This is a genomic window from Stenotrophomonas sp. STEN013, assembly GCF_056760355.1.
Genome location: NZ_JBRREO010000008.1, coordinates 56,658 through 97,629, shown reverse-complemented (window position 1 = coordinate 97,629; position 40,972 = coordinate 56,658). Strand labels below are relative to the sequence as shown.

31 protein-coding genes (1 of these 31 running past the window's edge) are annotated in these 40,972 nt (G+C 69.0%); 7 read left to right on the top strand and 24 right to left on the bottom strand.

From position 1 onward, the window contains the following. Positions 1–175: 175 nt before the first annotated feature. A complete protein-coding gene (locus tag ACVOMH_RS14105; RefSeq protein WP_057506095.1) occupies positions 176–1,492 on the top strand; it encodes an NCS2 family permease in 1,317 nt (438 codons plus the stop codon). Positions 1,493–1,542: 50 nt separating this feature from the next. On the opposite strand, the gene pncB is transcribed toward ACVOMH_RS14105, so the two are convergent. The 19 genes from pncB to xerD all read right to left on the bottom strand — a co-directional run bounded on the left by pncB (position 1,543) and on the right by xerD (position 30,787). Continuing rightward, positions 1,543–2,712, bottom strand: coding sequence for a nicotinate phosphoribosyltransferase (pncB, locus tag ACVOMH_RS14100; protein ID WP_054658782.1), 1,170 nt, complete (start codon positions 2,710–2,712; stop codon positions 1,543–1,545). A 47-nt stretch (positions 2,713–2,759) separates the two neighbouring features. Continuing rightward, positions 2,760–3,593 (bottom strand): glycosyltransferase family 2 protein, encoded by an 834-nt coding sequence (locus ACVOMH_RS14095; protein WP_057506096.1) that lies wholly within the window; start codon positions 3,591–3,593, stop codon positions 2,760–2,762. Beyond that, positions 3,590–4,453: a glycosyltransferase family 2 protein gene (locus ACVOMH_RS14090; RefSeq protein ID WP_096144932.1), complete on the bottom strand. Its 864-nt coding sequence runs from the start codon at positions 4,451–4,453 to the stop codon at positions 3,590–3,592. Before ACVOMH_RS14090 ends, ACVOMH_RS14095 begins: the two co-directional genes overlap by 4 nt. A 2-nt stretch (positions 4,454–4,455) precedes the next feature. Next, a complete protein-coding gene (gene gspD, locus ACVOMH_RS14085; RefSeq protein WP_481552371.1) occupies positions 4,456–6,663 on the bottom strand; it encodes a type II secretion system secretin GspD in 2,208 nt (735 codons plus the stop codon). A 9-nt stretch (positions 6,664–6,672) separates the two neighbouring features. Further along, positions 6,673–7,359: a hypothetical protein gene (locus ACVOMH_RS14080; protein ID WP_481552370.1), complete on the bottom strand. Its 687-nt coding sequence runs from the start codon at positions 7,357–7,359 to the stop codon at positions 6,673–6,675. Continuing rightward, positions 7,349–7,969, bottom strand: coding sequence for a type II secretion system protein GspM (gene gspM / locus ACVOMH_RS14075; protein ID WP_481552369.1), 621 nt, complete (start codon positions 7,967–7,969; stop codon positions 7,349–7,351). Before gspM ends, ACVOMH_RS14080 begins: the two co-directional genes overlap by 11 nt. After that, entirely contained in the window at positions 7,944–9,065 is a 1,122-nt protein-coding gene (locus ACVOMH_RS14070; protein WP_481552368.1) for a PilN domain-containing protein, read from the bottom strand. The genes gspM and ACVOMH_RS14070 overlap by 26 nt, the downstream gene beginning before the upstream one ends. After that, on the bottom strand, positions 9,062–9,919 hold the full coding sequence (locus tag ACVOMH_RS14065) for a type II secretion system minor pseudopilin (RefSeq protein ID WP_481552367.1): 858 nt from the start codon (positions 9,917–9,919) through the stop codon (positions 9,062–9,064). Before ACVOMH_RS14065 ends, ACVOMH_RS14070 begins: the two co-directional genes overlap by 4 nt. Beyond that, positions 9,916–10,563 carry a type II secretion system protein J gene (locus tag ACVOMH_RS14060; RefSeq protein ID WP_481552366.1) on the bottom strand — a complete coding sequence of 216 codons (648 nt, stop codon included), beginning with the start codon at positions 10,561–10,563 and terminating at the stop codon, positions 9,916–9,918. The genes ACVOMH_RS14065 and ACVOMH_RS14060 overlap by 4 nt, the downstream gene beginning before the upstream one ends. Beyond that, positions 10,560–10,958 (bottom strand): type II secretion system protein XpsI, encoded by a 399-nt coding sequence (gene xpsI / locus ACVOMH_RS14055; RefSeq protein WP_481552365.1) that lies wholly within the window; start codon positions 10,956–10,958, stop codon positions 10,560–10,562. Before xpsI ends, ACVOMH_RS14060 begins: the two co-directional genes overlap by 4 nt. Further along, positions 10,955–11,395, bottom strand: a complete 441-nt coding sequence (gene xpsH, locus ACVOMH_RS14050; RefSeq protein WP_481552364.1) for a type II secretion system protein XpsH — start codon at positions 11,393–11,395, stop codon at positions 10,955–10,957. The genes xpsI and xpsH overlap by 4 nt, the downstream gene beginning before the upstream one ends. A gap of 80 nt (positions 11,396–11,475) precedes the next feature. Beyond that, positions 11,476–11,904 (bottom strand): type II secretion system major pseudopilin GspG, encoded by a 429-nt coding sequence (gene gspG / locus ACVOMH_RS14045; protein WP_481552363.1) that lies wholly within the window; start codon positions 11,902–11,904, stop codon positions 11,476–11,478. 32 nt (positions 11,905–11,936) lie between these two features. Next, entirely contained in the window at positions 11,937–13,154 is a 1,218-nt protein-coding gene (gene xpsF / locus ACVOMH_RS14040; protein WP_481552372.1) for a type II secretion system protein XpsF, read from the bottom strand. 40 nt (positions 13,155–13,194) lie between these two features. Continuing rightward, positions 13,195–14,916, bottom strand: coding sequence for a type II secretion system ATPase GspE (gspE, locus tag ACVOMH_RS14035; RefSeq protein WP_481552362.1), 1,722 nt, complete (start codon positions 14,914–14,916; stop codon positions 13,195–13,197). A gap of 126 nt (positions 14,917–15,042) precedes the next feature. Then, positions 15,043–16,908 carry a S8 family peptidase gene (locus tag ACVOMH_RS14030; protein WP_481552361.1) on the bottom strand — a complete coding sequence of 622 codons (1,866 nt, stop codon included), beginning with the start codon at positions 16,906–16,908 and terminating at the stop codon, positions 15,043–15,045. Between the two features lie 160 nt (positions 16,909–17,068). Further along, positions 17,069–24,577 carry an ESPR-type extended signal peptide-containing protein gene (locus ACVOMH_RS14025; RefSeq protein WP_481552360.1) on the bottom strand — a complete coding sequence of 2,503 codons (7,509 nt, stop codon included), beginning with the start codon at positions 24,575–24,577 and terminating at the stop codon, positions 17,069–17,071. A 412-nt stretch (positions 24,578–24,989) separates the two neighbouring features. Further along, positions 24,990–28,871 (bottom strand): phosphoribosylformylglycinamidine synthase, encoded by a 3,882-nt coding sequence (gene purL / locus ACVOMH_RS14020; RefSeq protein WP_481552359.1) that lies wholly within the window; start codon positions 28,869–28,871, stop codon positions 24,990–24,992. Between the two features lie 97 nt (positions 28,872–28,968). Beyond that, positions 28,969–29,748 (bottom strand): DsbC family protein, encoded by a 780-nt coding sequence (locus tag ACVOMH_RS14015; protein ID WP_481552358.1) that lies wholly within the window; start codon positions 29,746–29,748, stop codon positions 28,969–28,971. 61 nt (positions 29,749–29,809) lie between these two features. Then, positions 29,810–30,787, bottom strand: coding sequence for a site-specific tyrosine recombinase XerD (gene xerD / locus ACVOMH_RS14010; protein WP_054658465.1), 978 nt, complete (start codon positions 30,785–30,787; stop codon positions 29,810–29,812). 72 nt (positions 30,788–30,859) lie between these two features. Between xerD and ACVOMH_RS14005 the strand changes: the two genes are divergently transcribed. Next, positions 30,860–31,330, top strand: a complete 471-nt coding sequence (locus ACVOMH_RS14005; RefSeq protein WP_054658461.1) for an RDD family protein — start codon at positions 30,860–30,862, stop codon at positions 31,328–31,330. Between the two features lie 57 nt (positions 31,331–31,387). Here ACVOMH_RS14005 and lptG read toward each other — a convergent pair whose 3' ends face one another. Next, positions 31,388–32,491: an LPS export ABC transporter permease LptG gene (lptG, locus tag ACVOMH_RS14000; protein WP_481523308.1), complete on the bottom strand. Its 1,104-nt coding sequence runs from the start codon at positions 32,489–32,491 to the stop codon at positions 31,388–31,390. Then, positions 32,488–33,570 (bottom strand): LPS export ABC transporter permease LptF, encoded by a 1,083-nt coding sequence (lptF, locus tag ACVOMH_RS13995; protein WP_481552357.1) that lies wholly within the window; start codon positions 33,568–33,570, stop codon positions 32,488–32,490. The genes lptG and lptF overlap by 4 nt, the downstream gene beginning before the upstream one ends. 105 nt (positions 33,571–33,675) lie before the next feature. Between lptF and ACVOMH_RS13990 the strand changes: the two genes are divergently transcribed. From ACVOMH_RS13990 to ACVOMH_RS13975, 4 genes are all read left to right on the top strand, one after another. After that, on the top strand, positions 33,676–35,148 hold the full coding sequence (locus tag ACVOMH_RS13990) for a leucyl aminopeptidase (RefSeq protein WP_481552356.1): 1,473 nt from the start codon (positions 33,676–33,678) through the stop codon (positions 35,146–35,148). A 79-nt stretch (positions 35,149–35,227) separates the two neighbouring features. Then, positions 35,228–35,653 (top strand): DNA polymerase III subunit chi, encoded by a 426-nt coding sequence (locus tag ACVOMH_RS13985; protein WP_481552355.1) that lies wholly within the window; start codon positions 35,228–35,230, stop codon positions 35,651–35,653. A 10-nt stretch (positions 35,654–35,663) separates the two neighbouring features. Then, entirely contained in the window at positions 35,664–35,852 is a 189-nt protein-coding gene (locus tag ACVOMH_RS13980) for a YqaE/Pmp3 family membrane protein (protein WP_481552354.1), read from the top strand. 34 nt (positions 35,853–35,886) lie between these two features. Continuing rightward, positions 35,887–38,763: a valine--tRNA ligase gene (locus ACVOMH_RS13975; RefSeq protein ID WP_481552353.1), complete on the top strand. Its 2,877-nt coding sequence runs from the start codon at positions 35,887–35,889 to the stop codon at positions 38,761–38,763. Between the two features lie 267 nt (positions 38,764–39,030). Here the strand turns inward: ACVOMH_RS13975 and rimI are convergent, their stop codons facing one another. Genes rimI through pssA form a run of 3 tightly spaced genes read right to left on the bottom strand, consistent with a single transcriptional unit; the run spans position 39,031 to position 40,753 of the window. Beyond that, positions 39,031–39,528 (bottom strand): ribosomal protein S18-alanine N-acetyltransferase, encoded by a 498-nt coding sequence (gene rimI / locus ACVOMH_RS13970; protein WP_481552352.1) that lies wholly within the window; start codon positions 39,526–39,528, stop codon positions 39,031–39,033. Continuing rightward, positions 39,525–39,977, bottom strand: a complete 453-nt coding sequence (locus ACVOMH_RS13965; protein ID WP_481552351.1) for an alanine acetyltransferase — start codon at positions 39,975–39,977, stop codon at positions 39,525–39,527. Before ACVOMH_RS13965 ends, rimI begins: the two co-directional genes overlap by 4 nt. Beyond that, a complete protein-coding gene (pssA, locus tag ACVOMH_RS13960) occupies positions 39,974–40,753 on the bottom strand; it encodes a CDP-diacylglycerol--serine O-phosphatidyltransferase (RefSeq protein ID WP_054657512.1) in 780 nt (259 codons plus the stop codon). Before pssA ends, ACVOMH_RS13965 begins: the two co-directional genes overlap by 4 nt. 85 nt (positions 40,754–40,838) lie before the next feature. Here pssA and ACVOMH_RS13955 point away from each other — a divergent pair, with 85 nt between their 5' ends. Further along, positions 40,839–40,972, top strand: the 5' end (the start) of a protein-coding gene (locus tag ACVOMH_RS13955; protein ID WP_054657511.1) for a DUF4124 domain-containing protein. It continues 256 nt past the right edge of the window; 134 of the gene's 390 nt are visible here — the first part of the coding sequence; it begins with the start codon at positions 40,839–40,841; its stop codon lies beyond the right edge, outside the window.

Genomic DNA, 40,972 nt, shown 5'->3' with positions numbered 1-40,972 from the left:
CAACCACCCGCTATAACTACGGGCACAACACGCGCCGCGCGGGCGCGTATCCGGGACCCACGGGTGGGCGTTAAATGGCGCACAATAAACCCCCCCGGGCCGCCCGCCCTGGGGGGCCGTCCGCTTTTGTACGGGCCACAAACCTCCTGCCTCCCCCCTGTGCCGGAAAGCCGCCATGTCCCTGTTCGACCGCCTGTTCAAGCTCCACCAGCACGGCACCAGCGTGCGCACCGAAGTGCTGGCGGGGCTGACCACCTTTCTGACGATGTCCTACATCGTCTTCGTCAACCCCGAGATCCTCGGCACCACCGGCATGGACCCGGGCGCGGTGTTCGTCTCCACCTGCCTGGCGGCGGCCATCGGCTCGACAGTGATGGCACTGGCGGCCAATTTCCCGGTCGGCATGGCCCCGGGCATGGGCCTGAACGCCTTCTTCGCCTTCACCGTGGTCGGCGCGGCCGGGCTGCCGTGGCAGCAGGCGCTGGCCGCGGTGTTCATTTCCGGCGTGGTGTTCTGGGTGCTGTCGCTGACCGGCATCCGCGCCTGGCTGGTGGCCGGTATTCCCGCCTCGCTGCGTTCGGCGATCGTGGCCGGCATCGGCCTGTTCCTGGCAATCATCGCGCTGCAGAAATCGCAGGTGATCATCGCCAATGAAGACACCATGCTCACCTTGGGCAAGCTCGACAGCGCGCCGCCGCTGCTGGCCCTCGGGGGCTTTTTGCTGATCGCGATCCTGGAAGCGCGCAAGGTGCGCGGCGCGATCCTGATCGGCATCCTCGCCGTGACCGGCATCGCCTGGGCGATCGGCCATGTGCAGTACGGCGGGCTGGTGTCGCTGCCGCCGAGCCTGGCGCCGACCTTCCTGCAGCTGGATATCCCCGGCCTGCTGCACCACGACGGCGGCGCGCCGCTGGCGGTGCTGATGCAGGTGGTGCTGGTGTTCGTGCTGGTGGAGGTGTTCGACGCTACCGGCACCCTGTATGGCGTGGCCGGACGGGCCGGGCTGCTGAAACTGGCCGATGGCAACAAGCGCTTCGGCCGCGCCCTGCTGGCCGACAGCAGCGCGATCGTCGCCGGCTCGCTGCTGGGCACCAGTTCGACCACCGCCTTTGCCGAGAGCGCCTCGGGCGTCCAGGTCGGTGGTCGCACCGGACTGACCGCGCTGGTGGTAGCCGCACTGTTCCTGGGCGCGCTGCTGTTCTCGCCGCTGGCGGCGATGGTGCCGCCCTACGCCACCGCGCCGGCGCTGCTGTTCGTGGCCGGACTGATGCTGCGCGAGCTGGTCGAGGTGAAGTGGGACGACCTGACCGAATCGGTACCCGCGGCGCTGTGTGCGCTGGCGATGCCGTTCACCTACTCCATCGCCAACGGCCTGGCGTTCGGCTTCATCGCCTACGCCGCCCTCAAGGCCGGCACCGGCCGCTGGCGTGAAGTGCGCCCGGCGGTGTGGCTGGTGGCCGGGCTGTTCGTGCTGCGCTTCGCGCTGGAGTGATCGGCGCGCAAGCGCAGTGAAACAAACCCGCCGGAGGGCGGGTTTGTCATTTATTGGACCGCGAACACCTGGCGCAGGTAGGTCAGGTAGTTGGGGTCATCGCACATGCTCTTGCCCGGCGAATCGCTGAGCTTGGCCACCGGCTGGCCGTTGCAGCGGACCATCTTGATGACGATGTTCAGCGGGGTCGGCCCCAGATCGTTGGTCAGATTTGTGCCCACGCCGAAGGCGACCTGACAGCGCCCGCGGAAATACTCGTACAGCTGCATCACCTTCTGGATGTCCAGGCCGTCGCTGAACACCAGCACCTTGCTGGCCGGGTCGACGCGGTTGGCCTTGAAGTGCGCCAGCATGCGGTCGCCCCACACAAACGGGTCGCCGGAGTCATGGCGCACACCGTCGAACAGTTTGCAGAAATACATGTCGAAATCGCGCAGGAACGCATCCAGCCCGACCACATCCGACAAGGCGATACCCAGATCACCGCGATACTCGCGCGCCCAGGACTCCAGCGCCGCCACCTGCGAGTCGCGCAGCCGCGGCCCCAGCGCCTGGAACGCCTGCAGGTATTCATGCGCCATCGTGCCGTGCGGGGTCATGCCGTAGATGCGGGCGAAATGCACGTTGCTGGTGCCGACGAACTGGCTGCCCAGCGCCTCGCGCAACATCGGCAGCATGTGCCCGTGCCACTGCCGCGAATAGCGCCGGCGCGAACCGTAGTCGGCGATGCGGCACAGCTCGAAGCCGGGCGTGTCCCGCAACAACGCGGTCTTGGCCTGCAGGCGGCGCTCGCCCTCAGCGAAATCCGGCAGGCCGGCATTGCGGAACCAGACTTCATTGATGATCGCCAGCAACGGCACTTCGAACAGGATCGTGTGCAGCCAGGGCCCGGTGATGTCCAGCTCGATCTCGCCGGGCACCGTCGGCGAGGCGCGCAGCGCGATGTACTTGCGATCCAGATGGAACAGCCCGAGGAAGTCGACGAAGTCCGGCTTCACGAAGCGCAGCGTGCGCATGTAATCCAGCTCGTCGGTGCTGAAATGCAGGCTGCACAGGTGGTCGATCTCGGTGTTGATCTGGTCCAGGTACTGCGCCAGATCGATGCCCGGAGTCCGGCACTTGAAGCGGTACTGCACCAGCGCGCCCGGGTACTGGTGCAGCACGGCCTGCATCATGGTGAATTTGTAGAGGTCGGTGTCGAGCAGGGACTGGATGATCATGCCGGCATTATGCGCCGGGCCTGCGTGAGCCCGCCTGAAAGCCGGGTTCAGCGAAGCAGCAGACGCGGCAGCTGCAACGCGGCGTGTGCCCAGATCGCGCACCAGACCCCGGCCCGTACCGGCAGCGGGCGCTGCGCGGCCTCGAACTTGCGGAAATAGCGCCACAGCCCGCGGTGCTTGTGCCACTCCACGAAGTACGGCCGCGCGCGGCTGGAGACACCGCGCACATGCAGCACCTTCAGCTCGTTGGCGATGGCCACCGTGGCGCCGGCTTCGCGCGCACGCCGGCACAGGTCCAGATCCTCGGCATGCAGGCGATAGCCGGCATCCCAGCCGCCCAGCCGCACGAACAGGTCGCGCGGCATCAGCAGCAGCGCACCGGACAGCGCCTGCACCACCTGCAACGGCTGCGCGGGATCGGCCGGCACCGCAAGCCGCGAGCCCCGCCCCGGATGGCGCAGCATTGCGGCGAAATCCGGATCGCGGCGGCGCACCGCGGCATCGGCCTGGCCGGCCTCATCGACCTGCTCCACGCCCAGCAGACAATCGCCCAGCTGCGCGCCCAGCGCACGCAGCTGCGCAAGCGTGGACGGCTCGACCATCAGGTCCGGGTTGATGAAGGCCAGCCACGGCGCCTGGCAGTCCTGCGCGCCCTGGTTGCAGGCGGTGGCGAAGCCGGGATTGTCCGGATTGGCGATGAAGCGCACGCGCGGATCGGCCAGGGCATGGCGCTGGGCGATGGCCAGCGAACCGTCATCGGAATCGTTGTCGACCACGCGGATCTCGGCCACCTCCCGCGCCGCGCGCAGCCGCTGCAGGCATTCGTCCAGCGTGCTCGCACTCTGGTAGCTGACAACAACAACGGCAATCGAATCGCTCACACCGGCTCCGCGCCTGGAAGGGAAGCACAGGCCTCGAACAGGTCGCGCTGGGCGTCGGGCATTATCGCCTGCGCGCACCGCTGCTGCAGCTGGCCGCGATGGGCGTACAGCGGGTCGTCCATCAGGAACGAGGCCAGGCGCGCGGTCCAGACCGGCCAGCGCGTGGCCAGCACCTCCATGTCACCCGCGGCCGGCCGGCCCTCCTGCAGGCGGCCGACAAAGGCGGTGTCACAGAGCACGTTGCGCCAGCCCAGGCCACTCATGCGCAGGCTCAGATCCACCAGCGCCGCATACCAGGAACCATAGCTGTGGGTATCCAGCCCGCCGGCGCGGCGGCGCGCACTGCCACGGATCAGCACCGCATGGGTCACCGCCGAAGGCAGCTCCGGGTGCAGCAGCGGCATCGCCGCACAGGCCAGGGCCAGACGCGCCGGCTCGGCCGGCAGCGGATTGACCTCACCCACGCGCGGCCAGGCGGTGGTTTCGCCGGCATTGCTCCACGGTGTGGCCGTGGCAATGGCGGCATCGCGCGCCAGACAATCGCTCAATTGCGCCAACCAGCCCGGGTGCGGAATCGCGTCCGGCGCCAGCACCACCACGTCGGCATCGCCGCAGGCGCTGAGCATCTGGTCCAGGTGCGCGACCTCGCCGATCGCACGCGGACGCCGCGTGTACTCGGCCTGCAGCTGCGTGCCTGCCAGCCAGTGCTCGATCACCGCCTGCGCGCGTGGTCCGGCCTGGCCGTCATCGGCCAGCCATACGGAAGTCCCGGCGGGCGTGGCCGCTTCCAGCGCGCCCAGACAGGCATCGAGCGCGGCCTCGTCCACGCCCACCGGCAACAGGATGACCGGCAGCGCCATGCTCAGCGGCGCGCCTTCGGGCCCAGCGGGTCCAGCGCGCGGAACTTGCTGCCGTATTCGTCGGTGAGGTTCCGCGCTTCCTGCGGATTGCGCACGATGCTCGGCGTCAGCAGCACGATGACTTCACTGCGCCGGCTGTTCTGGGTCTTGCGGCCGAACAGGCCACCGATCACCGGCAGCCGGCTCAGCCCGGGAAAGCCCGAGGAACCCTGGGTGGAACTGTCTTCGATCAACCCGGCCAGCATCACCGTGTCCCCGGCATTGACCGCGGCCTCGGTCTTCATGCGGCGGGTGTTGATGCGCACGTTGCCGTTGGCGTCGGGCTCGCCTTCCGGGGAGCTGACCTCCTGCACGATGTCCAGAAACACCATGCCGTCGCGGGTGACACGCGGGCGCACTTTCAAAATGGTGCCGGTTTCCAGGTACTGCACCTGCGCGTACTGGTTGTCGCTGATGCCCGAGACCGAGACCGAATAGACCGGTATCTTGCTGCCGACATTCAAGGTGGCGATGGCGTTGTTGCGCACGAACAGCGAGGGCGTCTGCAGCAGGCGCACATCGGTGACCTGGTCCAGTGCGCTGATCACCGCCGCGGCGTTCTTGCCCAGGAAGGTCCAGCTCAGCCCACCGCCGCCCTGGCCATCACCGGGCACCAGCGCGCCGGCGATGTCGCCCCAGATGCCGCGTCCCAGCGCCGAGGGCAGACCGGCGCCGCCGTTGGCCGGGGTGGCATTGACCGCCTGTTCGAAATACCAGTTCACGCCGTAACTGAGTTCACCGGTCAGCGCGACCTCGGCCACCTGGGCCTCGATATGCACCTGCAGCGGCATCACGTCGAGCTTCTCGACCACCTCGCGGATCGAACGCCAAGCCTGCGGGGTGGAACGCACCAGCAGGGTGTTGGTTTCCTCCACCGCCGAGACACCGACGCGGTCGCCCTCCACTTCCAGGGTCACCGCACCATTGCCCGGCGCCTGCGGTGACAGCGCCAGCGGCTGTCCACCATCGCCGCCCATCCCACCGGTATCGCCCTGGCCCAGCGTGTCAGCGGGATCGGCCGAGGGATCGGTGGTGCCGCGTCCCTCCAGAGTCATCGGCGTGGCGCCAGGCGCCAGCGACACACCGCGCTGCCCGGCGGAACCACCGGCACCGGCGCCGAACACTTCGGCCAGACGCTCGGCCAGATCCCGGGCCTTGATGTACTTCAGCTCGTAGGAGAACAGGCGGGCGCTACCGCCGGCACTGTCGATGCGGTCCAGCCACTGCTGGATCTGGTCCAGGTAGCGCGCCTGCGGGGTGATCACCAGCACCGCATTGGCGTTGTCCAGCGGCATGAAGCGGAACATGCCGGCACTGGGCGTCTTGCTGTCCTGCCCGAACACCTTTTCCAGATCGCCGGCCACCTGCGAGGCGCGCCCGGACTGGATCGGGAACACGCCCACCGACATGCCCGAGAGCCAGTCCACATCGAAGATCTCGACCGTGCGCAGGTAGTTCTCAAGCTCGGTGCGGGTGCCGCCCAGGGTGATCACGTTGCGTGAGCCGTCGATGCCGACGATCGCATTCGGGCGCGCGTACGGCTCCAGCACCTTTTTCATTTCGCTGGCCGAGATGTAGTGCAACGGCACCACCCGCACTTCGTAGCCACGCGCGGCCGAGGCCGGCGCGGTACTGGGCGCCACGGTCCCGGCCAGCGACTGTTCGGCCGGCACGATGTTGTAGCGGCCGCCGCTGTAGATCAGTCGCGCGTTGTTCCAGCCCAGCACCATCTCCAGCAGGTTCAGCGCCTGCGCCGGCGAGACCGGCTTGGGCGTGGCCAGCGTGACCGTGCCCTGCACGCCGGGCGCGATGACGTAGTTCTGGCCGAGCATGTCGCCGAGGATCGCCTTGGTGACGGCCTGCACCGATTCCCCTTCGAAATTGAACACCGCCGTACCGTTGCCGGCCGCGGCCAGCGACGGAGCCGGGGCCGACGCCGCCGCCCGGTTGATCACGGTGCCGTTGCCGCGGCGGATCACCGCGCGGCTGCCGGTGTCGTCGGCCTGTGGCACCTCGGCCGCTTCCAGCGTCGAGGTCCGCGCAGGCGTGCCAAGCGCGGCGGTGACAACGGGAGCCTGGGCGTTGCGGCGGATGTCCGGTACCGGCGGGGTGCTGGCGCAGGCACTGAGCGCGCCGATCAACAGGGAGAGGGAAACAATGCGTGACGTCATGCCTGCACTCTACGGGTTCTGGCTGCCGGAGCTGCCGTTTGATTGCTGCTGCGCCTGCTTGCGCCGGGCCTGGATGCGTTCGCGGATCGACCTGATCTCGGCCGCGCCGGGCATCGGCACCGCCGCATCGGAATCGGCCGCTGCCGGCGGGATGGCCTCCACCGGCGGGGCCGCCGGCGGAAGCGTGCCGGCCGCTGCGGCATCGGCGGCGGCGTTCCCGCTGCCGTTGAACACCTGCAACTGCAGCTGCAAGGTACCTGGCGGCCCCGACACCACCGCGCTGCGCGGCGCCAGGGACAGCAACTGCCAGCCGGCCACCGGTTCGCCGCCCAGCCGCAGGCGCAAGGACTGGCCCTGATCGGTGGTCAGCGTTGCCAACGCCGTGCCGGGAGCCATCAACACGCCGGTCAGCCGCACCGCTGTCGCCGCCTGGCCGTCCGCCTCCAGAACAAACGGGTGCGGCTGGCGGTCCGGCGCGAACAGCGGACGCGAGGTGGCGGCGGCGTAATCGCCCGCCGGCCCGAGCCGGTCTGGAGCGGGCGCCGGGATCCGGGGAAGGGCCGCGGCGACCCGATCATCGGCCGGCCCCGGCAGCCGGCTGCCGAGCCCGCACAGCGTGGCGATCCACCCCAGCAGGGCCCATGCCGCCAGCGTCGCCAGCCACCAGGTCCGCAATCCAGCCGCGTCAGGGCGCATGCACCGCTCCTGCCGCCGGCCCGTGCGGTTGCGGGCGCAGATAGCCGGCCAGCTCGAAGGCCGCATCCAGTCCGCCGCCACTGGCGCCCGGCGGCGTGGCGGCGGGTTGGGCGAGGATATCCAGACGGGTGAGCTCCAGATAAGGACTGCCACTTTCCAGGGCATGCAGCACGGCGATCAGCTCGCGGTTGCCGCAGCGCAGCCGCGCCTGGATCGCAACGCGCACGAAGCGCCCGCTGTGATCGGCCGGCAACGGCGAGCGGTCACTGATCGCGCAGCTGCGATTGCCAGGACTGGCCTGGCGCACCGCCGTTTCCAGTCGCTGCACCAGCGCCGAGGCCGCCAGCTCGGGCGATAGCTCGTCCATGAACCCGGGTTGCAGGGCCAGTTGCTGTTGCGCCTGTTGCAGGCGCTGGGCGATCTGCGGCGCCTGCCGCAACTGCAGGGCGATGCGCTGCTGGCGTTCCTGCAACGCCGCCACCTGCGCATCCACCTCCTGCAACGGCCGGATGAACAGCGGATGGATCAGCAGCAGATAGACCAGCGCCAGCGCCAGCAACAGCAGCGCCAGGGCCAGCCAGCGGTCACGGCGTGTGGGGGACAGCGCCATCGGCGGTCTCCATCACGGGCGGTTGCAGCTCGGCAACGAGCGTGAAGCGGTCACGGCCGCCCGTCGATTGCAACACGCCGGTCAATGCCGGTGTCTTCCAGTGCGGAGAATCCTCCAGCAGCGGCACCAGCGCCGAAGCGCTGCCACTGAAGCCGATCAGCTGCAGGCGGCCATTTTCCACGTCCAGCTTTTCGACCCAGGTGTCTTCCGGCAGTCGCAGGCTCAATTCGTCGAGCAGCCCGGTCATCGCCACCTGCTGCGTGCCGCGTTGCGTGAAAAACGCCTGTCCATCGAGCAGATCCTGCAGCTGCTGCCGCTGCGCGGAAACCGCGCGCGCGCGCGCCGCCAACCCGTCGACCTGGGCGGCCAGCGCCGCAGCCGCCTGCCGGCGGTTGTCCAGCAACTGCCAGCCGGCCAACACCAGCATGACCAGCGCCGCGAGCTGCAGCAGGCGATTGAGCCGGCGCAGCGGTTGCTGCCGCTGCCGGCGCTGTGCCAGCGGCAGCAGATTCACCGCCAATGGCTCGCCATCGGTATCCAGCACGTCCACCCCGTCGAGCTGGCCGGCCCAGGCCTCGCGCGGCGACATCAGCGTTTCCAGCTGCTGCCGCGGCGCCACCACCAGCTCCACCTCCAACGGTCCGTCGCTATGGCGCGACACCACCCGCACATCGAAGAACACCTTGTCGGCGGAAAAAGGCGTCTGCCGGTCGATCTCGAAGCGCACCACTTCCCGCAGCCGGGTCTCGGCCGCGGCAGGCAACTGCAGGCGCCGACGTAGCACCGCCGTGGCGGGCAGCACCGCAACGCGGGGCAGCGCGCGCTCCTGCGCCGGCAAGGCCGACTCCAGCACCGCTGGTGTCACCGGCGCCACCAGCCGCTGCAGCGGCACGGTCCGGCCGGCCCGGCAGCGCGAAACCTGCACCGCATCAGGCGCCGGCGACAACAGCAGGCGCGCGTCCGAACAACCCAGCAAGACCCGCCATTGCGCCGGCAGCCAGGACAGCAGGGCGCGCGACCACCAGTGCCGGAAACCTCCGATCCCCGGTGCAAGGTGTGCCCCCAGCTTTTCCAGACTTCCCCGCACCGCCGTCATCGTGCCGCCGCTCCCTGTTCCCAGCGTATTACCGTGTAGCCGCCTGTCCCCACGCCGCTGCCTGCGCATACAACCGCGCGCAGCACCACCTGACGCTCGCCGCCGAGCTGCACCCGGCTGTCGATACTATAAGTGCCGTTGCCGGCCGATGCCGGCGGCGCGGGCGAAGTTCCATCGATGACGGCCATGGGGCCCCGCTCACGTGCGGCGATGACCTGCGCGGCCTCCAGCCCCATTGCGGTCAATACCGGCGCGTCGGCAAAACGGACGTCCGGCTGCGGAGTGCCGAACACCGTCACCAGCGGCGCCAGCCGCGTGTACAGCGCCGCATCCATGCCCAGCAGCAGCTGCAGCTCGCCGACAGTCTCGAACGGTGCGTTCTTGGGGCCATACGGCAGACCGGCGGCGGCATAGTCACCCGACTCGGCACCGCCGGCCGGTTGCAGCAACCCGTCGCGGTCGCGCCAGTCGACCATCGCCCCGGCCAGTTGCGAGGCCCGCGCCGGCTCCACCGCCAGCGCGCGCAGCAGCCCTTCCAGCAGCGGCCGCTCGGCCAGGTTCAGATCGACCTTGCCGGTTTCAGCCACGATCCGCAGCTCCACGGTGCGGCCATCGAACTGCCAGCGATAGGGACGCCCATCGGCCTGCCATGCCGGCCGCAGCGGATCGGGCCGCAGGCGCGAGAGCGCATATTCCAGACCGGCGCGCGCGGTCTGCTGACCGGCGGCCATCTGCGCAAGCACCCGGCCCTGCAGGTATTCCACCTTGGCGGTGAGCGCGAACGTGCCGATGGTCGCGGCCAGCAACGCCACCACCCACAACACCAGCACCAGTGCGGCGCCACGCGACCTCATCGCCATCCCCCGGCACGGCCGTACTGCGGCGGGGCCACCAGCAGCGGCGGCCAGGCAGGTCCCTGCTGCGGAATGATCTCGATGGACACCAGCACCGGCAGCCGCGCCGGCGTTGCCCACTGCTCCTGCCAGTCCATCAGCGCACCGGTCCGTGGATCACGACCGCGGTAGCGCAACCGTACCGCCTTCAATCCATCAACCAGCAGCTCAGCGCCACGTACCGGTTGCTCTTCAATGCGCATGCCGGCCTGCAGCAGGGTCAGCGAGAGCGTCAGCCGCAACGCCTGTCCGTCGTCCTGAACCTCCAGCTCATGCAGGTAGGGGCCCCCGCGGCCGAGATAGTCCGGGACCTCGGCGACAAACTGCAGATGCCGCGCATCGCCGATGAACACCGGTGCGGTGCCGGTTTCAGGATCGACGGCGCCGATCGCCAGCGGCATCGCCGCGCTCAAGCGCCGGCGCAGAAAGCCATCGACCGCGCGCATCCGTTCGTTGCCGCTGGCGATGATCTCACCGCGGGTACTGACCGCCAGTGTCGAGCGCACCGCGGCGAACGCCAGCGCCATGCCGGCGGCCAGCAACACCGTGGCCAGCAGGATTTCGATCAGGGTGAAGCCGCCCATCGCACGTGACCGTGATCTCATGGCAACCCCTCGGCAACCGCCGGGCTGCGCAGTCGCAACGTGCGCCAGCGCAACTGCTCGGCCGGTGCCTGGCCCCAGCGCACCTGCAGATCCAGCTGCCACAGCGCCGCGTCCGGCGTGGTCTGGCGCGGCTCCAGGTAAGGCGTCACCTCCAGCGTCCAGCGATAGCGACCCTGCTCCCAGTCGCCCTGGCGCCGTCCCGCCGCCAACGGGGCCTCGATACCGGCCGCCGTCAGCAGCGACTGTGCATGCAAGGCCGCGCGCCCCTGCGCGTCGGCCGTGCGCACCTGCCGCGCGGCCCCGGACAGGCTGCCCAGCAGCAGGGTCATCGCCAGCGCCAGCAACGCGAACGCGACGATCACCTCGATCAGCGAATAACCGCGCTGCTGCTTCATCGCGCCGCATCCGCGCGCACCGGGCCCGAGCTCACCTCACCGGTGATCCAGCTCACATCCACCCGCCACACCGCACTGCCCGAACTCAGCTCGATACGCCCGCCGGTGGAGGCGCCGTCTTCAAAAAAACCGATCACGCCTTCGTCAGTGCGCGCCTGTGCCTGGCGGGCACCGGCAAAGCGCACCGCCAGGGCGGCCGACAGTTGGCCATCACGCCCGCCAGCGGCCTGCCAACGGCGCGTGCGCGGATCGATGCTGAAGCGCTGCGGCACGCCACTGACGACAGCCTGGGTCCGGGTATGCCGCAGCTGCGCGGCCACCTCCTTGCCGGCCGAACGCAGTCGCATGCCGGCCAGCCCGCCGTTCATCGCCATCGCCGCGATCAGGCCAATGGCCGCCATCAAGGCCAGCACCAGCAGCATTTCCAGCAACGACATGCCCGCCACCGCCGGCCGGCGGTACGCGCGACGCGGCCGCTGAGGCGGAAAAACGGGCGCGGACAGCGTGGGCATCGGTCTTACTCGACGCTGATGTCCGCGTCGTAACTGGTGCCACCGGGGCGGCCGTCCTTGCCCAGACTTTTCAGATCGAACGGGCCGGCTTCGCCCGGCACCCGGTACTCGATGGCATGACCCCACGGATCATTGAACTCGCTGGGTTTGGCATACGGCCCCAGCCAGCCGCTGACCCCGGCCGGCTGCGCGGCCAGATCCTCGAGCTTGACCGGCAGCCGGCCGGTATCGAGCTGGAAGTTCTCCACCTTGCCGGCCAGGGTCTGGATCTGGGTCTTGGCCAGATTGGCTTTGCCACGGTCCGCCCCGCCCAGTACGCGACTGCCGACCACGGTAAGCACCGCGCCGATCAACACGATGACGATGATGATTTCCAGCAGGCTCATGCCCGCCTGGTGGCGGCGCGCGTGCGGTGCTCGTTGGGTGCGTTTCATGACAGTCTCCACAGTTGCGGCATTTTCCGGATTCAGCCGATGGCATTGGTCAGGTCGTACAGCGGCACCAGCACGGCGATGATCACCATGCCGACCACCGCCGCCAGCAGCAGGGTGATCACCGGCACCAGCGCGGCAAGCAGGCGGTCGATGGCCCGCGCGGTTTCCTGTTCGAAGGTGTCGGCGGTCTTGTGCAGCATGCTTTCCAGTGCGCCGGACTCCTCGCCCACCTGGATCATCTGCAGCGCCAGCCGCGGGAACCGGCCGTTGCGGCCCAGCGCGGTGGACAGGCCGATGCCGTTTTTCACGTCCTCACGGGCGGCGCCGACATCGGCGGCCAGCGCGCGGTTGCCCAGCACATTGCGGGCGATCCCCAGCCCGGCCAGCAGCGGCACGCCGTTGTGTAGCAAGGTGCCCAGCGTGCGCGCCAGCCGCGCGGTTTCCAGCTTGCCCAGCAACGGGCCGACCATCGGCCGCCGCAGCAGCCAGCCGTCAAAGGCCAGGCGGAAATCCGGATCGCGCCGTTTGCGTTCGACCCACAGCAGCGCCAGCGCCGGCACCACCAGCAGCACGATCCACCCGTCGCGCACCAGCAGACCCAGCTGCAGCACCGCCCGGGTGAACCACGGCAGCGCCACCTCCAGGCTTTCATACATCTGCGCGAACTGCGGCACCACGTAGCCGAGCAGGAACAGCAGCGCCAGCCCCACCACCAGCAGCAGGATCGCCGGGTAGATCAGCGCGTTGATCACCCGCCCCTTCAACTGCTGGCTGCGCTCCAGATAATCGGCCAGCCGCTGCAGCGTTTCATGCAGACTGCCGCCGGCCTCACCGGCGCGCACCATGTTCACGTACAACCGCGAGAACACCCCGTGCTGATGCTCCAGCGCCTGCGACAGCGGTGCACCGGCGCGCACCGTCTGGCGGATATCACCGATCACCCGCTGCTGGGCCGCATCGTCGGGCGTCTCCAGCAGAATCGACAACGCCCGGTCCAGCGGCTGCCCCGCCCCCAGCAAGGTGGCCAGCTGCTGGGTGAACCGCACCAGCGCGGCGCCATCGAATGGACGCCGGCGCCACGGCTTCCAGCCGCCGCCCGCGACACCCGAACCACTGGACAGGCGCACCTCGACCGGCAGATGGCCCTGTTCCTGCAGGCGCGCGACCACCTCGCTGTCGCTGGCCGCTTCCTGCTGCCCGTCGAGCAGCTCGCCGCGCGTATCCAGCGCCTTGTAGCGGTACAGCGGCATCAGCAATGCGTCTCCGGATGGAGCGACCCCAGATAACGGCTCATGCGTCCTCCGTCACCCGCAGCACTTCTTCCAGCGTGGTTTCGCCACGCAGGGCTTTGCCGATGCCGTTCTCGTACATGGTGCGCATGCCGGCCGCACGCGCGAGCTGCTCGATCTCGCCCATGCCCGCCTTGCGCATCACCGCACCGCGCAGCGCATCGTCCATCACCAGGAATTCGACAATGGTCGTGCGGCCCAGATATCCGGTCGGCGCCAGTGCCGAAGGCTGCGGCCGGTACAGGTGGATCGTTCCCTGCGGCTGGAAGCGCCGCAGGTCGAAGCGTTCGATTTCTTCCGGCGACGCTTCATAACGCAACGCGTGGGTGGGCTCCAGCCGCCGCACCAGCCGTTGGGCCAGGATGCCGTTGATGGTGGAGGTGAGCAGGTAATCCTCCACGCCCATGTCCAGCAGTCGGGTGATGCCGCCGGCGGCGTTGTTGGTATGCAGGGTGGACAGCACCAGATGGCCGGTGAGCGCGGACTGGATGGCGATGCGCGCGGTTTCCAGATCGCGCATTTCGCCGATCATGATGATGTCCGGGTCCTGGCGCACGATGCTGCGCAGGGCGCTGGCGAAATCCAGCCCGATCTGCGGCTTGGCCTGGATCTGGTTGATGCCTTCGAGCTGGTACTCGACCGGGTCCTCGACGGTGATGATTTTCACCTGGTCGGTGTTGAGCTGGCTCAGCGCGGTGTACAGCGTGGTGGTCTTGCCCGAGCCGGTCGGACCGGTGACCAGCAGGATGCCGTGCGGCTGCTCCAGCACCTTGCGGAACTGCGGCAGGAAGGCCTCGTCAAAGCCCAGCCGCTGGAAATCGAACACCACCGTCTCGCGGTCGAGCAGGCGCATCACCACGCTTTCGCCATGCGCGGTGGGCATGGTGCTCACGCGCAGGTCCAATTCCTTGCCCTGCACCCGCAGCATGATGCGGCCGTCCTGCGGCAGTCGCCGCTCGGCGATGTTGAGCCGCGCCATGATCTTGATACGGCTGATCACCGCGGCGGTGAGATTCACCGGCGGGCTCTCGCCATCGACCAATACGCCGTCGACGCGGTAACGCACCTTCAGGCGGTTCTCGAACGGCTCGACATGGATGTCCGAGGCGCGCAGCTCCACCGCCCGCTGGATCAGCAGATTCACCAGCCGGATCACCGGCGCTTCGGAAGCCAGATCGCGCAGGTGCTCGATGTCATCGAGCGGCGCGGCCTCGCCATCGGTCGATTCCAGCAGTGCATCCATCGCGCTGCGGCCCTGGCCGTGCCAGCGTTCGATCAGGTCGGCGATCTCGCTGCGCACGCCGACCGCCGGTGCGACCTCGCAGCCGGTGGCCAGCTGGATCGCTTCGATCGCGTAGCGGTCATAGGGATCGGCCATCCACAACGCGATGCGTCCGCGCTGCTCGCCCAGCGGCAAGACATGGAACTGTTTGAGAAAGCGCAGCGCGATCGGTTGCACATCCTCGACCAGCTCGGGCGGCGCGGCTGGCACGTCTTTGACCCCCAGCAGGCGCAGGCCCAGCACCTGCGCGCAGGCGTCGGCATGATCGCGCTCGGATACCAGTCCCAGCCGTGACAGCAACCCCAGCAGATCGCCGCCGGCATCGCGCTGCAGTTGCCGCGCACGCAGCAGATCCGGCTCTTTCAGCCGGCCCTGGGCCAGCAGCAGCTGGATGATGCGTTCGGCAGGCGCAAGAGTGGCGTCGTTGGCTACCGCGTTCACGCAATCCTCCTGTGTTGCCGGAACTTTAGCAGTTCGCCCACGCGTTCCGTCCGCGCGCAGCAACCGATGGCGCATATAAAGGAAACCCCGGCAATGCCGGGGTTCCCGGATACCACCGTCGATCACTTACTGGCGTGCCACCAGGCTCACCCCGCTGTAGGCCGAAGCCCCCACCAGCTTGATGTAGTAGGTCCCCGCCGCCGGCGCGGTGAAGCGCACCGTCTCGCTGTTGCCGGCGCGCGCGGACTTGGCGTCGAATACGGTGCTGCTCGGCTCCTCGCCCAGGCGGACGTACAACGAGACATTGCCGGTACCGCCGTAGGTGAGGATGCTCAGCACCGCGCCGGCCTGTGCCTGGAAGCTGTACAGCGCTTCGCTGCCGGCCGCACCGGCCAGACCGGACACCACCACCTTGTTGGTCAGCGGCGTGGCGACCGGGCCGCAGGTGTCCACCGCCGGATCGCACGGCACCTCCAGCGCCTTGTCCAGCGCGGCTTTGGCATTGACGATACCGCTGCCGATCGGCGTGGCGGCCGGGATGGTCACCGGAAACGGCCGCGCGGTCTGTTTCAGCAGCGCTTCGAGCTGGGCCGGGGTGAGGATGTCGCGATTGGCTGCCGCCAGTGCCCCCTGCACCAGCGCGCCCACCGCGGCGACATGCGGCGAGGCCATCGAGGTGCCGCCCATGCCCATATAGCTGTAGGCACCGGAGGTGGGCGTGGTCGTGCCGTTGTAGCCGGCCTGCCAGACATAGCCGCCCGGATTGCCGTCGACCCCGCCGCCGCCGCCGGGACCGGACAGATCCACCACCGCACCATAGTTGGAGTACGAGGCGATGCCACCGGTAATACGGGTCGCGCCCACCGCCACCACGTTGTTGCAGCTGGCCGGACGGTAGTTGCCGGCGTTGGCCGCGCTGTTGCCTGCGGCCACCACCACGGTGGTGCCACGCGACACCGCGCCGTTGATCGCATCCTGGTAGACGCTGCCGCAGGTGCCGTTGCCACCCAGACTCATGTTGATGATCTCGGCCGGAGTGGCATTGGCCGGAATACCGGCCACGCTGCCACCGGAAGCCCAGGTCACCGCATCGGCGATGTCGGACAGGTAGCCACCGCATTTGCCGAGAACGCGCACCGGCAGCACCTGCGCCTTGTAGGCGACCCCGGCCATGCCGATCCCGTTGTTGGTCGCCTCGGCGATGGTGCCGGCGACGTGGGTGCCGTGCCAGGAGCTGTCCTCGGCCGGGGTGTTGGGGCCGCATTCGTTGGCCGTGGCCACCCAGTCGCCATAGTCCAGCGCACCCGGCACACGGTCATCGGTGGGGCGCCGCGAAGTCTCGGCATCGGAAATGAAGTCATAGCCCTGCAGCAGGTTGCCGGCGAAATCCGGATGGCCCGGCAGGATCCCGGTATCCAGCACCGCCACCACCACGCCTTCGCCCTGGGCGATGTCCCACGCCGCCGGCGCGTTGATGCCCCCGGCGGCGTTGTGCAGGTGCCACTGGTAGGTCTGGTAGTACTGGTCGTTGGGGACCAGCTGCGGCTGTTCCTTCGCCTTGGGCGAATCCACACGCTGCAGTTTGACGTCGGCTTCGGCGTACAGCACCGCCGGATCGGCGGCGATTTCGGCCACCACCTTGTCCAGCTCGGCCCGGTTGAGCCGGGCATCGAGGCGCATCAGATCCGCGCCCACCCCCAGCGTGCGCACATGCTCGGCCCGGATCGCCGCAGCACGGGCCTTGCCTGCGCCGAGGCTGGCACGGGACAGCGCCGACTGCACCACCGACACTTTGCTGGAACGGTCGCGCGCGGCGGCGCTGCCGGTACGGTATTTGACAATGATGCGGCTGGAGCTCTGGACCGCCGCCGGCGCCGCCTGCACCGGCTCCTTGACCTGCAGCTGCGGCGCGGCATGGGCGGCAGCCCCCACCGTCAGGGTCAGCACCGCGGCGGCGATGGCGTTGATGCGAAGGTTGTGCTTGTTGATCACGTTGACGTCCTCTTCAAGTTCATGGATCAGGCGACAGTTCTGGCCAAAAACCTCCTGCGGAATCCGTTGGCCGGCCCAGCCAAGGTTCCTTCGGTCTGCCCCCTCAGGCCTTGCACTCTGCATGCGTGCGGCGCCCAGGACGGACGCCGCCGCAGCTTGATCACCAGCCGAAACCGGCACCCACGCCGACCGAGCTGTCATCACTGCTGAACGCGCCGCCCAGGGTCACCGTGGCGCGCTCGCTGATCGCCCGCTGATAGCCGATGGACAGCGCCGATTCGCCACTCTGGAAGCCGACGCCCACGCCCACCCGGTTCTGCGTGCGCACGCCGGCAGCGCTGGTGGCCATGTTCAACATCGCCGCGTTCATGGCGCCCTGGCGATCGATACGGCGATCGGTACGGCGCAGGCGGTCATCGATCTCGCCCTTGTACATGGCGAAGCTGTCGGCCATCGCGCCGAAGCGGTTGTCGGTGTAGCTGTTGGCCGCGGTGATGCCGTTATCCAGCTGGGCTTTGTTGACCGCGTCGGTGGCCTGGGTGCCGGCGGCGACGTTGGCGATCTGCCGCTCGCTGCCGGCAGCGCCCACCGACACCGTGTTGGCGCGGTCAGCCACCGAGCCCTGGCCCAGGGCCACCGCGCCCTGTGCACTCACGCTCGCCCCTTGGCCGATCGCAGTGCCCGAGGCGGCATTGACCGTTGCGCCCTCCCCCATCGCCACCGCATTGGTGCTGGCGGCGCTGATATAGGTATTGGCGCCGACCGCGGTGCTGCCATCGGCATCGACCCGGGCGTTGCTGCCCAGCGCCGTGTCGTTCAGGCCATGCGCGTAGCTGCCATTGCCAATGGAGGTCCCGGCCACATTGTTGGCCGCGGCCTGGTCACCCAGCGCCACGCCCGCAACGGCGGCCGGCGTCACGGCGGCGATGCCTGCCACGCGACCCCGCGGTCCGTTGCCATTGCCGTTGCCATTGCCGTTGCCATTGCCGTTGCCATTGCCGTTGCCATTGCCATTGCCATTGCCGTTGCCGTTGCCATTGCTCGCGATACGGCTGTTGATGGAACTGACCTGCTGGTCCAACGCACTCAAGGCGGCGCCGACATTGTTGTAGGTGCTGCCCTGGATCACGTAGTTCGGCGCCACGAACATGCCCTGCATGCCGATGCCGGCACCGCCCCCCAGGAAACTGGCCATGTTGCCCAACGACTGGAACAGCTGCCCGCCATTGACCGCCTGCATGCTGCCGGCGGCGATACTGCCGGCGGCGACGTTGTCGAGGACGGTGCCCTGCGCACCGGCCAGCGTCATCACCGCGCGGCTGCCATCGTCATAGGTCACCGCGTTGGCGGTCACCCCTTCCACCGTGCCGATGCGGCTGTCGATATCGCTGACCCGGGTTTCCACTGCGCCCACGCGCTGGTTGGTGACGTTGAGCTGGCTGCCGTTGACCGCATCGGTACTGCCTTCGGCGATGCGGCCGGCAGCGAGATTGACGATGCGGCGCGTGGCCGGCCCGTCTACTCCATTGCCCCCGCCGACCGACACCACGTTGGCTTCGGTGGCCCGTGAACCGGCCCCCAGCGCCACCGAGTTGGTACCGGAAACCCCCGCACCGGCGCCGATCGCGATGCCATTGGCGCCGTTGCTGGCGAACGCGCTGTAGCCGATCGCCACACCGTTGGTCGCGGTGATCGAGGTCTGCCGGCCCAGCGCGGTGCTGTTGGTGCCGCGGGCCGACGCATCGGCGCCCACGGCCGTCGCACCGGTCGCATTGGCGGTACTGGCCGTCCCCAGGGCGGTGCTGCGATTGCCACTGGCCGATGCCCCGGCGCCTGCCGCGACACTGTTCGTGCCGCTGGCGGTGGCCACGCCCTCACCGCTGGCTTGGAAGTACTTGCTGGTTTCCCCGGCCAGTCCGGCCACTTCATCCAGCTGCGCCTTGTTCACCGCATCGGTGGCTTCGGTACCGGCGGCGACGTTGGCGATCTGGCGCTCGCTGCCGACAGCACCGACCGAGACGCTATTGGCACGTTCGGCCACCGAGCCGGCACCCAGCGCGACACTGTTAGCGGCTACCGCTTCGGCGTTCGCCCCCAGTGCGGTGCTGTCCGCACCACGGCTGGTGCTGTAGTAGCCCAATGCCACGCTGTTGGCACCGCTGGCCCAGCTTTGCGCGCCCACCGCGCTGGCACGGGCGCCCGGTGCATAGGCGAAATAGCCGATCGCGGTGGCTTCAACGCCGGAGGCTTCGCTCAGCGCACCGGAGGCCAGCGCGTAGTCGCCGGAAGCGATCGCGCCGGCGCCCACGGCGGTGGACGCCTCGCCACTGGCCTGGGTATCAACAAAGAAGCCCCAGCCCGGGATCAGATCGGCCGGGCCACCGATGGCCACGCTGCTGGTACCCGAGGCCGAGCTCTGCGTACCCATCGCCGTGCTGTAGTCACCCAGCGCATTGGCCACCGCGCCGAAGGCCGAGGACTGCGCGCCCTGGGCATAGGCGCCGACACCGGCTGCGGTGGCGGCAAAGCCGCCGGCATCGGCACTGGCGCCCAGCGCGGTACCGCCGACCCCGGCACTGGTGGCGCCGGTTTCCACCGGCATCCCGCCGGCGGTGATCAACGGGTTGCCGTTTTCATCGACCGCGTTGCCCCCCACCGCCACCGCGCCCGGGCCCATCGCCTGCGCGTTCTGGCCGAAGGCGGCCGCGTTCTGGCCCGACGCCAGCGCGTTCATGCCCACCGCGGTCGCCCCGTCGGCCACCGCAGTGGCACCGCTGCCGTAGGCCGAGGCGCCATTGCCGATCGCATTGCTCGCCTCGCCGGCCGCGGTGGCGTTGTCACCTTCCACATACGCGCCAGCGTCACTGTAATCGCTGCCGCTGGCGGTGAAGTACCTGGCCGTTTGCTGGCCGACTTCGGCCACGGCCGCCACTTCATCCAGCTGCGCCTTGTTCACCGCATCGGTGGCTTCGGTGCCGGCGGCGACATGGGTGATCTGCCGCTCGCTGCCGACATCGCCCACCGACACGCTGTTGGCCCGGTCGGCGACCGAGTTGGCGCCCAGTGCCACCGAGTTGACCTCCCCGGCCACCGCATTGCTGCCGATGGCTGTGGTCTGCTGGTCGAAGGCCCAGGCACCGGCACCGATGGCGGTGGCGTCATCGCCAAACGCCCAGCTGCCGCTGCCGATAGCCACCGCATTGGCCGCACCGATGCCGAAGAAACCGAAGCCGGTTTCGGCACCGTCACCGATGGCCAGGCTGCCCGCACCGAGTGCCGAAGCATTGCGGCCGACGGCGACGTTGCCGTCCTCGTAAGCGGCCGCGTTGAAACCCACCGCGGTGGCGCCGGCGCCCTCGGCATAGCTCTGCGAGCCGGTGGCGGTGCTGAAGTCGCCCAGCGCGTTGGCCACCGCGCCACTGGCGGTGGATTGATCGCCCTGCGCATACGCCCCCACCCCGACCGCGGTGGCGGCAAAACCTTCGGCATTGCCACTGGCACCCAGCGCGGTACCGCCGACCCCGGCGCTGGTCGCGCCGGTGTCCACCGGCACCCCGTCCACGGTGATCAGCGCATTGCCGTTCTCATCTACCGCGTTGCCGCCGACCGCGACCGCGCCCGGCCCCTGCGCCTGCGCGTTCTGGCCGAAGGCGGCGGCGTTCTGGCCCGACGCGAGCGCGTTCAGGCCCACCGCGGTGGCCCCGTCGGCCAGCGCGTTGGCACCGCTGCCGTAAGCCGAGGCGCCGTTGCCGATCGCATTGGCCGCTTCGCCGGCCGCAGTGGCGTTGTCGCCCTCGACATAGGCGCCGGCATCGCTGTCGGCGCTGCCACTGGCCTGGAAGTACTTGCCGGTGTTTTCAGCCACCGCGGCGACCGCATCGAGCTGGTCCTTGTTCACCGCGTCGGTGCCTTCGGTACCGGCGGCGACGCTGGTGATCTGGCGGGTCAGCCCGTATTCGACCGCGCCGACGGACACCGTATCGACCCGGTCGGCCAGCGAGCCGGCCCCCAGCGCCACACTGCCGAGGGCCACCGCCGCCGAATTCGAACCCAGCGCCATGCTGAAATCGGCCACCGCGATGCTGAACGCGCCCATCGCGACGGCCGCCTCACCGTAGCTTTCGGCACCGCGGCCGATCGCGCTGCTGCCAAGCCCGGCGGCGAGGGCCGCGCCGCCCACCGCGGTCGCGCCATCGGCCACGGCGGCGCTGAGCCCACCCACGGCCGTGGCCGCTCCGTTCTCGCTGGCGGCCGTGGCCGAGGCACCGATCGCCACATCGGCCAGCCCGAAGGCCATCGCGCTTTGTCCCATCGCCACACTGGCATCGCCAAAAGCGATGCTGGTCTGGCCGAAGGCGCTGGCGCCCAGACCCAATGCCATCGCCTCGCTGCCGATCGCGGTGGCCGCAGTGGCCAGCGCCTGGCTGTCACTGCCCAGTGCGGTCGCACTGTCGCCTTCCGCCGTGGCGCCGGAACCGGCCGCCAGGCTGTTCTCGCCGATGACGGTCGCCTCGCCGTCGCCGCTGGCCTTGAAATAGCGGGCGGTGTTGACCGCGTCGAACGTGGCCGCATTGAGCTGGTCCAGGTTCACCGCATCGGTACCCTTGGTGCCGGCGGCGACGTGGGTGATCTGCCGCTCGCTGCCGCTATCGCCGACCGAGACCGTGTTGTCGCGCTCGGCCACCGAGCCGGCACCCAGCGCGACGCTGTTGACGCCGAAGGCCAGCGCGCTCTCACCCAGCGCGGTGGCACTGAGCGCATCGGCCCAGGCGTTCCAGCCCACCGCAGTGGTGTACGCGTCCGTGGCCCAGGCACCGGCGCCGAACGCCGCCGCCCCGGTGCCGGAGGCGCGCGCCGGAATGAAACCGGAGAAGGTGGTGCCGCCCACTGCCACGCTCTCATCGCCGGTGGCTTCGCTGGATTCGCCCACCGCCACCGCGCTGGCACCGGCGGCCGTGGCCCCCACCCCCACCGCAGTGGTGTAGTCGCTGGAGGCGACCGCGCCGTAGCCCAGCGCCGAAGCCAGGAATCCGCTGGCCTCGCTGTAACCGCCGAGCGCGGTGGCACCGGCATTGCTCGCAGTGGCGCGGAAGCCGGTGGCCGTGGCCTGGTTGTCCGACGCCACCGCTTCGTTGCCGGTGGCGGTGCTGAAGGTGCCCGCCGCCTGCGCGCCGGCGCCGCTGGCGGTGGCGCCGGTATCAGATGCCATCGCGCCACTGCCCAGCGCGAGGCTGTCCTCGCCCAGCGCCTGCGCAGCGGTACCGAACGCGGCCGCGTTGCCGGCCGCCGCCAGGGCGTTGAAGCCCACCGCGGTGGCGTAGTCGGCCAGCGCGTTGGCGCCGCTGCCCAGCGCGGCGGTGCCGGCGCCGATGGCGTTGGCCGCCTCGCCCGCGGCCAGCGCGTTGTCGCCTTCGACATAGGCGCCGGCATCGCTGTCGGCGCTGCCGCTGGCCTGGAAATATTTGCTGGTGTTCTCGGCCACCGCCGCGACCGCATCGAGCTGATCCTTGTTCACCGCGTCGGTACCTTCGCTGCCGGCAGCCACGTGGGTGATCTGCCGCTCGCTGCCGGTATCGCCGACCGAGACCGTGTTGTCGCGCTCGGCCACCGACCCGGCTCCCAGCGCCACACTGTTTTCGCCATTGGCTGCCGAGTCGCTGCCCAGAGCCACGCTCGCATCGCCGTTGGCGGCGCTGAAGTTGCCCAGCGCGGTGCTGTTGAAGCCGCCGGCGTAGGCCGCGCCGCCCACCGCGGTGGAGTAGTCGCCGGCCGCCTCGGTCGCAACCAGGCCCCAGAACGCACCACCCACCGCCACGCTGTTGTCGCCGCTGGCGATCGCGTTGGAGCCGACCGCGGTGGCGTCATAGTTGCTGGCGCTGGCGCCAAAACCCAGGGCCGTGGCCGATTCCATCGACGCGCTGGCGCCATAGCCCAGCGCGGTGGTCGCAAAGCCGCTGGCGGCGCTGTATCCGCCATAGGCGGCAGAACCGTCACCGCTGGCCTCGCTGCGGAAACCGCTGGCGGTGGATTGCAGCCCCGAAGCGAGCGCCTCGCTGCCCAGCGCCGTGGCATAAGCGTTGTCCGCCTGCGCGGCGAACCCGGCAGCGGTCGCGCCATCGCCTGCGGCCACGCTTTCCGCGCCCAGCGCGGTAGCCCCTTCACCGCTGGCGGTGCTGTAGAACCCCACGGCGGTGGCCTCGGCGCCCTCGGCCAAGGCCAGCGCGCCGCTGGCCACGCTGCCATCCCCACTGGCCTGCGCGGCCGCGCCGGTCGCCGTGCTCAATTCGCCCGCCGCGATGCTCTCGGCACCGACCGCGGTGGCGTACTCACCCAGCGCCTGCGCGCTGCTGCCGAACGCTGACGCATTGCCGGCCGCCGCCAGCGCGTTGAAGCCCACCGCGGTAGCGTAATCGGCCAAGGCATTGGCCCCGCCCCCCAGCGCGGTGCTGCCGGCACCGATGGCATTGGCCGCCTCGCCCGCCGCCAGTGCGTTGTCGCCTTCGACGTAAGCACCGGCATCGCTGTCGGCACTGCCGCTGGCCTGGAAGTACTTGCTGGTGGTTTCAGCCACCGCCGCGACCGCATCGAGCTGGTCCTTGTTCACCGCATCGGTGCCTTCGGTACCGGCGGCGACGTGAGTGATCTGCCGCTCGTTGCCGGTATCACCGACCGAAACCGTGTTGTCGCGCTCGGCCAGCGAATCGGCGCCCAGCGCCACGCTGTTGCTGCCGATCGACATGGATGCATTGCCCAGCGCAGTGCTGTTGGTGCCCGGTGCCCACGCCGCGCCGCCGACCGCGGTGGAGTAGTTGCCGGAGGCCTCTGCAGGCAACAGTCCGAACAGGGAGCCCCCCACCGCCACGCTGTTCACGCCGGTGGCCAGCGCGCCCTGGCCGGCGGCGAGGCTGTCATCACCGCTGGCCACCGCGTCCGAGCCCAGCGCGGTGGCGTTGTCACCGGAGGCGCCACTGCTGTTGCCCAGCGCGGTGCTGTTGAAACCCGCGGCCTGCGCGAAGCCACCGACCGCGGTGGCGTAACTGGCGCTGGCCTGTGCCTGGAAACCCATCGCGGCGGCGGTGGTACCCACAGCGACGCTTTCGGCGCCGAGCGCGGTGGCCCCGGTGCCCGCGGCGGTGCTGTAGTAGCCCAGCGCGGTGGATTCGATGCCATCGGCCTCGGACAGGGTGCCCACCGCCACGCTGCCATCCCCGGCGGCCAGCGCCGCCGCCCCCAGCGCGGTGCTCTGCTCGCCGCTGGCCTGGCTTTCGGCGCCCACCGCCACGGCGTACTCGCCGCTGGCCGTGGCGCTGTCGCCGCTGGCGACGCTGTAGTCGCCGGAGGCGACCGTGGCCGCGCCGATGGCCACGGCATTGGTGCCGGAGGCGGTAGCGCTGCCATCGACCACGCAGTTGTCCAGGATGTTGCTGTTGAGCACGATGCACAGCGCGTTGCCGCCGACCTCGACCGATTGCGCGGCGGCCGGCACCGCCAATGACCCGCCTCCTATGCCCAGCGCCAGCGCGATGGCCACCGCCAGGCTCTGGAACTGGCCGCCGCCGGATCGGCGCGCGTCCACGAGCCCCCCGGGGGAATGGGAACTGGCCAGCTCCGAAGCCACTACCAGCTGGCCCAACGCCTTGTTCCAGACCTTGCGATAAATCCGATTCATCGTCACTGCTCCTTCAAGTCGGCTGGTTGTTTTTGCGCGTACAGACGCTGCCATCGCCCGGCATCAGGTGCCTGGCGATCCCCCTGAGGTGTTGTGGATCCCGCTTCCGGTCCTGCCGGCACGAGAGGCTCACGCCTGTCGCGGCTCCTTCACCGGGGTGAGAGATGACTGCGGGATGGGCCGAGTGTTAATGGAGGATTTATCTACCGTCAAGTTTTTGACGGGCACGGGTGAGTTTGTGCTTCAGCGCACAAATTTCATGGAAACCCGTTGTGGAACAGGCGGATGCGGCAACTTTCTGTCGGCCGCCGCCGCGCCCGATTCCGCGCATAAAAAAACCCGCAGGCCTTGGCCTGCGGGCGTTTCGGAGGGTTTCCCGGATTCAGCTGAAAATTTCCTCAGTGGCGGCGGATCAACCGCACCATACTCTTGCGTTGCGGAACATCCGCAGCCACGGCGAGTCCTCACCCCAGCCGGCCGGCGCCCAGCTCAGGTTGACCGTGCGCGGGGTGCGCTCGGGGTGCGGCATCAGGATCGTCACGCGGCCATCGGCCGTGGTCAGGCCGGTGATGCCGTCCGGCGAACCGTTCGGGTTCAGCGGATACTGGTCGGCCACGCGCCCATCGCCGTCGACGTAACGCAGCGCGACACTGGCGGCGGCCTGGTCCACCGCGCTGGCGAACTCGGCGCGGCCTTCACCATGCGCCACCGCCACGGGCAGGCGCGAGCCGGCCATGCCGCGCAGCAGGATCGACGGCGACTCCACCACTTCCAGCAGCGCGGTTCGCGCTTCGAACTGCTCGCTGGCATTGCGCAGGAACTTCGGCCAATGCGTGGCACCGGGAACGATGTCCTTGAGCTGGCTCATCATCTGGCAACCGTTGCACACGCCCAGTGCGAAGGTGTCCGGGCGGGCGAAGAAGGCCGCGAACGCCTCGCGCAGGGCCGGACGCTCCAGGATCGAGGTCGCCCAGCCACGGCCGGCACCGAGCACGTCGCCGTAGCTGAAGCCGCCACAGGCGGCCAGACCCCGGAAATCGGCCAGTTGCACGCGCCCTTCGATCAGGTCGCTCATGTGCACATCGAAGGCGTCGAAACCGGCGCGCTCGAAGATGGCGGCCATCTCGATCTGGCCGTTGACGCCCTGCTCGCGCAGGATCGCCACCTTCGGCCGGGCGCCAGTGGCGATGAACGGTGCCGCCACATCCTCGGCCGGATCAAACGCCAGCCGGGGCTTCAGCCCCGGGGCGTTGAAGTTGCGGGCGATGGCACGTTCCTGGTCGGCCGCTTCCGGGTTGTCGCGCAGCTTCTGCATGGCGTGGGTCACCGACCACCAGGCGTCGAACAGCTCTTCCCAGCGCCATTCCACCAGGGTGTCGCTGCCCAGCTGCACGCGCACCACCGGGGCGGTGGTCGGGCGGGCGATGCGCTGCGCGCACTCGGTCAGCGCATGGCGCTCGACCAGATCGGCGAACGCGGCGCGGTCCTCCCTGGCGATCTGCACCACGGCGCCGAGTTCTTCGTTGAACAGGCTGCGGAACGGATCATCGCCCCAGGCGTCGAGCACGATATCCAGACCCAGCCGCGAGGCGAAGGCCATCTCACACAGCGCGGCAAACGCGCCGCCGTCGCTGCGGTCGTGGTAGGCCAGCAACAGTCCCGATTCACGCGCATCGCGGATCAGTTCGAAGAACGCACGCAGGCGCTGCGGGTCGTCCAGGTCCGGCACCTCGCCGGCAAAGGCCGGCAGCGGGCTGTGGTCGGCATGGGTCTGGGCCAGGATCGAACCGCCCAGACGCTGCTTGCCCGCGCCCAGCCCGATCAGCCACAGCTCGCTGTCGGCGTCGCGATCCAGCAACGGGGTCAGCTGCTGGCGCGCATCGCCCACCGGCGCGAACGCCGAGATCACCAGCGACACCGGCGACACCGATTTCTCGGTCTGGCCGTCGGCCTGCCACTGCGCCTGCATCGACAGCGAGTCCTTGCCCACCGGGATGCTGATATCCAGCGCCGGGCACAGCTCCATGCCCACCGCCTTGACCGCGTCATACAGCAGCGCGTCTTCGCCCTCGTGGCCGCAGGCGGCCATCCAGTTGGCCGACAGCTTGACCGTCTCCAGCGCCGTCACCGGCGCCGCGCACAGGTTGGTGATGGCTTCGCCGACGGCCATGCGCGCCGAGGCGGCGGCATTGAGCAGCGCCAGCGGGGTGCGTTCGCCCAGCGCCATCGCCTCGCCGGCGTAGGTGTCGAACCCGGCCAGGGTGATGGCCACATCGGCCATCGGCAGCTGCCACGGGCCGACCATCTGCTCGCGCGCGGTCAGGCCGCCGACGCTGCGGTCACCGATGGTGACCAGGAAATTCTTGGCCGCCACGGTCGGATGGGCGAGCACGCGCAGGCCCGCCTGGTGCAGATCCAGGCCGGCGGTCCTGAGCTGCGGCCAGCGCGGTGCCGGCGGATGGGCGGTGTCGCGGTGCATCTTCGGCGCCTTGCCGAACAGCACGTCCATCGGCAGATCGATCGGCGCATCGGCCGGGGTGTTGCCCGGGGTTGCGCCGTAGGCCACCACCAGATGTTCCTCGGCCGTGGCTACGCCGACCGCGGCGAACGGGCAGCGCTCGCGCGCGCAGATCGCGGCGAACTCGGCCAGGCGCTCCTGCGCCACGCCCAGCACGTAGCGTTCCTGCGATTCGTTGCACCACAGCTCCAGCGGCGACAGCGACGGATCGTCGGTGGGCACCTTGCCCAAGTCGATCACGCCGCCGACATTGGAGTCGTGCAACAGCTCGGGAATGGCGTTGGACAGGCCGCCGGCACCCACGTCATGGAAGAACTTGATCGGGTTGTCGGCGCCCATGGCCACGCAACGGTCGATCACTTCCTGGCAGCGGCGCTCCATTTCCGGGTTGTCGCGCTGCACGCTGGCAAAATCGAGGTCTTCGGCGCTTTCGCCCGAAGCCACCGACGAGGCCGCACCGCCGCCCAGGCCGATCAGCATCGCCGGGCCGCCAAGCACGATCACCGCATCGCCTTCCTGCAGCGGGATCTTCTCCACCTGCACGCGGTCGATCGCGCCCAGGCCGCCGGCCAGCATGATCGGCTTGTCATAGGCGCGGGTGATACCGCCTTCGGGCAGCTCGAAGCTGCGGAAATAGCCCAGCAGGTTCGGCCGGCCGAACTCGTTGTTGAATGCGGCGCCGCCGAGCGGGCCCTCGAGCATGATGTCCAGCGCCGGCGCCATGCGCGGGTTCAGCGCGCGCGGCGCTTCCCACGGCTGCGGCAGGGTCGGGATACGCAGGTGCGAGACCGAGAAGCCGGTCAGGCCGGCCTTGGGCTTGCCACCGCGGCCGGTCGCGCCTTCGTCGCGGATCTCGCCGCCGGCACCGGTCGAGGCGCCCGGGAACGGGGCGATCGCGGTCGGGTGGTTGTGGGTTTCGACCTTGATCTGGAACGCGCTGGGCACCACCGCTTCACTGCGGTACTTGCCGCTGTCCGGGTCCGGACGGAAGCGCGCGGCCGGCGCACCGGCCACCACCGCGGCGTTGTCGCTGTAGGCGCTCAACGTGTGCTGCGGGGTCTGCTGGTGGGTGTACTTGATCATCTTGAACAGCGAGCGGTCCTGCTCGGTGCCGTCGATGGTCCAGCTGGCGTTGAAGATCTTGTGGCGGCAGTGCTCGGAGTTGGCCTGCGCGAACATCATCAGTTCGACGTCGGACGGATCACGGCCCAGTTCGCCATAGCGCTGGCGCAGATAGTCGATCTCGTCATCGGCCAGGGCCAGGCCCAGGCGCTTGTTGGCCGCGGCCAGATCCTCCAGCGCGATACGCTCCAGCGTGCCGCGGCCGACGCTGTTGAACAGCGTCTGCGCCTGGTCGATGTCGGCCAGCAGCGACTGGGTCATCGGATCGTGCAGCAGCTTGGCCACGGCGGCCTGCCGGGCCGGGTCGGCAGGCCAGCCAGTGAGGTCGATGCGGGTGCCGCGCTCGACGCGCTGGATCGCCAGGCCGGCACCACGCACCAGCTCGGTGGCCTTGCTCGACCACGGCGACAGCGTGCCCAGGCGGGGCACCACATAGCGCGAGACTGCGCCTTCGGCGCGGGCAGCGCTGTGCGGCTGGCCCTGCAGGATGCGTCCAAGCGTGGCCAGGTCGACCGCGCCGGCATCGGCGGTCTGGGTGAAATAGACGTGCCAGGCACCGGTGATACGCAGGTCGGCGGCGATGGACTGCAGGCGGGATTCAAGACGTTCGCGGCGGAACGACGAAAGGGCAGCTGCGCCCTCGAGGACGATCATGTCCGGGAGACCATGGTGGAAATGGGCCCGCCATTGTACCGGAGCCGGCACTGGGCCGGCTCCGTCGGATGTCACAGGGTTGCCGTCAGCGCCCGGCTCAACGGCTGGCGGCGGCCGGCAGCCGCTCCAGCGCGGCCTTCAGCTGCGCCGGCGGCAGGTAGCCGCCCAACTGGCTGCCATCGGCGGCGAAGATCGCCGGCGTGCCGTTGATGCCCAGCTGCTGGCCGAGGTTGTACTGCATCGCCACCGGGTTGGTGCAGGTCCGCGACGGCACCGGCTGCCCGCCCTTGGCGGCGGTCAACGCGGCCTTGCGGTCGGCCGCGCACCAGACCGAGATCATGTCGGTGTAGTCCTTGCTGCCCAGGCCCATGCGCGGGAACGCCAGGTATTCCACGGCGATGCCGTTGCGGTTGAGTTCGGCGATGTCCTGGTGCAGCTTGCGGCAGTAGCCGCACTCGATATCGGTGAAAACGCTGATGGTGTACTTGGCGTTGGGCGGCGCGAACACGATGCGGTCGGCGTGCGGCAGCGTGTCCAGCAGGCCGCGGCGGTAGGCCAGCAGGCCCGGGCTGGTGGCCATGCCGCGCTTTTCGATGTCGTACGGGGCCGACTGCATCAGGTAACGGCCGTCATCGGTGACGTACAGCACCTGCCCGGACACGATCACCTCGCGGAAACCGGGAAACGGCGCCGCGCCGATGTAGTCGGGCTTGAAATTCGGGTCCAGCTGCTTGAGCGCCTCGCGCACCCGCTTGTCCACCGCGCCCTCGGCGGCCGGCGCGGCGGCCGTGGACGCGGCCGGGGCCGACGGGGTCTGCTGCGCGCAGGCGGAAAGGCTGATCGCGCCCAGCAGCGCGGCAAAGGCAATTCGGAACATCGGCAACCTGAAGAGAAAGGGGCAACCCGGCGATTCTCGCATACCGCCGCCGGCGCCCGACCTATCCGCGCGGATGGTGCCGGCGATGCAGCTTCTGCAGGTGCTCGCGCGCCACCAGGGTGTAGATCTGGGTGGTGGACAGCGAGCTGTGCCCCAGCAGCATCTGCAGCGCGCGCAGATCTGCGCCGTGATTGAGCAGATGCGTGGCGAAGCTGTGGCGCAGGCCGTGCGGACTGATTCTCGCCGGATCGATCCCCGCCACGGCGGCACAGGTTTTGACCAGCGCCCAGAACTGCTGGCGGCTGAGCGGCTGGCGTTTGTCATCGACAAACAGCGGCACCTGCCCATCTATCGTGGCCGGCACCGGCTTGCCGCCGGTCAGCAGCGGCCGGGCCTGATCCAGATAGCGCTCCAGCCAGTGCTGGGATTCCTCGCCCAGCGGCACCAGCCGCTCCCGGCTGCCCTTGCCGGTGACCCGCAGCACGCCCTGGCGCAGGTTGACCGCGTTGGCCGGCAGATGGACCAGCTCACTCACCCGCAGGCCGGCGGCGTACATCAGTTCCAGCATCGCCCGGTCGCGCAGGCCGACCGGAGTGCCGATATCGGGTGCCGCCAGCAGCGCCTCGATCTGGCTTTCCGCCAACGCCTTGGGCAGCGGACGTGGCAGCTTCGGTGGCTCCAGCAGCGCGGCCGGATCTTCGGCACGTTCTCCGCGGCGCACCGCCAGCGCGAAGAACGCACGCAGGGCCGAGAGCAGGCGCGCATTGCTGCGCGCCGTCCAGCCGTGCCGGGTGCGCCAGGCCAGATAGTCGAACAGTCCGGCACGATCGATCCCGGCCAGACCGCCACCGGCACCGTCACGCCAGCGCGCCAGGCCTTCCAGATCGCGGCGGTAGCTGTCCAGCGAGGCCCGCGCCAGGCCCTGCTCGGCCCAGATCGCATCGAGAAAACGCTGGATGTGGCGGCCATCGGCATCGCGCAACGGCGGCAGCTGCCGCACCAGCTGGCGGCGTTCGGCGGGAGTCGTAATCGAAGACATCGGCAACAGCATAGAACCTGCCCGCCGCCGGCGCCCAGCCAACCGCGGGCCACAAGCCCGTATGCTCGCCCCATGAGCGAACCGAGCGCCGTCCCCGAACGCCCCAGCGCGCTGCTGCCGCGCCGCCTGGCCGCCCTGTTTTATGACCTATGGCCGGCACTGGCGCTGTGGATGCTGCTGTCGGCGCTGTTCACCCTGGGCTTCACTGTTGCCGGGCACGGCGCGCGCGAGAACATCGCCCCCTTCAGCGCACTGCAATGGCTGCTGTGGCTGAGCTGCTGGGTCATCGCCGGCCTGTACGCCACCATCAGCTGGCGACGCGGTGGCCAGACCCTGGGCATGCGCCCGTGGCAGCTGTACCTGCGTGGCGAAACGGGCGCGCCGCTTCGCTGGTCCACGCTGTGGCTGCGCTATCTCGGCGGCACCGTGTCACTGCTGTGCGGCGGACTGGGCTTCTGGTGGGCGCTGGTCGACAGGCAGAAGCTGACCTTGCATGACCGCCTCAGCGGCACCCGGCTGGTGCGCATCCCCCGCGGCGACTGACCCGACTACGCCGCAGCCTCGGCTGTGCGGCCCAGTGCATTTGCGCGCGGCCGGCGTTCAGCGCCGCCGGTGGAACAGCCAGCGCGAGATCAGCAGCATCAGGATCGGCGGCAACGCATAGGCGATGCGGTAGTCGAACTTGAGCGCGCCGGCCATGCGGCTGAAGAACATCTGCAGCAGCAAAAAGCCCAGCGCGAACAGCATCCCCATGAACAGCCGCTTGCCCATGCCGCCACTGCGCAGCGAACCGAAGGCGAACGGCACCGCCGCCAGGCACAGCGCCAGCACGTTCAACGGATAGAACCAGCGCCCCCAGTAGGTGTCCTCGTAATCACGCGCGTCCAGCCCGTTGCGCTTGCGGTACTCGATGCTGGTGCGCAGCTCGGCGGCACTGAGGTTGCGCGGCTTGGCCAGACCGGCCGCCAGCGCGGCCGCATCCAGCTGCGAGTTCCACGGCTCGCTTTCGACCGTGGTGCGCGTGACTGCGCGCTCAGCGAAGCGGTCGCGGCGGACCTTCTCCAACACCCAGCCGCCGGCGTCATGCCGCGCAGTCACCGCGTAGGTCAGCGTGGCCAGACGACCGGCCGCATCCAGCTCGTACAGGCGCACGTCATGCAGCACCAGCCGGGTGGCACCGTCTTCGGTCAACTGCTCCTCACCGGTCTGCGCATTGAGGAAGGTATCGCCTTCGCGGGCCCACAATCCCGAATACCGGGCCATGGCCATGTCGGTCTCGTAGCGGGCACTGGAACGCAGTGCATCGGCGCGGTTCTGCGCCCACGGCGACAGGGTCTCGCCATTGATGACCATCACTGCCGTCAGCAGCGACAGCGCGATCGCCACCGATATCGCGATCCGCCGCCGCGACACACCCACCGCCCGCAACGCGGTCAGCTCCGAGGTCGCGGCCAGCTGCCCAAGCCCCATCAGCGCACCGATCACCGCCGCCATCGGGAACAGCGTGTAGGCACGGCGCGGCAGCGTATAGGCGGTCCAGGCGATCGCATGGCCGAAGGTGTAGCTGCCCTGGCCGATGTTCTTGGCCTCGCCGGACAGTGCCAGGATCGCATCCAGGCCCAGCAGCACCATCCAGACGACCGCAACCGTCAGCAGCACGGTGCGACCGATATACAGGTCATGGATACGCGGCATCAGCCTCATGCCGCCGCCCTCCGGCGGCGGGCCAGCCGGCCGTCGCGAAAGTACAGCCACAGCGCCAGTGCCAGCAACGGCAGCGTCAGCCACCACAGGCCGGCGGCGGCCGGCAGTTTGCCCTTGGCCAGCCACTGGGTACCCACGATCATCAGGTTGATACCTACCAGATAGGCCAGGAAGGCCAGCATGATCCGGCCATAACGCTGTTGCCGCGGCGCACTGCGCGCCAGCGGCAGGGTCAGCAGGGCGAACGCCAGCGCCAGCAGCGGCGGAGTGATGCGCCAGTGCAGCTGGGCCTTGGCCTCCACCCGCGGATCGGACAACAGCTGCAGCGTGGACAGCGTTTCCGGATCATCCTGCTCCCGCGCGTCCTCGCGGTCGGGCAGACCGACCTCGTTGCTGGCATAGCGCATCAGGCGGTAGTCCAGCGCGCCATTTTCCGGCCCCTCGACACGGTAGCCGTCTTCCAGCCGCAGGAAACGCTGGCGCTCGCCCTCAAAAAACATTGAACCTTCGTTGGCCGACACCACGTCGATCCGGCCATCCTTCTGCCGCTGCATGAACACCTTGCCCATGCGGGTGCCGTTCTCGCTGAGCGAGGACAGATAGACGATGCCACCTCCCGGCAGCGAGGTGAACTGGCCCGGCTCCAGTCCGGCCACCACCATCGAGCGGCTGGCGTTTTCAACCATCGCCGTGGCGGTGCGGCTGGCCCACGGCCCCAGCCACAACGAGCACAGCCCGACCACCAGCACCACCGGCACCACCAGCATCAGGATCGGCTTGAGCAGGCGCCGGGGACCGACACCGACGGCGGTCAGCACCGCCATTTCCGAATCCCGGTACAGCCGGGCGATCGCCAGCGCCAGGCCCAGCATCAGCGCCAGCGGCAGGATGATGGGCAGATAGGCGATGAACTGCAGGCCCAGCTGCGACAGCAGCAGGCCGGCAGGCATGCGGCCGTCGGCGATGCGGCCGAGGATATCCACCAGCACGCCGCCCACGCTCACCACCAGCAGGACTGTCAAAGTGGCCAGAAAGCTCTGGATGAAGTCGCTCAGCAGGTAGCGGTCAAGCTTCGCCATGGGGTCGGTGGTTTAAACTCTCGGTTTCGTCCGCGGGATGCCCGGCCACACCGGCCATGCATGAACAGACCGCGATTGTACGGATTTGGCAACGGAATCTGATCAATGTCTCTGGAATTCACCCTGAACCACGCCGCCCCGGCCACCGCCGGATTCGATTGCATCGTCGTTGGCGCTTTCGCCGACAAGTCGCTGTCCCCGGCCGCGCAGGCGCTGGATGCCGCCGCCGGCGGACGCCTCAAGGCGCTGGTCGAGCGGGGGGATGTCGGCGGCAAGACCGGCAACACGACGCTGCTGCACGATGTGGCCGGCGTCAGCGCGCCGCGCGTGCTGGTGATCGGCCTGGGCGATCCGGCCAAGTTCGGTGTGGCCCAGTACATCAAGGCCGTCGGCGATGCCGCCCGCGCCCTGAAGAGCGGCGCCAGCCGCAACGCCCTGCTCACCCTGGCCGAATTGCCGGTCGCCGGCCGCGACGCGGCCTGGAACATCCGCCAGGCGGTGATCACCGCCAACCACGCCAGCTACCGCTACAGCGCTACCTTCGGCAAGAAGAAGCCCGAGCCGGCCGGTCTGGAAACGCTGGCGGTCCTGGGTACCGACGACACCGCGCTGGCCCAGGGCCAGGCGATTGCTTCGGGCGTGGAATACGCCCGCGAGCTGGGCAACCTGCCGCCGAACTACTGCACCCCGGCCTATCTGGCCGAGTCCTCGCTCAAGTTCGCCGCCGAACACGAGGGTGCCGAAGCCGAGGTCCTGGACGAGGCGCAGATGGAAGCCCTGGGCATGGGCTCGCTGCTGGCCGTGGCCCGCGGCTCGGCCAACCGGCCGAAGCTGGTGGTGCTGAAGTGGAACAACGGTGGTGACGCCAAGCCGTACGTCCTGGTCGGCAAGGGCATCACCTTCGATACCGGCGGCGTCAACCTGAAGACCCAGGGCGGCATCGAGGAAATGAAGTACGACATGTGCGGCGCGGCCAACGTGATCGGCACCTTCGTGGCCGCGGTGAAGGCAAAGCTGCCGCTGAACCTGGTGGTGGTGGTGCCGGCGGTGGAGAACGCCATCGACGGCAACGCCTACCGCCCCTCGGACGTGATCACCGCGATGTCGGGCAAGACCATCGAAGTGGGCAACACCGACGCCGAAGGCCGCCTGATCCTGTGCGACGCGCTGACCTACGCGCAGCGCTTCGAGCCGGCCGCGCTGGTCGACGTGGCCACCCTGACCGGCGCCTGCATGGTCGCCCTGGGCCACCAGACCGCCGGCCTGATGAGCAAGCACGACGATCTGGCCAACGAACTGCTGGCCGCCGGCGAGCATGTGTTCGATCGCGCCTGGCGCCTGCCGCTGTGGGACGAGTACCAGCCGCTGCTGGATTCGACCTTCGCCGACGTCTACAACATCGGCGGCCGCTGGGGTGGCGCGATCACCGCCGGCTGCTTCCTGTCGCGCTTCACCGAAGGCCAGCGCTGGGCGCATCTGGATATCGCCGGCGTGGCCAGCGATGAAGGCAAGCGCGGCATGGCCACTGGCCGGCCGGTCGGCCTCCTGAGCCAGTGGCTGCTGGACCGCATCGCGTAACAGGCGTTACCAGACCAGGGCCGGCTGCAACCTCCGGCCCTGGTCCGCGGCTTCTTCCTTCTTCACGCATCGAGTCTTCATGTCCCGTGCCGATTTCTACCTGATCGCCAAGCCGCGCTTCCTCACCGAACCGCTGCGGCTGGTGTGCGAGCTGGCCCGCAAGGCCAACGACGGGAACCTGTACACCCTGGTGCTGGCGCGCGATGCCGCCCAGGCCGAGGAGCTGGACGAGCTGCTGTGGTCCTTCGACCCGGACGCCTACATCCCGCACCAGATCGTCGGCGAGGATGTGGACGAGGAGGAAGCCATCGTGCTGATCGCCACGCCGGGCGCCGAAGCGCCGCAGCGGCCGCTGGTGATCAACCTGCGCGACGAGCCCTATCTGGGTGCCTGCGACCGGGTGCTGGAAGTGGTGCCGGCCGATCCGACCGCACGCGAACCGCTGCGTGAGCGCTGGCGCCAGTACAAGGCCGCCGGCTACACGCTCAACAAATACGACATGTAAAGGACTACCCATGCGCCTGCTGATCGCCATCCTGTTGCCGTGGCTGGCTTTCTTCACCATCGGCCGCCCCATTTCCGGCATTGTCTGCCTGATCCTGCAGCTGACCCTGATCGGCTGGCTGCCCGGCGCCATCTGGGCCGCCTACGCGGTCAGCCAGTACCACACCGACCAGAAGATCCGGCGCGCCCTGGGCCGCTGATCTCCCTTCCCCGCCTTTTTCCGGTTTTCCCCGCATGACCCAACTCGCCTCCAGCTACGACCCCAAATCCTTCGAAACCGATCTCTACGATGGGTGGGAGAAGGCCGGCCATTTCAAGCCGTCCGGCAAGGGCGAGCCGTACACCATCCTGCTGCCGCCGCCGAACGTCACCGGCACCCTGCACATGGGGCACGCCTTCCAGCAGACGCTGATGGATGCGCTGATCCGCTACCACCGCATGCGCGGCTACGACACGCTGTGGCAGGTGGGTACCGACCACGCCGGCATCGCCACCGAAATGGTGGTCAGCCGCAACCTGGCGCTGGAAGGCAAGGGTGAAACCCGCGACTCGCTGGGCCGCGATGGCTTCATCGGCAAGGTGTGGGAGTGGAAGGCGCATTCGGGCAACGTGATCGAAGGCCAGATGCGCCGCCTGGGCACCTCGGCCGACTGGTCGCGCAGCACCTTCACCATGGACCCGGGCCCGAGCGAGGCGGTGATCGAGTCCTTCCTCCGCTGGCACGAGCAGGGCCTGATCTACCGTGGCCAGCGCCTGGTCAACTGGGATCCGGTGCTGAAGACCGCCATTTCCGACCTGGAAGTGGAGAGCGTGGAAGAAGACGGCTTCATGTGGTCGATCGCCTATGCCCTGGAAGACGGCGCCAGCTACGAGCACGTCGAAGTGGATGCCGACGGCAACGAGACACTGCGCGAGACCCGCAACTATCTGGTCGTGGCCACCACCCGCCCGGAAACCCTGCTCGGCGACACCGCAGTGATGGTGCACCCGGAAGACAGCCGCTACGCACACCTGATCGGCAAGCGCGTGACCCTGCCGCTGACCGGCCGCAGCGTGCCGGTGATCGGCGACGAGTATGTGGACAAGGCCTTCGGCACCGGCGTGGTCAAGGTGACCCCGGCGCACGACTTCAACGACTACCAGGTGGGCGTGCGTCACAGCCTGCCGATGATCAACCTGTTCACCCCCACCGCCACGCTCAACGAAAACGCTCCGGAGAAGTACCGCGGGCTGGACCGTTACGACGCGCGCAAGCTGATCCTGGCCGAGCTGGAAGACCTGGGCCTCCTGGTCGAGACCAAGGCGCACAAGCTGCAGGTGCCGCGTGGCGACCGTACCGGCCAGGTGATCGAGCCCTATCTGACCGACCAGTGGTTCGTGAAGATGGACGGTCTGGCCAAGCGCGGCCTGGAACTGGTCGAGAACGGCAGCATCAAATTCGTGCCGGGCAACTGGATCAACACCTACCGCCACTGGATGGAGAACATCCAGGACTGGTGCATCAGCCGCCAGCTGTGGTGGGGCCACCGCATCCCGGCGTGGTTCGACGAGGCCGGCAACTGCTACGTGGGGCGCAACGAGGCCGACGCCCGCGCCAAGGCCGGCGTGGGCGCCGACGTGGTGCTGACCCAGGACAGCGACGTGCTGGAGACCTGGTTCTCCTCGCAGCTGTGGCCGTTCTCCACGCTGGGCTGGCCGAATGAAGCGGCGATGGCGCAGCACGGTTTCGAGCGCTACCTGCCGTCGAACGTGCTGGTCACCGGCTTCGACATCATCTTCTTCTGGGTGGCGCGCATGATCATGGCCACCGACAGCTTCACCGGGCAGATCCCGTTCAAGGACGTCTATATCACCGGCCTGATCCGCGATGCGCAGGGCCAGAAGATGTCCAAGTCCAAGGGCAATGTGCTCGACCCGCTGGACATCATCGACGGCATCACAATCGACGACCTGGTCGCCAAGCGCACCCACGGCCTGATGCAGCCGAAGATGGCCGAGAAGATCGAGAAAGCCACCCGCAAGGAATTCCCGGACGGCATCATCGCCCACGGTGCCGACGCGCTGCGCTTCACCATCGCCGCGCTGGCCACCCACGGCCGCGACATCAAGTTCGACATGGGCCGTGCCGAGGGCTACAAGAACTTCTGCAACAAGCTGTGGAACGCCAGCCGCTTCACCCTGATGAACACTGAAGGTGCGAGCTTCAGCGGCGCACCGCAGCCGCGCACCGATGCCGAGCGCTGGATCCTGGCGCGTCTGGCCAAGGTCGCGGCCGAAGCGCAGCAGCACTTCGCCGACTACCGCTTCGACCTGCTGGCGCAGGCGCTGTACGAGTTCGTCTGGAACGAGTTCTGCGACTGGTTCCTGGAGCTGACCAAGCCGGCGCTCAACGGCGTTATGCAAGGAAGCACGAGTGCCGCTGAAGGCAGGACGCCGGGAGCGGCCGACAACGCCACCGACGCCGCCAGCACCCGCCACACCCTGCTGTACGTGCTGGAAGCCGTGCTGCGCCTGCTGCACCCGCTGACCCCGTTCGTCACCGAGCAGCTGTGGAAGCAGGTGGCGCCGCGCCTGGGCCTGGAAGTGGACACGCTGTCACTGCGCAGCTACCCGACCGCCGCCGAGTTCGCCGGCGACTACGCCCAGGCCGAAGCCGACGTGGAATGGTTCAAGACCATGGTCAGCGCGTTGCGCCGCGTGCGCAGCGAGCTGAACGTGCCGCCGTCCAAGCAGATCAAGCTGCTGCTGCAGGGCGGCACCACGGCCGACCGCGGCCGGGTGGAGCGTTTCACCGCCCAGCTGCGCTTCCTGCTCAAGCTCGAAACGGTCAGCTGGCTGGCCAGCGATGAGGCCTGCCCGCCGGTAGCCCCGGCGGTGGTCGGCGAGCTCAAGCTGCTGGTGCCGCTGGAAGGCCTGGTCGATCTGGACGCCGAGCGCGCGCGCCTGGACAAGGAAATCGCCCGTGTTTCGGCGGAGAAAGAGAAGAGCCAGACCAAGCTGTCCAAGTTCACCGACAAGGTGCCGGCGGCCGTGGTGGAACAGGAGCGCGTGCGCCTGGCCGACTGGGAAACCCAGCTGGCCGGCCTGCAGGAACAGCGCGCGAAGCTGTAAGTCACGCCCACCCGCTGATGGAAAACGCCGCCTCCGGGCGGCGTTTTCTTTACGCCTTGCCGCTGCCTGCGGCGGGATACCCAAAGGAAATCGGCTATGTCGCCGGAGTGTTCTGCGCGGTCCTGTTCGCCGCCCTGCTGCATGCCCGCAGGAACGCCAGCGTCAAACCCCGTGGCAATCAGCGCCGCCCTGCGCGAAACGGCGATCCTGTCCGCGCTGCTGCCCGTGGCCGGCGATCCGGCCTGATTCCGAAGGGTTCCGGGCCACCTAGAGCGGCGGCATCGAACTGATGTCCCCGGCCACCAGTTCCATCGCCATCACCAGCGCGTCCTCGCGCCCGTTGGCGGCCGGGTAGTACCGCGGGCGACGGCCGATCTCGTTGAAGCCTTCGCTTTCATACAGCGCCAGAGCCGGCGCATTGGACGGCCGCACTTCCAGAAACACCCGCAAGGCGCCGCGCGCACGGGCCAGCTGCACCAGCTCGCGCAACAGCCGGCGGCCGTAACCGCGCGACTGGCACAACGGATCGACACACACATTGAGCACATGCGCCTCGTCGGCGGCCAGACTGAGCATCCCGTAGCCGACCATGTTGCCGCCGCTTTCAAGCACGCGGCCGGGATATCCGGCGCGCAGGCAGTCCAGGAAGATGCCGCGGGTCCACGGATACGGATAGGCGCGCAGCTCGATCTCCATCACCGCATCCAGATCGTCCTCCTGCAACGGACGCAGGACCGGCGCAGACGGCACGGCGGAGGCGCTCACTGCGGGCGCTTCCGCAGCGCCCGCAGCTGCGGCCACAGCGCGCGCTTGGCGGCCGGATTGGCCCGCAGTTCGGCCAGAGGCCAGCTGTCCATCAGCGCTCGGGTCTGGGGTTCATTCGGATTCAAGCCCGAGGCCCGCAACAGCGCAATCTGCAGCCGGTCGGGCATCCGCAGCCCGCCCCCCCGCCGGGCCGGCGCGGCGACGGTGGCAACCGTGACCGGCGTTTCGGGCGCGTCGCCGACAGGGGCGCGCCGCATCGGTGCCGGCGCCGGGCTGGCAGGCCGCGCTGGGGCGGCCTCGGCCATCGGCGACTGCCGCTCCGGTACCGCTGCGGCAGCCACCAGCGGCGCATCCAGCGCGCCGCCTTCCAGATACACCGTGTAGCCCATCGCCTGCAACCAGGCCTGCTGCTGCGGCGACCACACCGGCTCGGGCGAAAATTCCGTCACTGCACCTTGCCGGCCGGCTGCCGCCAACGCTGCAACAGCCACATCACCGGGCCGGACAGTGCATAGATCACACCCACCACGAACAAGGTGCGCGCCGGATCCAGCACCACGATCGAAATGACGATCGGCACCAGCGCCAGCACCATGAACGGGACGCGCTCGGAACGCGGCCCCTTTTCGCTGCCGCCCTTGAAGCTCCAGAACCGGATCCGGCTGACCATCAGCAGGCCCGACACCAAGGTCACCCCCAGGGCCACGTAGCGCAGCTCCTCGCCGCTCCAGCCCAGATCGCCATCGGCGAAGGCCCAGACGAAGGACATCATCAATCCCGCGGCGGCCGGACTGGCCAGGCCCACGAACCAGCGCTTGTCGACGGTGCCGACCTGGGTGTTGAAACGGGCCAGCCGCAACGCAGCGCAAGCCGCATACAGGAACGCGACCGACCAGCCGACCCGGCCCAGCACGTCGCCGTCGAACTTCAGCGAGGACAGCGCCCAGTGGTACATCACCAGTGCCGGCGCCATGCCGAAACTGACCAGATCGGCCAGCGAGTCGTACTGCACACCGAATTCGCTGCTGGTGCCGGTCAGACGCGCGACCCGGCCGTCCAGCCCGTCCATCACCGCCGCCACGAATACGGCGACGCTGGCCTGGACGAACTGGCCGTTGGAGGCGGCAATGATGGCGTAGAACCCGGCAAACAGCCCGGCGGTCGTGAACAGGTTCGGGAGCAGATAGATGCTGCGCGAACGCGGGGGGGGTCTCATTTCGTCCATCCGGGGAGTTTAATCGACTTGCCAGCCACGTCACCGGGTGCTGCAATCCCGGCTTCCCCCGTTTTCCCTGTTCCGGAGAGTTGCCATGCGTGCCCTGCCCCGCCTCTGCTGCCTGCTGGTGCTCGCCAGTGCCGCCACCGCCAGCGCCGGCAACCTCTACAAATGGAAAGACGCCAACGGCGTCACCCAGTATTCCGAGCGCCCACCGACCGGGCAGAA

Excerpts from the sequence above, each read along its gene's own strand:
- ACVOMH_RS13980 (WP_481552354.1), top strand. The coding sequence starts at position 35,664 with ATGCGCCTGCTGATCGCCATCCTGTTGCCGTGGCTGGCTTTCTTCACC.
- gspG (WP_481552363.1), bottom strand. The coding sequence starts at position 11,904 with ATGAAACGCACCCAACGAGCACCGCACGCGCGCCGCCACCAGGCGGGC.
- xpsH (WP_481552364.1), bottom strand. The coding sequence starts at position 11,395 with ATGTCGTTGCTGGAAATGCTGCTGGTGCTGGCCTTGATGGCGGCCATT.
- purL (WP_481552359.1), bottom strand. The coding sequence starts at position 28,871 with ATGATCGTCCTCGAGGGCGCAGCTGCCCTTTCGTCGTTCCGCCGCGAA.
- xpsF (WP_481552372.1), bottom strand. The coding sequence starts at position 13,154 with ATGCCGCTGTACCGCTACAAGGCGCTGGATACGCGCGGCGAGCTGCTC.
- ACVOMH_RS14090 (WP_096144932.1), bottom strand. The coding sequence starts at position 4,453 with ATGGCGCTGCCGGTCATCCTGTTGCCGGTGGGCGTGGACGAGGCCGCG.
- ACVOMH_RS14005 (WP_054658461.1), top strand. The coding sequence starts at position 30,860 with ATGAGCGAACCGAGCGCCGTCCCCGAACGCCCCAGCGCGCTGCTGCCG.
- ACVOMH_RS13985 (WP_481552355.1), top strand. The coding sequence starts at position 35,228 with ATGTCCCGTGCCGATTTCTACCTGATCGCCAAGCCGCGCTTCCTCACC.
- lptG (WP_481523308.1), bottom strand. The coding sequence starts at position 32,491 with ATGAGGCTGATGCCGCGTATCCATGACCTGTATATCGGTCGCACCGTG.
- ACVOMH_RS14015 (WP_481552358.1), bottom strand. The coding sequence starts at position 29,748 with ATGTTCCGAATTGCCTTTGCCGCGCTGCTGGGCGCGATCAGCCTTTCC.
- ACVOMH_RS14025 (WP_481552360.1), bottom strand. The coding sequence starts at position 24,577 with ATGAATCGGATTTATCGCAAGGTCTGGAACAAGGCGTTGGGCCAGCTG.
- ACVOMH_RS14060 (WP_481552366.1), bottom strand. The coding sequence starts at position 10,563 with ATGAGATCACGGTCACGTGCGATGGGCGGCTTCACCCTGATCGAAATC.
- ACVOMH_RS13975 (WP_481552353.1), top strand. The coding sequence starts at position 35,887 with ATGACCCAACTCGCCTCCAGCTACGACCCCAAATCCTTCGAAACCGAT.
- ACVOMH_RS14080 (WP_481552370.1), bottom strand. The coding sequence starts at position 7,359 with ATGCGCCCTGACGCGGCTGGATTGCGGACCTGGTGGCTGGCGACGCTG.
- xerD (WP_054658465.1), bottom strand. The coding sequence starts at position 30,787 with ATGTCTTCGATTACGACTCCCGCCGAACGCCGCCAGCTGGTGCGGCAG.
- pssA (WP_054657512.1), bottom strand. The coding sequence starts at position 40,753 with ATGGACGAAATGAGACCCCCCCCGCGTTCGCGCAGCATCTATCTGCTC.
- lptF (WP_481552357.1), bottom strand. The coding sequence starts at position 33,570 with ATGGCGAAGCTTGACCGCTACCTGCTGAGCGACTTCATCCAGAGCTTT.
- ACVOMH_RS14105 (WP_057506095.1), top strand. The coding sequence starts at position 176 with ATGTCCCTGTTCGACCGCCTGTTCAAGCTCCACCAGCACGGCACCAGC.
- gspD (WP_481552371.1), bottom strand. The coding sequence starts at position 6,663 with ATGACGTCACGCATTGTTTCCCTCTCCCTGTTGATCGGCGCGCTCAGT.
- gspM (WP_481552369.1), bottom strand. The coding sequence starts at position 7,969 with ATGGCGCTGTCCCCCACACGCCGTGACCGCTGGCTGGCCCTGGCGCTG.
- ACVOMH_RS13990 (WP_481552356.1), top strand. The coding sequence starts at position 33,676 with ATGTCTCTGGAATTCACCCTGAACCACGCCGCCCCGGCCACCGCCGGA.
- ACVOMH_RS14065 (WP_481552367.1), bottom strand. The coding sequence starts at position 9,919 with ATGAGGTCGCGTGGCGCCGCACTGGTGCTGGTGTTGTGGGTGGTGGCG.
- pncB (WP_054658782.1), bottom strand. The coding sequence starts at position 2,712 with ATGATCATCCAGTCCCTGCTCGACACCGACCTCTACAAATTCACCATG.
- ACVOMH_RS14070 (WP_481552368.1), bottom strand. The coding sequence starts at position 9,065 with ATGACGGCGGTGCGGGGAAGTCTGGAAAAGCTGGGGGCACACCTTGCA.
- xpsI (WP_481552365.1), bottom strand. The coding sequence starts at position 10,958 with ATGAAGCAGCAGCGCGGTTATTCGCTGATCGAGGTGATCGTCGCGTTC.